This window comes from Salegentibacter echinorum, assembly GCF_900129445.1.
Taxonomy (GTDB): Bacteria; Bacteroidota; Bacteroidia; order Flavobacteriales; family Flavobacteriaceae; genus Salegentibacter; species Salegentibacter echinorum.
Genome location: NZ_FQVT01000005.1, coordinates 1 through 57,671 on the forward strand (window position 1 = coordinate 1; position 57,671 = coordinate 57,671).

Annotated in this window: 60 protein-coding genes (1 of these 60 running past the window's edge); 16 read left to right on the forward strand and 44 right to left on the reverse strand. The window is 37.5% G+C overall.

From position 1 onward, the window contains the following. The 14 genes from tnpC to mvaD all read right to left on the reverse strand — a co-directional run. The coding region (tnpC, locus tag BUA71_RS09545; RefSeq protein ID WP_072879118.1) for an IS66 family transposase at nucleotides 1-1,248 on the reverse strand (1,248 nt) is incomplete at its 3' end. Nucleotides 1,249-1,322: 74 nt separating this feature from the next. Further along, a complete protein-coding gene (gene tnpB, locus BUA71_RS09550; protein ID WP_072879120.1) occupies nucleotides 1,323-1,664 on the reverse strand; it encodes an IS66 family insertion sequence element accessory protein TnpB in 342 nt (113 codons plus the stop codon). Continuing rightward, the gene (tnpA, locus tag BUA71_RS09555) at nucleotides 1,664-1,942 is read right to left on the reverse strand and encodes an IS66 family insertion sequence element accessory protein TnpA (RefSeq protein WP_072879121.1); all 279 of its coding nucleotides are present in this window, start codon (nucleotides 1,940-1,942) and stop codon (nucleotides 1,664-1,666) included. The genes tnpB and tnpA overlap by 1 nt, the downstream gene beginning before the upstream one ends. Nucleotides 1,943-2,078: 136 nt before the next feature. Further along, complete coding sequence (locus BUA71_RS09560) at nucleotides 2,079-2,795, reverse strand: hypothetical protein (RefSeq protein WP_072879123.1); 717 nt, start codon at nucleotides 2,793-2,795, stop codon at nucleotides 2,079-2,081. 174 nt (nucleotides 2,796-2,969) lie between these two features. Further along, complete coding sequence (locus BUA71_RS09565) at nucleotides 2,970-3,752, reverse strand: pentapeptide repeat-containing protein (protein ID WP_072879125.1); 783 nt, start codon at nucleotides 3,750-3,752, stop codon at nucleotides 2,970-2,972. Nucleotides 3,753-3,897: 145 nt separating this feature from the next. Then, nucleotides 3,898-4,338, reverse strand: a complete 441-nt coding sequence (locus BUA71_RS09570; protein WP_072879127.1) for a hypothetical protein — start codon at nucleotides 4,336-4,338, stop codon at nucleotides 3,898-3,900. Between the two features lie 57 nt (nucleotides 4,339-4,395). Next, nucleotides 4,396-4,692: a hypothetical protein gene (locus BUA71_RS09575; protein ID WP_139277083.1), complete on the reverse strand. Its 297-nt coding sequence runs from the start codon at nucleotides 4,690-4,692 to the stop codon at nucleotides 4,396-4,398. A 294-nt stretch (nucleotides 4,693-4,986) separates the two neighbouring features. Next, a complete protein-coding gene (locus BUA71_RS09580) occupies nucleotides 4,987-5,343 on the reverse strand; it encodes a helix-turn-helix domain-containing protein (protein ID WP_072879131.1) in 357 nt (118 codons plus the stop codon). Between the two features lie 2 nt (nucleotides 5,344-5,345). Beyond that, nucleotides 5,346-5,639: a type II toxin-antitoxin system HigB family toxin gene (locus BUA71_RS09585; RefSeq protein ID WP_072879572.1), complete on the reverse strand. Its 294-nt coding sequence runs from the start codon at nucleotides 5,637-5,639 to the stop codon at nucleotides 5,346-5,348. 158 nt (nucleotides 5,640-5,797) lie between these two features. Beyond that, complete coding sequence (locus BUA71_RS09590; RefSeq protein WP_072879133.1) at nucleotides 5,798-6,274, reverse strand: nucleoside deaminase; 477 nt, start codon at nucleotides 6,272-6,274, stop codon at nucleotides 5,798-5,800. Between the two features lie 22 nt (nucleotides 6,275-6,296). Beyond that, nucleotides 6,297-7,202 (reverse strand): geranylgeranylglycerol-phosphate geranylgeranyltransferase, encoded by a 906-nt coding sequence (locus tag BUA71_RS09595; RefSeq protein WP_072879135.1) that lies wholly within the window; start codon nucleotides 7,200-7,202, stop codon nucleotides 6,297-6,299. Between the two features lie 11 nt (nucleotides 7,203-7,213). Further along, nucleotides 7,214-8,152: a mevalonate kinase family protein gene (locus BUA71_RS09600; RefSeq protein ID WP_072879137.1), complete on the reverse strand. Its 939-nt coding sequence runs from the start codon at nucleotides 8,150-8,152 to the stop codon at nucleotides 7,214-7,216. Between the two features lie 633 nt (nucleotides 8,153-8,785). Beyond that, nucleotides 8,786-8,995, reverse strand: coding sequence for a hypothetical protein (locus tag BUA71_RS09605; protein ID WP_072879139.1), 210 nt, complete (start codon nucleotides 8,993-8,995; stop codon nucleotides 8,786-8,788). Between the two features lie 50 nt (nucleotides 8,996-9,045). Further along, nucleotides 9,046-10,140: a diphosphomevalonate decarboxylase gene (gene mvaD, locus BUA71_RS09610; protein WP_072879141.1), complete on the reverse strand. Its 1,095-nt coding sequence runs from the start codon at nucleotides 10,138-10,140 to the stop codon at nucleotides 9,046-9,048. 558 nt (nucleotides 10,141-10,698) lie between these two features. On the opposite strand from mvaD, the gene BUA71_RS09615 reads away from it, so the two are divergent. Next, nucleotides 10,699-11,175 carry a TspO/MBR family protein gene (locus BUA71_RS09615; RefSeq protein WP_072879144.1) on the forward strand — a complete coding sequence of 159 codons (477 nt, stop codon included), beginning with the start codon at nucleotides 10,699-10,701 and terminating at the stop codon, nucleotides 11,173-11,175. 26 nt (nucleotides 11,176-11,201) lie between these two features. On the opposite strand, the gene BUA71_RS09620 is transcribed toward BUA71_RS09615, so the two are convergent. After that, complete coding sequence (locus BUA71_RS09620; protein WP_072879146.1) at nucleotides 11,202-12,419, reverse strand: BaiN/RdsA family NAD(P)/FAD-dependent oxidoreductase; 1,218 nt, start codon at nucleotides 12,417-12,419, stop codon at nucleotides 11,202-11,204. A gap of 142 nt (nucleotides 12,420-12,561) precedes the next feature. Next, on the reverse strand, nucleotides 12,562-13,251 hold the full coding sequence (locus BUA71_RS09625) for a glycerophosphodiester phosphodiesterase (RefSeq protein ID WP_072879574.1): 690 nt from the start codon (nucleotides 13,249-13,251) through the stop codon (nucleotides 12,562-12,564). 152 nt (nucleotides 13,252-13,403) lie between these two features. On the opposite strand from BUA71_RS09625, the gene BUA71_RS09630 reads away from it, so the two are divergent. The 3 genes from BUA71_RS09630 to BUA71_RS09640 all read left to right on the forward strand — a co-directional run bounded on the left by BUA71_RS09630 (nucleotide 13,404) and on the right by BUA71_RS09640 (nucleotide 15,438). Continuing rightward, nucleotides 13,404-13,925 (forward strand): DUF421 domain-containing protein, encoded by a 522-nt coding sequence (locus BUA71_RS09630; RefSeq protein WP_072879148.1) that lies wholly within the window; start codon nucleotides 13,404-13,406, stop codon nucleotides 13,923-13,925. A 327-nt stretch (nucleotides 13,926-14,252) separates the two neighbouring features. Beyond that, the gene (locus tag BUA71_RS09635; protein WP_072879150.1) at nucleotides 14,253-14,876 is read left to right on the forward strand and encodes an FMN-binding negative transcriptional regulator; all 624 of its coding nucleotides are present in this window, start codon (nucleotides 14,253-14,255) and stop codon (nucleotides 14,874-14,876) included. Next, nucleotides 14,860-15,438: a DUF1989 domain-containing protein gene (locus tag BUA71_RS09640; RefSeq protein ID WP_072879152.1), complete on the forward strand. Its 579-nt coding sequence runs from the start codon at nucleotides 14,860-14,862 to the stop codon at nucleotides 15,436-15,438. Before BUA71_RS09635 ends, BUA71_RS09640 begins: the two co-directional genes overlap by 17 nt. Nucleotides 15,439-15,854: 416 nt before the next feature. On the opposite strand, the gene clpX is transcribed toward BUA71_RS09640, so the two are convergent. From clpX to BUA71_RS09680, 8 genes are all read right to left on the reverse strand, one after another. Next, the gene (gene clpX / locus BUA71_RS09645) at nucleotides 15,855-17,087 is read right to left on the reverse strand and encodes an ATP-dependent Clp protease ATP-binding subunit ClpX (protein ID WP_072879154.1); all 1,233 of its coding nucleotides are present in this window, start codon (nucleotides 17,085-17,087) and stop codon (nucleotides 15,855-15,857) included. A 48-nt stretch (nucleotides 17,088-17,135) separates the two neighbouring features. Further along, the gene (gene clpP / locus BUA71_RS09650) at nucleotides 17,136-17,813 is read right to left on the reverse strand and encodes an ATP-dependent Clp endopeptidase proteolytic subunit ClpP (RefSeq protein WP_072879156.1); all 678 of its coding nucleotides are present in this window, start codon (nucleotides 17,811-17,813) and stop codon (nucleotides 17,136-17,138) included. 227 nt (nucleotides 17,814-18,040) lie between these two features. Further along, the gene (gene tig / locus BUA71_RS09655) at nucleotides 18,041-19,363 is read right to left on the reverse strand and encodes a trigger factor (protein ID WP_072879158.1); all 1,323 of its coding nucleotides are present in this window, start codon (nucleotides 19,361-19,363) and stop codon (nucleotides 18,041-18,043) included. Nucleotides 19,364-19,449: 86 nt separating this feature from the next. Continuing rightward, a complete protein-coding gene (locus BUA71_RS09660; protein ID WP_072879171.1) occupies nucleotides 19,450-19,791 on the reverse strand; it encodes a phage holin family protein in 342 nt (113 codons plus the stop codon). A gap of 268 nt (nucleotides 19,792-20,059) precedes the next feature. Then, a complete protein-coding gene (locus BUA71_RS09665; RefSeq protein WP_072879173.1) occupies nucleotides 20,060-21,595 on the reverse strand; it encodes an SGNH/GDSL hydrolase family protein in 1,536 nt (511 codons plus the stop codon). Nucleotides 21,596-21,599: 4 nt separating this feature from the next. Continuing rightward, a complete protein-coding gene (locus tag BUA71_RS09670; RefSeq protein WP_072879175.1) occupies nucleotides 21,600-22,859 on the reverse strand; it encodes an OmpP1/FadL family transporter in 1,260 nt (419 codons plus the stop codon). Between the two features lie 118 nt (nucleotides 22,860-22,977). Further along, nucleotides 22,978-23,742: an alpha/beta fold hydrolase gene (locus BUA71_RS09675; protein ID WP_072879177.1), complete on the reverse strand. Its 765-nt coding sequence runs from the start codon at nucleotides 23,740-23,742 to the stop codon at nucleotides 22,978-22,980. 16 nt (nucleotides 23,743-23,758) lie between these two features. Continuing rightward, a complete protein-coding gene (locus BUA71_RS09680) occupies nucleotides 23,759-24,472 on the reverse strand; it encodes a pyridoxine 5'-phosphate synthase (protein ID WP_072879179.1) in 714 nt (237 codons plus the stop codon). 168 nt (nucleotides 24,473-24,640) lie between these two features. On the opposite strand from BUA71_RS09680, the gene BUA71_RS09685 reads away from it, so the two are divergent. From BUA71_RS09685 to BUA71_RS09740, 12 genes are all read left to right on the forward strand, one after another. After that, nucleotides 24,641-25,297: a CBS domain-containing protein gene (locus tag BUA71_RS09685; protein ID WP_072879181.1), complete on the forward strand. Its 657-nt coding sequence runs from the start codon at nucleotides 24,641-24,643 to the stop codon at nucleotides 25,295-25,297. Between the two features lie 110 nt (nucleotides 25,298-25,407). Further along, nucleotides 25,408-26,292: an NAD kinase gene (locus BUA71_RS09690; RefSeq protein WP_072879183.1), complete on the forward strand. Its 885-nt coding sequence runs from the start codon at nucleotides 25,408-25,410 to the stop codon at nucleotides 26,290-26,292. 100 nt (nucleotides 26,293-26,392) lie between these two features. Then, nucleotides 26,393-27,103: a type IX secretion system protein PorG gene (porG, locus tag BUA71_RS09695; RefSeq protein ID WP_072879185.1), complete on the forward strand. Its 711-nt coding sequence runs from the start codon at nucleotides 26,393-26,395 to the stop codon at nucleotides 27,101-27,103. Between the two features lies 1 nt (nucleotide 27,104). Beyond that, nucleotides 27,105-27,845: an isoprenyl transferase gene (locus BUA71_RS09700; protein WP_072879187.1), complete on the forward strand. Its 741-nt coding sequence runs from the start codon at nucleotides 27,105-27,107 to the stop codon at nucleotides 27,843-27,845. Continuing rightward, nucleotides 27,817-30,468 carry an outer membrane protein assembly factor BamA gene (gene bamA, locus BUA71_RS09705; RefSeq protein ID WP_083572071.1) on the forward strand — a complete coding sequence of 884 codons (2,652 nt, stop codon included), beginning with the start codon at nucleotides 27,817-27,819 and terminating at the stop codon, nucleotides 30,466-30,468. Before BUA71_RS09700 ends, bamA begins: the two co-directional genes overlap by 29 nt. A gap of 31 nt (nucleotides 30,469-30,499) precedes the next feature. Next, nucleotides 30,500-31,315 carry an OmpH/Skp family outer membrane protein gene (locus BUA71_RS09710; RefSeq protein ID WP_072879189.1) on the forward strand — a complete coding sequence of 272 codons (816 nt, stop codon included), beginning with the start codon at nucleotides 30,500-30,502 and terminating at the stop codon, nucleotides 31,313-31,315. 47 nt (nucleotides 31,316-31,362) lie between these two features. Next, complete coding sequence (locus tag BUA71_RS09715) at nucleotides 31,363-31,872, forward strand: OmpH/Skp family outer membrane protein (RefSeq protein ID WP_072879191.1); 510 nt, start codon at nucleotides 31,363-31,365, stop codon at nucleotides 31,870-31,872. Nucleotides 31,873-31,951: 79 nt separating this feature from the next. After that, complete coding sequence (gene murI, locus BUA71_RS09720) at nucleotides 31,952-32,749, forward strand: glutamate racemase (RefSeq protein WP_072879193.1); 798 nt, start codon at nucleotides 31,952-31,954, stop codon at nucleotides 32,747-32,749. A gap of 250 nt (nucleotides 32,750-32,999) precedes the next feature. Then, nucleotides 33,000-33,926: a NifU family protein gene (locus tag BUA71_RS09725; RefSeq protein ID WP_072879195.1), complete on the forward strand. Its 927-nt coding sequence runs from the start codon at nucleotides 33,000-33,002 to the stop codon at nucleotides 33,924-33,926. Between the two features lie 481 nt (nucleotides 33,927-34,407). Continuing rightward, nucleotides 34,408-34,608: a dodecin family protein gene (locus BUA71_RS09730; RefSeq protein ID WP_072879197.1), complete on the forward strand. Its 201-nt coding sequence runs from the start codon at nucleotides 34,408-34,410 to the stop codon at nucleotides 34,606-34,608. Between the two features lie 135 nt (nucleotides 34,609-34,743). Next, nucleotides 34,744-36,786 (forward strand): thioredoxin domain-containing protein, encoded by a 2,043-nt coding sequence (locus BUA71_RS09735; protein WP_072879199.1) that lies wholly within the window; start codon nucleotides 34,744-34,746, stop codon nucleotides 36,784-36,786. A gap of 75 nt (nucleotides 36,787-36,861) precedes the next feature. Then, nucleotides 36,862-37,743, forward strand: a complete 882-nt coding sequence (locus BUA71_RS09740) for a mechanosensitive ion channel family protein (RefSeq protein WP_072879201.1) — start codon at nucleotides 36,862-36,864, stop codon at nucleotides 37,741-37,743. 52 nt (nucleotides 37,744-37,795) lie between these two features. On the opposite strand, the gene tsaB is transcribed toward BUA71_RS09740, so the two are convergent. The 20 genes from tsaB to sov all read right to left on the reverse strand — a co-directional run. Next, nucleotides 37,796-38,455, reverse strand: coding sequence for a tRNA (adenosine(37)-N6)-threonylcarbamoyltransferase complex dimerization subunit type 1 TsaB (tsaB, locus tag BUA71_RS09745; protein WP_072879202.1), 660 nt, complete (start codon nucleotides 38,453-38,455; stop codon nucleotides 37,796-37,798). A 304-nt stretch (nucleotides 38,456-38,759) separates the two neighbouring features. After that, nucleotides 38,760-40,001, reverse strand: coding sequence for an efflux RND transporter periplasmic adaptor subunit (locus tag BUA71_RS09750; RefSeq protein ID WP_072879204.1), 1,242 nt, complete (start codon nucleotides 39,999-40,001; stop codon nucleotides 38,760-38,762). 3 nt (nucleotides 40,002-40,004) lie between these two features. Then, complete coding sequence (locus BUA71_RS09755) at nucleotides 40,005-41,444, reverse strand: TolC family protein (protein ID WP_072879206.1); 1,440 nt, start codon at nucleotides 41,442-41,444, stop codon at nucleotides 40,005-40,007. 60 nt (nucleotides 41,445-41,504) lie between these two features. Then, nucleotides 41,505-42,623: an efflux RND transporter periplasmic adaptor subunit gene (locus BUA71_RS09760; protein ID WP_072879208.1), complete on the reverse strand. Its 1,119-nt coding sequence runs from the start codon at nucleotides 42,621-42,623 to the stop codon at nucleotides 41,505-41,507. Between the two features lie 27 nt (nucleotides 42,624-42,650). Then, nucleotides 42,651-43,916, reverse strand: a complete 1,266-nt coding sequence (locus BUA71_RS09765; RefSeq protein ID WP_072879210.1) for an ABC transporter permease — start codon at nucleotides 43,914-43,916, stop codon at nucleotides 42,651-42,653. Between the two features lies 1 nt (nucleotide 43,917). Next, a complete protein-coding gene (locus tag BUA71_RS09770; RefSeq protein ID WP_072879212.1) occupies nucleotides 43,918-45,165 on the reverse strand; it encodes an ABC transporter permease in 1,248 nt (415 codons plus the stop codon). Beyond that, nucleotides 45,158-45,859 carry an ABC transporter ATP-binding protein gene (locus BUA71_RS09775; protein ID WP_072879214.1) on the reverse strand — a complete coding sequence of 234 codons (702 nt, stop codon included), beginning with the start codon at nucleotides 45,857-45,859 and terminating at the stop codon, nucleotides 45,158-45,160. Before BUA71_RS09775 ends, BUA71_RS09770 begins: the two co-directional genes overlap by 8 nt. A 339-nt stretch (nucleotides 45,860-46,198) precedes the next feature. Further along, a complete protein-coding gene (locus BUA71_RS09780) occupies nucleotides 46,199-46,432 on the reverse strand; it encodes a hypothetical protein (RefSeq protein ID WP_072879217.1) in 234 nt (77 codons plus the stop codon). 166 nt (nucleotides 46,433-46,598) lie between these two features. Continuing rightward, a complete protein-coding gene (locus BUA71_RS09785) occupies nucleotides 46,599-47,138 on the reverse strand; it encodes a DUF420 domain-containing protein (protein ID WP_072879219.1) in 540 nt (179 codons plus the stop codon). Further along, nucleotides 47,135-47,869, reverse strand: coding sequence for an SCO family protein (locus tag BUA71_RS09790; protein WP_072879221.1), 735 nt, complete (start codon nucleotides 47,867-47,869; stop codon nucleotides 47,135-47,137). Before BUA71_RS09790 ends, BUA71_RS09785 begins: the two co-directional genes overlap by 4 nt. A 47-nt stretch (nucleotides 47,870-47,916) precedes the next feature. Next, complete coding sequence (locus tag BUA71_RS09795) at nucleotides 47,917-48,567, reverse strand: hypothetical protein (RefSeq protein ID WP_072879578.1); 651 nt, start codon at nucleotides 48,565-48,567, stop codon at nucleotides 47,917-47,919. An 85-nt stretch (nucleotides 48,568-48,652) separates the two neighbouring features. Further along, a complete protein-coding gene (locus BUA71_RS09800; protein ID WP_072879223.1) occupies nucleotides 48,653-49,015 on the reverse strand; it encodes a cytochrome C oxidase subunit IV family protein in 363 nt (120 codons plus the stop codon). 17 nt (nucleotides 49,016-49,032) lie between these two features. Continuing rightward, nucleotides 49,033-50,016, reverse strand: a complete 984-nt coding sequence (locus tag BUA71_RS09805; protein ID WP_072879225.1) for a cytochrome c oxidase subunit 3 — start codon at nucleotides 50,014-50,016, stop codon at nucleotides 49,033-49,035. Nucleotides 50,017-50,062: 46 nt separating this feature from the next. Next, on the reverse strand, nucleotides 50,063-50,644 hold the full coding sequence (locus tag BUA71_RS09810; RefSeq protein WP_072879227.1) for a cytochrome c oxidase subunit 3: 582 nt from the start codon (nucleotides 50,642-50,644) through the stop codon (nucleotides 50,063-50,065). Next, nucleotides 50,635-51,537: a heme o synthase gene (gene cyoE, locus BUA71_RS09815; protein ID WP_072879229.1), complete on the reverse strand. Its 903-nt coding sequence runs from the start codon at nucleotides 51,535-51,537 to the stop codon at nucleotides 50,635-50,637. The genes BUA71_RS09810 and cyoE overlap by 10 nt, the downstream gene beginning before the upstream one ends. A gap of 267 nt (nucleotides 51,538-51,804) precedes the next feature. Continuing rightward, nucleotides 51,805-53,916 (reverse strand): gliding motility protein RemB, encoded by a 2,112-nt coding sequence (locus tag BUA71_RS09820; RefSeq protein WP_072879231.1) that lies wholly within the window; start codon nucleotides 53,914-53,916, stop codon nucleotides 51,805-51,807. A gap of 124 nt (nucleotides 53,917-54,040) precedes the next feature. Next, on the reverse strand, nucleotides 54,041-54,763 hold the full coding sequence (locus tag BUA71_RS09825) for an energy transducer TonB (RefSeq protein WP_072879234.1): 723 nt from the start codon (nucleotides 54,761-54,763) through the stop codon (nucleotides 54,041-54,043). A 44-nt stretch (nucleotides 54,764-54,807) separates the two neighbouring features. Then, nucleotides 54,808-55,236 carry a VanZ family protein gene (locus BUA71_RS09830; protein ID WP_245812565.1) on the reverse strand — a complete coding sequence of 143 codons (429 nt, stop codon included), beginning with the start codon at nucleotides 55,234-55,236 and terminating at the stop codon, nucleotides 54,808-54,810. Then, on the reverse strand, nucleotides 55,202-55,582 hold the full coding sequence (gene gcvH / locus BUA71_RS09835; protein ID WP_072879236.1) for a glycine cleavage system protein GcvH: 381 nt from the start codon (nucleotides 55,580-55,582) through the stop codon (nucleotides 55,202-55,204). Before gcvH ends, BUA71_RS09830 begins: the two co-directional genes overlap by 35 nt. 62 nt (nucleotides 55,583-55,644) lie before the next feature. Further along, nucleotides 55,645-57,671 carry the end of a T9SS outer membrane translocon Sov/SprA gene (gene sov / locus BUA71_RS09840; protein ID WP_139277085.1) on the reverse strand. 5,080 nt of this gene lie beyond the right edge of the window, so the window shows 2,027 of its 7,107 coding nt (coding positions 5,081-7,107); its start codon lies off the right edge, out of view; it ends in the stop codon at nucleotides 55,645-55,647.

Below are 57,671 nucleotides of genomic sequence, written 5' to 3' on the forward strand. Positions count from 1 at the left end.
ATACCGGAAGGCTTTTCCGATTGGACTCTTGGGAAGGATTAGCTGATGCTTCATCTGAGCAAACATCCATTTCCCAAATTCATTGATAACGGGTAAGGCTTTTTCCAGTCGCAGGGATTTACGCTGTTCCGGATTTAAGTTATCCTCTCGTGCCTGGGCCTCCACCGCATAGAGTTTCTGGATGAAGGTCAAAGCTGTTTCAGCTCGTTCTTTGTCATTGTCTTTTGCTTTGTCAAATTCCCTTCGGGCATGAGCCCAGCAGTTTAGGTGGGTAACCCCTTCAAGTTTTCCGATTTTATCATACACGGCATAGCCATCACTTTGAAGGTAGCCCTTAAAATTAGACAATACATGATCGGCAGCCTCTCGGCTACGCCCGGGCTGGTAATCAAAGAGTACGCTGCCATCCATTGGGCAATGATGTACCCAATAATAGCCTTGATGTGTTTTTCCTTTTTTAGCAGGATCCATTACCTTTATGGGAGTTTCATCGCTTTGCAGATAGCCTTTGGAGCGAATATCCTCCAGCAAGTGCTGATAAAGAATATCGATGATTTTAAGGCTCTGCCGCGTCCAACCTTCTAAAGTGGAAGATGCTATGGGAATGTCTGCTCTTTTGAAGCGTTGGAGTTGCCGGTACAGCGGAAGGTGATCCTGGTATTTATCGACCAAAATAGAAGCCAATATCCCGGCTCCAGGAACGCCCTTTTCGATTACCCGCTCGGGAAGTTCCCCGATGATCACCCCTTCTTTACTTTTGGGAGCATACTTATAGCGGATGTAGCGTTTGATATAGTATTTGGCAGGCTCGTATTCCAGCTCATCGGTCACTTCTTTGCCAATACACACCATATCGGTAATATCCTCTTGGGGATAGATCTCGATCTCTTCTACCTCAAGATGTTCTGGAAGAGGCATTCTTCCTTTGTGGGTCGAGGTTTTCTTGCGGCGCTGGTAAGTGAGCTTTTCCTTTAGCTCGGCTTCTTGTTGTTCCGCCTTTTCTGGTTCCATTTCAAAAGGAAGGCTCATCTGGTTCTTATCTCCCTCGAAGCGTTCTCTCTTTTGACCAAATGCCAGGCGTTTGTAGTATGCTATCTGAAATTTCAGATCAGCAATTTTATGCTGTGCTTTTTTAACTTCTTGTTCCTTTTTAGAAACACTTTTTTCAGCTTTTCCCCTCTTTTTTGTCTCCTTCTTCAGGAGTGCCAAAAGCTGGTCTTTAGTAAGGTTTTCTAAGGGTTCTTGCATAGGGTAAAGATACAAAAACCCTTGTTTTAAACCTACTGTAAACCCTTGTTTTTACCGGGGTTTTCATCACTTTTTTACCTTGGATACCTCAGTTTCTGATGGGCCTTTTTTACCTGTAGTCCTTCTACCATAAGCACCAGTTGTGACCAGGTTATATCTGGATTATTTTCTTTAAAAACCGGCGGGGTGAAACTGCCTTGTTCCAGGCGTTTGTAATACAATACAAAACCCCCGGCTTCCCAGTGCAAGAGCTTAAGATGAGTACGGTTACGGTTCAAAAATATAAAAACATCCCCACTAGTGGGTTCCCTGCCCATCTCGTTGTTTACCAGTCCGCTCAAGCCATTAAAGGATTTTCGCATATCACAGGCCTTTCGATAAAAGTAATAGGTATGGAACGAGCTTAATGCAAACATTAATAAAGCCTGATAAGTTTACTAATTAATTCAAGCTGGGAGTCCTCCAGTCTTAACCTGATCCCATTGGGATAAATGAGTTCCAGACTTCCAGTTTCGACTTTAGGACTGATGCTTATAAAGCCACTAGTTTCTGGTAATTCTTTCAAGGCTTTCTTTTTCTTCCAGTAATAGAAAGTTGAGGGAACAACACCATTCGTTTCACAGAAGGCCTTTGCGTTTAAGGCACTATTTTTAAATTCATCGATCAAGGTAAACATTTCTTGTTCTTTACTCATTGTAGTTATTTTTGAGCAAAGCTATATCCAGGATTGCACTCTAGCAATACGTGCTTGGTGGGGTGGATACACTAAAAGCCCCATGGGTTTTTCGAATTTTTAAAAGGACTTTCGAATGATATCCATTCGGTAGTTGCTAATTTTTCCCATCGATATTCATGGGAGTAAACCGAACTTTATAATCTCCATCTTTACTAAAAGTAAAACCACCTGAACACATGCCGTGTCCTACTTGTAATTTTTCTTTCCAAGTTTTAATAATATATATTGTGGAAGTTTTAGTTTTTTCATCGTAAACTTCTGTTCTGTACCAAATTTCTAAATCGGATGAATTTTGAGGTTGGAATACGGCGTATGCTGCTGGTCCACAACCATAATATTGAACATCAGTCTTTTCAAATTTTAAACTCAAATCATCACTTAATTCTTCTGTATTGTTATCTGTTACTTTCCAAGCTACAGGTTCATGTTCTTTTGTTTCACGATTATATCTTGTCAGTTCATTATAATTTTCCTTGTTCGTTAGATGAGTGAATTTTAAAAAATACTTTTTATTAAGTTCTAATTTTTCTGCAGGTTTAAAAGTAGCTTGAGTTAAACTCATTTGTCCGATTAATATTTCTTTTAATATCAAATCTATTTTCTCTCCATCTTCACTTTGTAAATAAGCTTCTCTATCATTTTTAAAAGAGTTAATCACTTTTTGACTAAATGAATATCCCTCTATTATAAAAATAGAATTCTGGCTAATAGCACTATGTTCTGGATAATAAGTAAATCCACTCATAGCACATTCAGCACTTGATTGATGTATAGTAAATAATAGGAATAAAAGTAGAATTGTATTTTTCATAGTTCTAAACTTTTTGCAATTGAATTTCTCTCTAGCAATATTATAGCTAACGGTTACGATTATCGCCAATTGGCGGAGTAAGGGACGCGGATTTGTCGGCTTAGTATTTTGTTGTTGGTCAAGATAATTATTTTCTTTCTAACGCTGCGGCTTATTGGCGATGAACCGTTGCTGTCAGCTGGTTTTTTTTAGAACTATCCAATATTCTCCTATTTCATCTACCTCAAAAACACCTCGATCAATATAAAATCTTTCTTTTAGCTTTTCAATTCCTTTGACTTCATTAATTTCTAAAGTTTCTAACCAATTTTGATCATAAACTTTTACGCCTTCTAAGTCTGCAAAGCTCATATCTGCACAATTGAAATCCGTTGCGCAAATTTTTGCTTTATTTAATTTAACTCGTCTTAGATTAGCAAAACTAAAATCGGATTTTGTTATTGTGGTTTCAGATAAATTTGCATTTTCAAATCTAGCATTATAAGCAATTGTATCTACAAAAAATGCTTCCCTCAATCTGCAATCATAAAATTTACAATTTTCAAGATTACTTCTGGAAAAACTTGCATTTTCTAAATTAGAAAATGAAAAATTACTATTTCTAAAGTTGTATTCATTTAGTTTAGCATCCTGCAAGAAACATTGATGTAGGCTGAATTCGTTTACCCCTAAATCGTAAAGTCTTCTTATAAATGATACAATTTTAAAGGATGAATTAATTGTATTGAGTCCTCGATAATCTTCTATCGATTCTTTCAAATTTTCAATTCTTTCCTTTTTGTTACTGAAATTTTCATAAACACCATATATGATACCTAAGACTAATAAATCAAACAAAAGGCCATGAAATTCAACTAGAATATCGTGATAACTAAATTGTGAGTCGTAAAAATCAAGTACAATTGTAATGATTAAGATTATTATAAATATTACAATTATGACTTTAATGTTTTTCATACGAATTTTGGATAAAACTTGCACACAACGGCTCGGCTATGGCAAGTAGGGCAAGTGGTAAGCGATTACCTTTCCCCCAAGCACTTAGCAAACACGCCCAAGCCGGTGAATTCAGCACTTACCGCCCTATTTGCTGTAGCCATTGTTATGTGCTGGCTTTTCTGTCGGGTTGAACTCCATAATCGTCTAATGCAATATGCGGTAAATTCCCCAGCTTATACTTTTTAGATTTTATTTGCTCAATTACATCCTCTTTTTTAATTCCGAAATAGTTGGAAATGTAGTGAAAATGAGGTTTTCCATTTTGCCAATTTTCTTTTCCTCCAATACTGTTGTAAGTGATGAAGAAACAATGCCATCCTCCGTCTTTTTCTAAGATTTTTGCAACCTTAGCGCTCCGCTGTTCTAACGCTTGTTTAAGTTGTCCATCAGTCAATTCCGTTTTTCCAAACTTTTCAATTTCTCCATCTTCGTTCAGCATATAGGCAAAGGGTAATTTCTCTTTGTCTATGGCACTTGTTTGGAAATTTGATGAGTATTGACTCAACAAAAATCCATTGTCCCCAGCCTTTAATAGAAAACCCATTAAAATATCAGGATTAAAGACCAAACCTTTTAATAGTTTTTGCTGTTTCCTTTTCCTTTAGGCTTTTAGTAAATCCAATAATTGTTGTGGAATTTCAATTTTTCGGAAGTCATTGATAAATTCTCGACAATCTTTTGCTGTAGCAAATAAAATTCGTTTTCCTTTTTCCGTTGGTTTTTTCTTGCCCTTTGCCTCTTCTGGGACTTGAAGCATCATTCTTTGCACAAAACACGCATCATAATAATGTTGGTCAGGAATAACATTTTCAAAATCTTCTCCTCCAAAAGATATTATTTTTTCTCCTGTCTTTTTATTGATGATTTCCCTTATTCGCATATTATTTTCAGCTTGCACATAACGTGTTTGTATATGGTTTGTTGCGTGGTTAAGCAACTAAGTTAACAAATAAAAACCGAATAGAAAATCCGCGAGGAATTTCGTAAGTAGGCTAGAACCAATTAAAAACAAAGTAGGCAATCTCTTCCTAAAAACACTAAAGGCAAACAGATCAATCCCCATAGTCGCTAATCGCCGGACAATCGGTTTAGTCAATCCCGCACGTGCGGGACATTCATGTTAGGCTCCCGAAAAATCGGGACAGGTAGTACTGGCCACACGAATTAGTTATTGGTAACTGGCTTTTTTCAATTAATAATCCTGAATTAAAACTTCTGTAGGAATATGTAGAGTAGTGTTGAGTTTTCTAATCATATCTAGAGTCAGTTTTCTTTTTTTATTCAAAATTTCGCTAACTCTACTTTTAAATCCAACAACTTCTGCTAAATCCTTTTGTTTCATTCCCATTTGTTCCATTCGGAATTTAATTGCTTCGATTGGGTCAGGCATTCCGATTGGGAATTGTTCTTCTTCATATCTATCAATCAAAATTGACAGGATTTCCAATTCGTCTCCATCTTCCGTTCCTTTTTTTGCATCAAAAATTTCCTCAAGTCTGTTGAGTGCGTTTTGATAGTCTTTTTCATTTCTAATTGGTAATATTTTCATAATTAGATATTATTTGCGTCAATTTTATCATATTCAGCGTGAGTTCCGATAAACCTTATCCAGCATATTCCGTATTCAAAATTAAATTTTACAATCAAACGATAATTATTACCTTTTATATTGTAAACAATTCGATTATTTTTTAAAATACTAGCACTCGGATATTCACTTTTTAATTCGTTAATATTTTTCCATTCAGATTTTTCAGTTTCTTTATACCACGATTTTAATTGTTCTTCACAATCAGCGTGTTTTTCCCAAAAATCTCGTAAAGTTCGTTTTGCGATTACTCTCACATTATAATTGTTTGACGCAAATATAATAAAAAAAGTTACCAATTTGGTAATTGCTTGGGTTTTTTAGCTTGTTGCCAACGTGTTATACGAGGATAAAATCACCCTATTTCTCACAATATTTCCGGGGTAACGCGAAGTTTTCTACCTTTTTATCGGCATCAATAATCAATTCTATTTTCTTTACGATCCCATTTTTCAAAAACCGGCAGTCCCTCTTCCCGCATCATATTTACGAAGGGAATTTTACGTTCATCCATGTCTAAAGCAATTTCATCGTACACAAATTGATCGTCGAAGCCTATTTTTGCCGCATCCCGTCGGTTAAGGGCATAAAAGACCTGTTTAGGCCGTGCCCAGTAGATGGCGCCCAAACACATGGGACAGGGCTCGCAAGAGGTATATAAAATACAGTCCTTTAATTGAAAATCCTGCAGTTTTTCACAGGCTTTACGAATAGCCACGACCTCGGCGTGTGCGGTAGGATCTTTATGAGAAGTTACCTTGTTGTTGGCTTCAGCAATAATTTCCCCATCTTTAACGACTACCGCTCCAAAAGGACCGCCCTCGCCTTTGTCCATTCCTTCTTCGGCCAGTTCTATGGCTCTTTTCAGAAAATAATTATGATCTTTTTTCATAGTTGTTTTAATAATATTATAGTTAAAAAACCCGGTTAAGGACTTCGTCTAAATCAATAAGTAAAATGCTAAATACCCCTGCTACAATGATGAGCTTTAAAATATTGTGCAACACCAAATACTGCCATTTCGCCTTACTAAAATAAAGGAACAACACAAAAAACAGCAGCAAAACCAGGGAGGCATAGAAGTAATAATCCATCGCGCCTATATCAAAACGCGTAATTAAAAGCACTGTGGGTACTATGGCCAGCAGGCTTAAGACGCTTAAAAAGAACTTACTTAGTCTTTCGCCGTAAACAATAGGTATGGTTTGGTAGTTCTGCGCCAAATCGCCCTGCATATTTTCCAGGTCTTTTACCAGTTCGCGCATGACGATCATTAAATAAAGAAAAGTAGCGTGGGTAAAAATCACGGTTTCAAAGTTCTTGTAATACACAAAAACCACGAAAAAAGGCGTAATGGTAAGGATGGAAGCCACCAGGTTGCCCAAAAATAAGATGCGTTTTAAGCGATGGGAATACAGCCATATAGCAAATATATACACCGAAAAGAATAAAACCGCTCTAAAGGAAACATAACTGGCAAAGAAGATCGCCAGTAAATTAAGTATAAAATACACCGAAAGCTTAGTCCGCTGACTCACAAAACGGTCCAGCATTGTTTTTTTGGGCCTGTTGATAAGGTCTTTCTCACTGTCGTAAAAGTTATTAATAATATACCCGGAAGCAATCACCGTGGCCGAAGAAAGGATAAGGAAAAACAAATTATCATCAAACAGTACTTCTCTTAAAGGTAAGTCTCGCGCCATGATAAAAGCCGCTGTAAGATACTGCGCGATGATAAGCACCAAAATGTTATAGCCCCTTACTGCCGAAAATAAACTAAGCATTTTAAGCAATAAGCGCTTATTAGCAGTAGATGCCATTGTAGCAGGATTTAGAAGTTGTAAACCACTTCTAAGTTATAATCTTTAAGCGATTTTCTGGCCTTTTGAATATCTTCCGTAAAGCCTAAAATATAGCCACCACCACCGGAACCACAAAGTTTTAGGTAATAATCGTTGGTTTCTATGCCCTGTTTCCAAAGTTGGTGGAATTTCGCAGGAATCATTGGTTTAAAATTATCGAAGACAACGTGTGAAAGTCGTTTTACGTTAGAAAACAAAGACTTTACATCTCCCTTTAGAAAATCATCTACACAGGCATCGGTATGTTTTACGAATTGATCTTTCATGATTTTCCTAAAACCTTCCTGCTTCATACTTTCCATAAAGATATTCACCATGGGACCGGTTTCGCCGGTGCTTCCGCTGTCCAGTAAAAATACAGCGCCCTGACCGTTTTCGGTTTGGGAAGGAATCCCGGCCGGTTCAATATTATCTTTAGAATTTATCAAAATAGGAATACTCAGATAACTGTTAAGCGGATCTAAACCGGAAGATTTTCCGTGGAAAAAGGATTCCATTTCCCCAAAAATCTTTTTCAGCTTTAGCAGTTTATCGCGGGTGAGGTTCTCTAAAACCGTTATTTTATCTGTAGCGTATTTATCGTAAATGGCCGCTACCAATGCGCCACTACTCCCCACGCCGTAACCCTGCGGAATAGTAGAATCGAAATACATGCCTTTAGCGACATCTTTCTTTAAAGAAGCCAGGTCGAATTGCACCAATTGGGGATTATTTTGCTGAAGTTCATTCAAATAATCGGCAAACCTGCCTAAACTTTGGTTCGAAGCTATAGCCGCAGCAGAAGGATCTTCATCTACTTTTAGCGCGCCATTGTAGAAATTATAAGGTATGGATAAACCTTTGGAATCTTTAATGATTCCATATTCCCCGAATAGCAGGATTTTTGAGTAAAATAAAGGTCCTTTCATATTGTTTTCGTGTTTTTTATGGGGCTACCCGGCATCTAAAAGACTAGAAAAGTCAGTCTATTTATTTCCAAACAAGTAGCAGCTTTTATTTAAAGTTACAAGCAATATTCTAGCCAAACCCACAATCTATAAAACTTCACCCATTTTATTAAGAAAAAGATTCCATTAATTTAAACAATACATTTGATTTTCTCAAAAAAATCTTTTTCCTTAAAAAACTATTCGGCAAAGTTAAGAAATCTAATCCACTTTTCACTTCCCCGTGTTATTTCTCGATTAAATATGTTTGGAAAGATATGCTATACGCAAAGAGCCTTAGGAATTAGTATTCATTGAGACTTTTTATTTCTTTTGAATAATTATTTAAAATAGTAGTCACTAAATAATGATTATGTCTTTTCTCAAAAAAACACATACCAAGTAGTGCGCTGGCTGGTCTTATAAAACATATAATAATTACCTAAATTCTTTATTTCCTTAGGTGTAATTTTATGTGGAAAGCTATTTATTTCTGTAATTATGTAATCAACAAGCTTAGCTACATAATTTTGAGCATTTCGTAAGTAAAATAACCTTCCGAAAAAAGGGTGTACACCAAATCGTCGAAATACGCTAAGGTTCCTCTCGTAAAGATTACTTTTTCCACGGATAAGAATTTATTCTTTTTCGCATCTCTGCTTTAAACTCCTTACCGGTATATCCATTCTCCCATTCTTTGTCAAAATCGAACCCACTTTCTTTTTCTACATCTTCATTTATAGCTTCCACCTGGGCTAAAACCTCGCGATCTTCAACATCGCTTAACCATCTTAAAAGTTCGAGCTTTTTTATTTCCATCTCCATAGCTAACAATTTTAAAACATAGAAAAATACGAATAAAATCTTATTTAAGTTTATTTTGAAAGGTTTAATTCTACGGCACCTGTACCTACACGGTCACAGATGTACTGCTCTTTTTCGCAATATATAATCAGTTTATTTTTAATAAAATCTAAAACTTTTTTAGCGTCTTTTTTGGGATAAAGCACGTGCACGTTAGCTCCTGCATCTAAAGTAAAACAAACCGGGGTTTTGGTAAGCTCCCTATATGCCCATATTTTATTGATAATCTCAAGCGTATTTGGTTTCATTAAAATAAAATAAGGCTTACTGCTCATCATCATCGTATGCAAACTAAGCGCCTCACTTTCTACAATCTCCATAAAATCCTGAAGGTTCCCTGAAGCAAGAACTGTTTTCAACTGGTCTAAATTCTCGTGAGCCTGGGCAAACCTGGCTTGAGCATAAGGATGACCGTGCATTAAATTATGGCCTACGCTACTACTCACCTGCTTTTGCCCCTTGTCCACCAGCAAAATAGTATCCTGAAAAGATTTAAAAACCTCGGCTACCTCTTCCTCATATTTTATTCCGTAGCAATCATTACTTCCAGACAAACTCTTATGTTTTCCCCATTCAATAAGCGGCCCTTCAATACTGCGGCAGGCGCTTCCCGAGCCTAAACGTGCCAAAAAGGATGCTTTTCTATTAAAAAATTCAGGATTCATTTCTGGATTTAATTTTTGTTCCAGGCTCATTACGCATAAAGCCAGGGCGCTCATCCCGCTGGCAGAAGAGGCGATTCCACTGCTGTGTGGAAAAGAGTTTTCCGTGGAAATTTTAAAAGTGTAATCTTTTAAAAACGGTGAATACTTCGCAATGCGCTCAAAAAACTGCTGAATTTTAGGTTTAAAACTGTCCTTTTGTTTTCCTTCAAAATAAAGATCGAACTCAAAATTATCGCTTTTGGTGGTTTTCTTCTGAAACTCTAAAAGAGTAGTTGTTTTACAATTATTAAGGGTATAACTCAAGGACGGATTTGCCGGAATTTGATTTTCTTTCTTTCCCCAATATTTTATAAGTGCGATATTACTGGGCGATTCCCAGCCTACCCGGCCGCTATCGATTTTTGTTGAATATTCTCCCGGGATAAAATCCTGTTCCTGCATTTGGTAGCTATTAAAAACGTTCAAAGTTAGAAGACACTCGTTCGCGAATCTTCCCTTTAACGTGTATTTATTTAATAATTTTCACCTACAAAGATAAGTGTTACCCGCAAACCTGATCATTTCAAACTTCTATATTTTGAATTCTGAAATTCGATAATAGACAAAAAACACTAAGATTATATTCTAACCTAATACTTTTCTGTCTTTGCGGCAAAAATGGCCTAAGCTTTTTCAAAACCCAAATTTTAAAAAAACTCATTGATGTCCGATAAAAATGTAACTAACTAGCGTATTCTCTTTTATAGCCAAGTCTAAAAACGACCTCATAATTGCCCTCTTTGCTATTTGAAACCCTCGAAAAAAAGAGTTAACTGAAGAATATTAATTATGAAAAAACAGGATGTTCAGTTAGTTAGAATTGAGTCTTTTCTCTTTTTTCCTGCAGCAAAGCGATCTTGTTTCTTTACCGGACAATAGTGAAAAAAATATAAATTAACCGATAAAAACCTAATGGCAGAACCAAAATAAATTTTTACTTTAGTGTTCAAACCAACCAAAATGACCAGAAAACTGCTATTTCAAAGCTCGGCAGCCATTGGCATTTGTCTGTTTTTCGGATTTTTAGGCGCCATTGCGACCCAAACCGGAATTGATGGCTGGTACCCGCAATTAAACAAACCCTGGTTTCATCCGCCAACCTGGATCTTTGGTCCGGTTTGGATAGGGATGTATATTTTAATGGGCGTAGCGGCGGGAATCGTTTGGAATAAGGGTTTTTATCATAAATGGGTAAAAACCGCGCTCTATCACTTCGGGTTTCAGCTTTTATTAAACGGCTCCTGGTCCTTGCTATTCTTCGGGATGCAACAACCTCTTTTGGCCTTATTGAATATCATTGCCCTTTTTATATTGGTCTTGTTAACCATAAAATGGTTTAAAGTGGTAAGCTTAACAGCCACCTACCTTCTAATCCCCTATGCCGTTTGGGTTCTTTTTGCCCTGGTACTTAATTTTGAAATTTGGCGATTAAATTAGTCGGTAGCGCACTTTCCAAACAACTTTTAATCCTTCGCAATATGTTGTGCCGCTAAATATGCGCCGGTCCAGGCATTTTGAAAATTAAAGCCTCCGGTAATTGCATCTATATTTAAAACCTCTCCCGCCAAAAACAGGTTTTTATAAAGTTTGCTTTCAAAAGTTTTAAAATCAATTTCCTTTAGATCTACTCCCCCCGCGGTCACAAACTCTTCTTTAAATGTACTTTTTCCGTTTACCTGAAAAATGCCGGCGGTAAGTTCTTTAGCCAAAGCTTGCAACTGCTTTTTATTTAAATTAGCCCAGGTTGTATCGCGTTCAATTCCTACTGACTGTGCCAGGTTTCTCCACAACCTTTTCGGTAAACCGAATTGCGCATTTTTTAAAACCTGCTGTTTCGCAAGTGCTATTTTCAATTCCTTTAAACGCTCTAAAATTTCTTCGGAAGTAGTTTCCGGAAGCCAATTTACCAGTAATTCAAATTTATAATCCAAAGTTTCCAGGGCTCTGGCACCCCAGGCAGAAAGTTTTAAAATTCCGGGACCACTCATTCCCCAATGTGTGATTAACAAAGGTCCTGTACTTGCCAGGTTTATATTTTTTGCTGAAATTTTAACAGCAGCTTCTGTAGCAATACCGGGAATATCTTTAATACGTTCGTCTGTAATATTGAAGGTGAAAAGTGAGGGTACAGGTTCAATAATACTATGACCTAATTTTTTAAGTAATTTCCATATTTTAGGATTACTACCGGCAGCAAGCATAATTTTTTCCGCAGAAAAATCGGTGTTCTTCGTTTTTATATGCCAAATATTATCTTGCTGCTGAAAGCTTTGTACCGCTTCTCCTTTAAAAACTTTAATTTTTAAACGTTCTACTTCCTGAAGAAAACAATTGATAATACTTTGAGAGTCATCTGAAACCGGGAAAATACGCCCATCATCCTCAATTTTAAGCTCCACACCTCTTTTTTGAAACCACTCCATCGTATCTCCCGTCATAAAACTGTGAAAAGGTCCCAGCAGTTCTTTTTCACCCCGCGGATAATTCAAGCTAAGTTCTTTCGGGATAAATTGGGCGTGGGTCACATTACACCTTCCGCCTCCCGAAATCTTCACTTTGGTAAGCACCTCTTTCCCACGTTCTAAAATGGCAATTTTTAAGTGAGGATTAATTTCCGCAGCATTAATTGCAGTGAAAAATCCGGCGGCGCCTCCGCCAATTATAATGATATCGAAATTCATGCGGTTTTCTGTTGTGAGTTCTCAGTTATCGGTTGTGAGGTTGTGGGTTGTGGGTTGTGGTTCGCTGCGATGTCCAGTTCTTTAACTTGTCTTATTTCTTGTTTCTTTTTTCTTTTTTCTCGTCTCTTGTTTCCTGTCTCCTCTAAAATAGTCTATCGGGGAAATCGGAAATTATTCCATCCACGCCAAACTCCAGCATTCTTTGAATATCTCTGGGTTCGTTTACTGTCCAAACATTTACCTTAAATCCTGCGGCCTGTGATTTCTTTACATTTTCCCTTGTAATAATTCCCAAAGAAGGATGTATGGCCGAGGCATTTAGCAGTTTGCCAAGTTCAATAGCTTCAGGGACACTGGCTTTACTCAGCACCCCTAACGGCACTTTATCTTCTAGCTTTCGCATTTGAAACAATTCGTTTTTCTGAAAACTGGAAATGATAAATTCGTCATATTTCCAATCATTTTCTATAATATGATTTTTAATAATTTCAGCCGTAGCTTTTGCGGTATTTAAACCTTTCAGCTCAATATTCACGCTACATTTACCGACGATTAACCCCAGGACCTCGGTAAGTAATGGGATCTTATAAGCATTTTCTACTTTTAGTGCCTTTAATTCAGCAAAAGTTTTATTCGCAACTTCTCCGCTGCCATTTGTGGTACGATCTAAGGTAAAATCGTGGAACACAACAATTTCTCCCGTTTTACAGCGATGCACATCAATTTCTATCGCATCCACACCAAATTCTAAAGCCTTCTGAATACTCTCCAGGGTATTTTCGGCCAAATATCCTTTTGCACCGCGATGTCCTATCTTTAAAATACTGCCCATTGCGCAAATGTATAGAAATTGAATGAAAACCAACATTGGCCGTAACGCCTGGAAATACCTTTCGAATTTTAAATAAGATTTATCCAGACTTTAACACCTACTTATTAAACTAAGTCTTTATTTTTAGAAAACTAAGCAAATATTGGAATATTATGGAAAAATGGTTTGAAGCATCTGCAACTTCCCTTATCGCTATCGCGGTTTCGGCAATAGGAATTTATATAGCAATTATTCTTTTTACCCGGCTGGCTGGGAAACGAAGTTTTTCTAAAATGTCAAGTTTCGACTTTGCCATGACCATAGCAATAGGTTCTATAATTGCCTCCAGCATTTTATCATCATCGGTAAGTTTGTTGCAAGGGGTTTTCGGTTTGGCGGTAGTCTATCTTTTGCAAAGCTGTGTTGCTTTTTTAAGGCGTTATAATTGGTTTCAGGAAGGGGTAGATAATTCTCCTTTACTTTTAATGGATGGACAAAATATACTTTATGAAAATCTAAGGAAAGCGCGCGTCACAGAAAGTGATTTACGCTCTAAACTAAGAGAAGCCAATGTTATTGAACTATCTGAAGTTAGAGCGGTGATCTTTGAAGCTACCGGGGATATTTCTGTGTTACACAGCGCAAATGATGATAAAAACTTAGAGTCCTGGCTACTTAAAGATGTGCAAGATTAATTTACATTAAAAAGAGCAGAAGTCTGGTAACCGATAAATCCTAACTTCCTCAATTAAAGGCTGTGTTAATCTTTTTCCATTTTAAACTAATTTATTCTTAATCTCTATTGGTAAAAAGTCTTAAGCGCTTAGCTTTAGGCTAAAGTGAAAAGTTATAATACTGGAGATACTTCGACAAGTCCAGTATAGACGCTTCGAGAGGCTTAGCATTAACACGTTAACGAGCGCAAGATATGATTGTCGAATTTTTTGTGATTAAGTACAACAAGAGCTTCGACAGGCTAGCTTGACGTGTATCAGGCTCAGCCTGACTTAAAAAATTAGAACATGTATCAACCTGAAAAATACAAAAAAGAAGATAGGGAGTTTATTTATAATTTTATACAGGAGCATCCTTTTGCGACTTTTGTAACTAAAGGAGCGCAACTTCTGGCGACTCATATTCCTGTTTTAGTAGAAGGTACACCAGAGGATTTCATCCTCTACTCCCATATTGCCAATCATAATGAACAATTTGATTTTTTAAAAGATGATTCTGAAGCTTTACTTATTTTTCAGGGGCCTCATGATTATATTTCCTCCTCCTGGTATGAACATAAAGATATTAGCACCTGGGATTATTCAGCGGTTCATGTGAATGCAAAAATAAGCCTTCAATCACGGGAAGAGTTAGAAACTTCACTTCAAAAATTGGTAAAACATTTTGAAAAGCAACAGGAAAACCCTTTGTATTATAAGGATATTCCAAAACAAATGAGGAAAGACCACCTACCTTTAATCACGGGTTTTTGGGCAGCACCAACCCGCATTCAGGCTATTGCAAAATTGCATCAGGGGTATAGCGAAAAGGATATAAATTCGATTACCAAACATTTGGAAAATCAAGAAAATAATATAAATTCCGCGTTAAGCGAAAACATTAAAAAAGAGCATAATGCACGAAATAAATAAACAATCTGGAACGGCTTTTAAAATAAAAAAAGGTCAGAAATTAAAGGTAGTAGACCCCGAAGGAGAACAGGTTAGCGATATGGTTTTATTTAATGCAAAAGACCGCCGGGAGAAATTATCTTCAGGAAAAACAATGGATTTTGAAGAATCTATTTTACTCACAACCAAGAACTTTTTATGGAGTAACCGCAGTCAAAAAATGCTGGAAATCCTGGAAGATACTAATGGGCGTAATGATTTTTTACTGGCACCCTGCAGTCCTGAAACTTTTGAAATCATGTATAATTATGACGGCTACCACCCCAGCTGCTTCGAAAACCTATACACGAGTTTAGAGCCTTTCAACATTCAACCCGATGATATTCCCAATGCGTTCAATATTTTTATGAACGTGCAATTTGATGAAAAAGGGAAATTAAGTGTAGATCCGCCTCTTAGTAAAGCCGGAGATTATGTACTTTTTGAAGCTAAAATGGATTTGATTATTGGCTTAACTGCCTGCTCTGCCGAAGACAGTAATAATGGTACTTTTAAGCCTATTCATTATGAGGTTTTAGACTAATAATTTAAGTAGTAAAGGCCTTCGACGGGCTCAGGCTGACGCATAGGTTTACCAGGAAAAATTTAGCTTTAAATTCGAGTAATTCTTTTCCGAATATTTTAACCCGCATAATTCATGTGATTAATGAAAAGTACTTCTTTCTGCGGGTTAACCCCGACTTAGTTGCACCCATTTTTGAGTATCAAAAATGTTGGTAAAACTTAGTCGCAGTATAGCATAGAGGTTCTTCTTGTGCATATTTCGGGTTAATTTGCAGAAATTTGGGTTATTAGTGTTATATTAATCAACAACCTCAACCCAGGGATACGAGGTATGCTTCCGAAAAAAATCTTTTATTTCGAGGCGAAAAATTTCAGCAATAAAAAAGCCCTTCTTTTTCAAAAAGGGCTTTTTTGTGTTATCTAAAACCAGCTTTTTTATGAAACTGCTTTTAGTTTATTCATAGTAGATTTATTCAATTTTTCTTCCGCATATTCGCGGTTTACGCTTAGCTTGCTCTTACCGCTTTCGGGCAATTCAAACATCGCATCGGTTAGCATGGCTTCACATAAAGATCTAAGTCCGCGGGCTCCTAACTTGTATTCTACCGCTTTTTCCACGATATAATCTAAGGCACCATCGCTCATCTCAAACTCAATATCGTCCATCTCAAACAACTTTTTATATTGTTTTACAATGGCATTTTTTGGTTCTGTAAGAATAGAACGAAGTGTTTTTTGATCCAGCGGATTCATATAAGTAAGCGCCGGTAACCTCCCTATAATTTCAGGAATAAGTCCGTAGTCTTTTAAATCCTTCGGAATAATATATTTTAAAAGATTAGTTCTTTCAATATTATCCTCACTTTTAGAAGCGCTAAATCCAACAGCCTGCATATTTAGACGCTTGCTAATATTGCGCTCAATACCATCAAAAGCCCCGCCGGCAATAAACAGAATGTTTTCGGTATCTACCTCAACAAACTTTTGGTCTGGGTGCTTACGTCCTCCTTTTGGCGGAACGTTTACTGTTGTGCCTTCTAAAAGTTTCAATAAAGCCTGCTGCACACCCTCTCCAGATACATCACGGGTAATGGATGGATTATCGCTCTTACGGGCAATTTTATCAATTTCATCAATAAAAACGATCCCACGTTGTGCTTTCTCCACATTATAATCTGCCGCCTGTAATAAACGGGTTAAAATACCTTCTACATCTTCCCCCACATAACCGGCTTCTGTTAGCACCGTAGCATCTACAATAGCCAGTGGTACATTAAGCATTTTCGCAATAGTCTTTGCAATAAGGGTTTTCCCGGTTCCGGTTTCCCCTACCATCACAATATTGGATTTCTGAATTTCTACATCATCGTCGCTCGCCGGTTGTAATAATCTTTTGTAGTGGTTATAAACCGCTACAGACATTACTTTTTTGGTGTTTTCCTGCCCAATAACATATTGATCTAAAAACTCCTTGATCACTTTGGGCTTGCTCAACATAAGATCTGCCGATAATTCTTTGGCGTCCCCCTGTTTAAGTTCTTCCAAAACAATCCCATGAGCCTGCTCTATACATTTGTCACATATATGCGCATCCAATCCGGCAATAAGTAAACTGGTTTCGGGTTTCTTCCTTCCACAAAACGAACATTCTAATTCTTCTTTCGCCATTTCATCATTTTTCTATTTTCGGTTTAAATATAGAAGCCGAAAAATATTTTATCCTTCTCGGGTTAAAATTTCATCAATCATTCCATACTTTTTGGCCTTATCTGCCTTCATCCAGTAATCGCGATCACTATCCTCTTCAATCTTAGCATAGGTTTGGCCAGAATGCTTAGCGATAATCTCATACAGTTCCTTTTTAAGGGTTAAGATTTCCCGAGCCGTAATTTCTATATCACTGGCCTGTCCTTGCGCGCCACCAAGTGGCTGGTGGATCATCACCCTGGAGTGAGGTAAACCACTTCGTTTTCCTTTTTCACCGGCGCAAAGCAGTACTGCTCCCATAGAAGCGGCCATGCCGGTACAAATTGTAGCCACATCTGGCTTTATAAACTGCATAGTGTCATAAATTCCCAATCCTGCATAAACACTACCACCGGGGGAATTGATATAAATTTGAATATCTTTTGAGGCATCTGTACTTTCTAAAAACAGCATCTGCGCCTGGATAATATTGGCAACCTGATCGTTTATCGCCGTACCCATAAAAATGATCCTATCCATCATTAACCTGGAAAAAACATCCATGGCAACAGCATTCATTTGTCGCTCTTCAATAATATTTGGGGTCATCCCCGTTGGTGTCATACTGCTCACTATTTTCTGGTAATAATTACTATTTATCCCGTGGTGTTTAGTGGCGTATTTTTCAAATTCTTTTCCGTAGTCCATCAAATTTTTGTTTTTGCGCTATAATTTTATAGCCGTCTTACAAGTAAGTTAAACCTATGGGTGAGCCCAGAGATAATTCCAAATACTTTTTGGATTAAACCAGAAAATACTTCGGGCCATTCCGAAGATTTTCGGAAGACGAAGTATTTTCTCTCACAGTACTTTTATAAGGCATTGCTCCAATAGGTTTCAATACCCTAAATATAAGTATAAATTATAGAAAGAGTTTACTCGTAAATTTCTTTTACAAACTCATCATAAGTCACTTCTTTTTCTTCAAAGCTCATTTTCTCTTTGTAGAAATCGAGTAACTTCTCGTTCATTAATTGTTCTGAAAGGCGCTTAACCTCATCCTGGTTAGACAATATTCTTGCAGCGATATCGTCTAATTCTTTATCCTGAGGATTCATTTGGCCAAACTGTGCCATTTGTTCCTTGATCTTTTCTTTAGCAAAAGCTTTAAGGTCTTCAAATTCTACCGAAAGGTTATTTTCGTTTACAATCTTACCTTCAATTAGCTGGTAACGTAAACCTTCTTCACTCTTTTCATATTCTTCCTTTGCTTCTTCCTCGGTCATTGGTTTTTCACCAACGGTTTGAATCCATTTTTGAAGAAATTCTTTTGGAAGATCAAATTTAGTTTGCTCAATAAGCTGCTTGGTCACATCATTCATTAACTGTTGATCGCTCTGCTGCTTAAATTGCTTTGCGGCATCTTCCTTTATTTTGTCTTTAAGCCCATCTTCACTGGTTACTTCTCCTTCGCCGAAAAGCTTATCGAACAATTCCTGGTTCAAATCGGCAAGCTCGGTATGATTTACTTCCTTAACTTTAAATTCAACTTCTATATCAAGATCGTGAGCCTTATCGTGTTCAATACCAAGATGCTGAATTAGGTCATGATCATCTTCAAAAAGATTTTTGGTTTTTAAAGTAAGCACATCGCCAACTTTAGCACCTACAAATTTATTAAGGTTTCTCTTCCCTTTAATTTTTTCTAATTCTATGGAAGTTTCTTTTTCTATACCTTCTTCTTCATTTTTAAAAGTTCCGGCTACAGTATCTCCTTCTTCAGCTTCTTCCTTAGAAACCAATTTTCCATATTGTTTTCTAATAGATTCAATTTGGTTATTCACCATTTTCTCGTCTGCAACGATGCTATAGTGGGTTACCGGCTTTTCAAGTTCAAGGTTTACCTCAAATTGTGGCGCAAGGCCCAATTCAAATTCAAAAGTATAGGCTTCTTTTTCCCAGTCGAAATCTTCTTGATCCTTCGGAATAGGATTTCCAAGAACATCAAGTTTTTCTTCGGTTAGGTAATTATTAAGCGAATCCTGTAAAAGTTTATTCACCTCATCTACCAATACAGCCTGCCCGTATTGTTTTTTTACCATTCCCATAGGTACGTGTCCTTTCCTAAATCCCGGGATATTGGCATTTTTACGGTAATCTTTTAAGATCTTCTCAACTTTACCGGCGTAGTCTTCTTTGGCGATATCTACTTTTACCACCGCGTTCAATTCGTCTATATTTTCTCTGGTAATATCCATCTTGACTTGTTATAAAAATTGGAGTGCAAAATTACACTTTTTTCCGAAGCGCACAAAGTTTCAATTTATTGAATTTCAGCAGGCTGTTAATCTTTTCCCAACAAAGAAAACAAGAGCGATTGAAACAGCGATAAAAGCAAACTAAAAAGTAAAGCGACAAAAAAGCCGTTTACCGCAAAGCCAGAAACAAAAGCATCTGCCATTAAAATTATGATCGCATTAATGACCAAAAGAAACAATCCAAGGGTGAGAATGGTCACCGGGAGTGTAAAAAGAATTAGAAGTGGTTTTACAAGCAGATTTAATATCGCCAAAACCAGGGCTACAATAACAGCGGTTAGATAACCTGTTACGGCAACGCCCGGCAGAAGCTTAGCAAGTAGAACCACAGCCAGGGCGGTTAGCAATATCCTTAAAATAAAATTCATTTTTCTATATTTTAGAAACGGAAAAGTACAAAAAAACGCCGGAACTATCCGGCGTTTTAAATTTTAGTAAGTCACCTATTTAAAAGCATATATTTTACAAGTAAGTGTAAATGCATTCTAAATTCAGTTGGGTGTAATCCTGAATATTGCTTATAGGAATTTTTATTTGTCATCCTAAAGCGCAGGCATGCAGCAAAGAATCTTCAAATTAAGAAAAAAGATTCCTCCTTCGTCGGAATGACAGTCCTGCAATATTCAATTATATGATTTATTGCACATCATTACTTGGGGTAACCGTATTATAGGCACCTACGTTCACTTTGGGAACCTCGGCATTATAGGTTTTATTAATTTCTTCGATCATTTTATTGGCAACTATAGCATAACCGCGCGGAGTTAAATGCACTCCGTCTAATGAAAAAGCGCCCCCCGTCACAAAAGTAGAAGTCACCGAACCACCATCGTAGGTTATTCCGCCGTTTGCCAATTGCTTGAGCATGGCATTGGCATCTACCAAAGCCAGATCATTTGTTTGTGCAAGCCCTGCGATCGTATTATTATATTTTTCAGTAGCACTTTTTACTAACTCCTGTTCGGCGGTAGTTAGCACATGTTCATCTCCCAAAGGAACCGATACTCCATTCACCATATTAGGATCATCATTTACCGTTGTTCCCAGAAAACCAGAACTGGTTAACGGGATAAGATCGCCTGGCGTTGCCTGCCTAAGCTGACTTAACAACCCGGCCGTTTGAGGATCTAAATTAAAAGGTGGTCCCTGGATTGCCTGACTAATATCGGTAAGTGACTCATCTTGTAGGGTTACGTAGTTTTGACCTTCAGCAAAATTAATTTGCCTGGCCTGGGCTTCTTCCGCAGAAATAAATCCTGCCTGAACCAGTCCCGGCAGCACCTGGGTATTATAAGCAGAAAACTGCTGATTTAAAGCTCCGGCAGTTTGCGCGTCTAATGGAATAGGATTAGCTGGAACGGTGGTAAAAAATGGAACTGTCGCTACATCTGGAATATTAACAAGTACACCCCCACTCGCTTTAGCTGCTAAATCCTGAACCATTTTACCGTATAAATTAGCAAAAACATTGGCATCTGTAATATCATTACTGCCATAAGTAGAAGGGTCTAAATTCCCGGTTTGATCTATGCCGGTTCCTCCCGAAGTAGCATAACCCAACACATCGTTATTTCCTATCCATAAAGAAAAGAAAGTAGGCTCCTGTACCAGCGCATCTGCTAAAACCGTGGTTTGTGGAGAAGAAGCAAAACGCGCGAAATAAGGATTTGCTTTGCCTGCAGCTACCCCTTCAACATTGCCATAACCGGGAGCCACGAGATGATAGGATTTTGCACCGGGCGCACCGAGATTACCAAATGGACCTTCTAAAACTTTACCCACCTCTGTTGTAGGTTGCATTCCCGAATAAACCTTTGGCGCGGGACCACTTTCCAAAAATGCCAGAACAAGCCTATTGGAAGTAATTTGATTTCCTCCCAGTAAAAGTCCGCCGGCATTATCGCTCATATAAGGCACCCGAAATTCTTCGGTTGCCTGGGTTTTTTCAAATTGTTGCGCGAGAATATTTGGATAAGAACTTTCCTGCCCCGTGATATAGAGGGCATTATCGGCATAACCAGCGGTAAGGGAATTACCCAGGGCCACGTAACGCGAAAAATCTGCTTCGCCATTACTATAAGCTCCCACTTCATCTACAGGATTATCAAAATCTGGTTCACAAGAAACGATCCCCAGGGCAAGTATTGCTATATATTTAAAATAATATTTCATGTGTTTATAATTTATAAGTTACACCAAGTCCCGGCACAAAAGCCGATGTTTTATAGGTTCCTTCAAACGGCACTCCGTCATAATTCGGAAATTCCGAAGGATCTGGAGCATAAGACTCATCCACCTCTTTAAACCTGTTGTAAAGAAAAGCCGCATCTATGGCCAGGTGGTCATTTATATTTACTGAAAGTCCGCCGGTAAATCCATGCGCATCGTTTCTAGGGGTTTCGGGAGCGAAATAACCAGATTCAACGGGAGATTCATCGAAGTAGTAGCCTACTCTTAGCGTGATCATATCGTTGGCTAAATATTGCAACCCAAACCTATAGGTAGAAGAATTGCTATAATTACGCGGATTCTTGGAATCTGGAATATTACTATTAGCAAAGTCGATATCCAGGGATTTATAAGCATCCCAATAGGTCATATTATAATCGAAAGCCAGCAGCCATTTATCTAAAAGTGCATAAGAAACGCCTACGCTAAGTTCTGCGGGCAAAGGCAGGGCGGCGTCAAATTTGGTATCCTCAAACGGGGTTTGAGGGGAGTTTGGGATATTTTGAAAAGTAGCATCCCCTTCCTCGGCCTCCACATTAATCTCACTGCGGTAATTCACACCAAACGTAAGATCTTCGGTCGCTCTAAACATAGCACCGGCAGACCATCCAAAAGCGTGCACTCCACTGGCATCTATGGTAACATTAGACCGTTCTCCATTAATGTCGGTAAGGGTGCGATTAAGGTTACGGTTAAAATTCACAGACCCGCTCACATAAATTGGACCTCCGCCAACACTTAGTTGATCTGTAATTCTTACTGAAGCCAGCGCCTGTATATAAATTGCCTGCAGCTCTATATTGTTGTTCAAATGTGATCCTGCCCAATCTGTTGGCCACTCCACCGTACTGCCATAAGGCGTATAAGCTGCCAACCCAAGGGTCAACCAATCGTTTACACGATAGGAACCATAAGCATAAAAAGGCGTGCCCACGGGACTATCGGTTTCGGCACTAATACCATAGTCTGAGTTTTGATATTTTACCTTTGAAAATACGGCGCTTACACCGGCAGAAACATTAATCTTGTTTTCAAGATATGCCAGCCCGGCAGGATTAAAAAAAGCAAGTTCTGCGTTACTCACAACGGCAACCCCGGTATGGCCCATCGCCAGGGAGCGCTGTCCCTGGAGGCTTACCCTATACCCACCGGCATAAGTTACCGCAGCCATTAGCCCAAAAAGGCCAAGGAATAGAAATTTTCTCATAATAAGTTAGGTTTGTTTTAATTCTAATGTTTTGTTAAGTTCAAAATTAACATTAATTATAAATTACCCAACAATATCGAAAAATTTATTATGTATGCATAATAAAAATAGAAAGATTTTAAATAAATTCAACTACAAGCTTATAGAACTCTTCCATTTTCTCAGCGTGAACCCAGTGTCCTGCCCCTTCTATTTCCTTAAATTCAGTTAAAGAAAATTGTTTTTTAATCTCTTCTTTATCTTTTTCCTTAATATAATTAGAGTTACCTCCTTTTATAAACAAGGTAGGACCTTCAAAAGATTTTTTCTGCGAAAGACCCTTCCCTATTTCTTCAATATGTTCTTTTAAAGTTTCCAGGTTTACCTTTAGGCAATAAGTACCTTCAACCTTACGCTTTAAATTTTTTAATAAGAAAAGTCGAACGGGTTTTTCTGAAATAAATTCAGAAAGGAGCTCATCGGCTTCCTGCCGGGAAGCTAAATCGGCTTCTTCCAGCGCCGTTAAGCCTTTTAAAATTTGTTGATGATGTGGCTTGTAATATTTTGGCGCGATATCTACCACAATAAGCTTTTTAATAAGCTCTGGATAATTGGCTGCAGCAAGCATAGCCGTTTTTCCACCCATAGAATGCCCCATCAAAACAACATCTTTTAAAGCGTGTTCTTCGCAATAGGCTTTTACATCTTTTGCCATAAGCTCGTAAGAATGTTCGTCACTATGCGGACTTTTACCATGGTTGCGTTGATCTACCAAATGCACCTGAAATGACTTTTCTTTAGCTATTTTATTTCCCAGGGTTTTCCAATTATCGCTCATTCCCAAAAAACCATGTAGAATCAATAAAGGGGTTCCCTCTCCCAATATTATAGAATGTAATTTCATTTTTTTTAGCTTACAATTAGTTCAACAAGTCGCGGTATTTCTTAATGGTATCTTCAAGCCCAAGGTATAAAGCCTCGGCAATTAAGGCATGACCAATAGAAACCTCGTCCAGATGTGGTACTTTTTTCTGAAAATAATGAATATTATCTAAAGAGAGATCGTGCCCGGCGTTAATACCAAGACCTAAAGTATGCGCTAACTCTGCACACCTGTTATAAGGTTCCACTCCTTTTTTATCACTATTAGCATAAGCTACCGCATAGGATTCGGTATATAACTCTATTCGATCTGTTCCGGTTTCCAAAGCAGCTTTCACCATTTCTTCATCGGGATCTACAAAAATAGAGGTTCTAATTCCATGTTGCTTAAATTCCTTAATTACATCCTGTAAGAATTCTTTGTTTTTAACCGTGTCCCAACCCGCATTGGAAGTTATCGCATCTTCAGCATCTGGCACCAGGGTTACCTGCGCCGGTTTAACTTCTAACACTAGATTAATGAATTTTGCAATAGGGTTCCCTTCAATGTTAAATTCGGTTTTTAGCAAAGGAGCCAAATCCCGCACATCTTTATAAGTAATATGTCTTTCATCTGGCCTTGGATGCACGGTTATGCCCTGCCCGCCAAAAGATTCAATTTTCTGCGCTGCTTCCACCACATTGGGGATATCACCGCCACGCGCATTCCTTAGGGTGGCGATTTTATTGATATTCACACTTAATTTAGTCATTATAAAAGTTTTTATTAAGAACTTATCTCATTTTTTATGTTCCCCGGCCTAAAGCTTTAGCGATACCGGCTTCAAACGTATAACCTAAAGGTATTCTCACAAAAATACAAACTTGTAAATGGTCTAAGAATTTTATTTTAATTAATTTGCACCAAAGAAGGTACGAGTATGAATATGGAGAATTTTATAATTAACGATGTTGCAATTCGGGAATTTTCAGAACAAATAGAGGAAATTCAGAATTTATTCAATCAATTGACTTATTCGCATCTTCCGGTAGCGAACAACGGGATGTATTTAGGTTGTATTTCTGAAAATGATATTCGCTGCTTCGATGCTCATAAAACCCTGGCAGATTATCAATATGCTTTGGAAGGCTTTTTTGTGAGAGACACCGATTACTGGCTGGATATTTTGGAGAAATTTGCGCAAAACAATACTAATATTTTACCGGTTTTAGATGAAGAAAACGATTATTTGGGCTATGTAGAATTAACCGAAATCATCTCACTTTTTAATGAAACACCATTTTTAAGTGAAGCGGGGAATATTATTGTGATTCAAAAAGGTATCCAGGATTATTCTTTTGGAGAAATTGTTCAAATTGTAGAATCAAACAACGCCAATTTACTTGGAATTTTCATCTCTAAAATTGAAAATGATGTAGCGCAAATCACTCTAAAGTTGAGTCCGTCTGGTATTAACGAGATCATTCAATCCTTTAGAAGGTATTCTTATAAGATTGTTTCTGAACACCAGGAAGATAATTTTAAAAAGAACCTTAAAGACAGGTCAAAATACTTAGACAAATATTTAAATATATAACATTTAATCGATCGAAGTCACCCGAAGATTTAGCCCATTAAAATATTTAATAACAAGGTAAAAGGTTCCCGGTTAGGGAGCACAAAAAAAGACCTGTAAAAAAGACATATATGAAAGTAGGCATTTACGGCCAGTTTTATCATCCCAATGCCGGAAAATATATCGCACAACTTCTAAGTTTGCTTCAACAAAATAACATTGAAGTAGTAATAGAAGAAAACTTTCTAAGACTCATTGAGCTTAACAAATGCATTGATAAGAAGTATGCTAAATTTAAAACCTTTAGCAATTTAGATGAAAGTTTTGAGCTTTTTTTCTGCATTGGAGGAGATGGCACTATTCTTAAATCCATTAATTATGTAAGGGATTTAGACATCCCCATTATTGGCATCAACACAGGGCGCCTTGGCTTTTTGGCAACCTTGCAAAAGGAAGAAATTGAAGAAACCCTGGATCATATTCTTCAGAAGAAATTTAGCACCTCTCCAAGAACGGTACTGGATGTAAGCACCAATCCCCCAAGTAAGGACCCGGTTTTTGAACAGGTAACTTTAAATGAAATTGCTGTGAGCCGTAAAAACAGCACTTCCATGATCACCATAGATACCTGGCTAGACGATAAATATTTGAATTCTTACTGGGCAGATGGATTAATAGTTTCCACCCCTACCGGCTCCACGGGATATTCCCTAAGTTGCGGGGGACCGGTAATCACGCCAGACGCCGGCGTACTTATTATTACTCCAATAGCACCACATAATTTAAACGCGCGACCGCTCATTATAAAAGACAGCACAAAAATCACCTTACGGGTTTCCAGCCGGGAAGACACCCACCTTATTTCTATGGACTCCCGCATCGCCACCCTGGAAGATAATACTGAGATAATTATAAAAAAAGCACCGCACGACATCAATCTCGTTGAACTCACAGACGGAAGCTTTCTTCACACCTTGCGTAAAAAGCTTATGTGGGGAGAAGACAAACGAAATTAAACAATATTCTTTTTAAAAAACTGTTTATGCATATATACATTATGGCTCAAATTATTGTGGAGCAAACATAATTGTTATATTTGCAAACTTTTGAAAACCTATGAGGTACTTATTAGTTTTTGTTATTACGCTGGTTTTTGCGCAAAAATCATATTCTCAAACATTTGAAATAGGGCCATATATTGGCGGCGCAAACTATATAGGCGATGTAGGCCGAACAAATTTTATACTCCCCAACAATCTTGTAGGAGGTGCACTTATTAAATGGAATCGCAGCGCTCGCCACGCCTTTAGGTTTTCGCTTATGTATGCAGAAATTAGCGCAGATGACGCAAATGCTAATGACGCCAGAAGAAAAAACAGGGGTTATTCCTTTAACAATACCATAGGCGAAGCTTCTTTGGGAATAGAATATAACTTTTGGAGTTTCGATTTACACGAAGGCCACCCGCAAAGCACTCCTTATCTATATTCTGGCATAAGCTATTTTAAGTCAGATCACTTAAAATTAAGTGCTCCATATCCAAACGGTGAATTGGTAAACGAAACTGCCAACTGGAGTTTTGCCATTCCAATAGTATTTGGTTATAAAGAAAGTATCACCAGGCATATTATAGGTGCTTTAGAAATAGGTGCCAGATATACTTTTACAGATAATTTAGACGGCAGCTGGCCAGAAGAACTCACAGGAGACCGCAGCAGCGTTACTGGACTGGAATTTGGAAACGAAAACACCAATGACTGGTATGTTTTTACCGGGGTAAGTTTCACCTTTTCCTGGGGTAGAAAACCTTGTTATAGTAATTTTTAGGATGAAAAATAAGGAAGACATCAATCTCAAAAAGCTACCACAACACATTGCCATAATCATGGATGGTAACGGTCGTTGGGCTAGAAAAAAAGGCTTTTTAAGAGCTGCCGGGCACGAAGAAGGGACTACGGCTGTAAAAGATGTGGTAGAAGCTTCAGCAGAGATAGGTATTGAGTATTTAAGCCTTTATGCTTTTTCTACCGAGAATTGGAAGCGCCCCAAGCTGGAAGTGGATACCCTCATGAAACTCCTTGTTTCTTCCCTAAAAAAAGAGATCAAAACACTTCAGGATAATAATATTAAACTTAATGCGATTGGTAATTTAAAGACCCTCCCAAAGAAGGTTTATCGTGAGTTACAGGAAGTTATAGAAAAAACAAAGGATAACGACCGTATGGTGCTCAACCTCGCGCTAAGCTACGGCTCCCGGGAGGAATTAACTTCTGTAGTAAAAGAAATAAGCGAAAAAGTTAAAAATAACGAATTATCTACCAATGCTATTGATGAATCGGTTATAAATAAGCATCTTTACACCCGAAATTTTCCGGAGGTAGATTTGTTAATAAGAACCAGCGGAGAGCAACGTATTAGCAATTTTCTTCTATGGCAAATTGCTTATGCTGAATTATATTTCACAAAAATATTATGGCCAGATTTTAGAAAAGAAAATCTTTTTAACGCCATTTACAACTATCAAAATAGAGAAAGACGATTTGGAAAAACCAGCGAGCAACTTAGTTAGCCCTTGCACAGCAACGCGAATATTTACATTCCTGGCATTGGCCTTAGGTTTATTTTTTAGTATTTCTTCACAAGCGCAGGGCTTACCATTATCTGATGGAAAAAAATATACAATTGGCGATATTAAAGTTACAGGAACCATTAGTTTTAATGAACAAACGGTTATCGCTTATACGGGGCTTAAGAAAGGAGAGGAAGTTTTTATTCCTGGGGATAAGATAAGTGGCGTAATTAAAAAGCTTTGGGATTTAGACCAGTTTAGTGATATTAACTTTTACATCACCAATGTAAGCGATGATAATGTTGCCGATCTTGAAATTGAAATCCAGGAAGTTCCAAAACTTAATGAAGTTAAAGTTACGGGGCTTAAAAAACGGGAGAAAGAGGAAATCATTAAGGAAAATAAGCTAAGGAAAGGCGCAAAAGTTTCTGAAAACCTCATCACTACCACCAAAAATTATATTGAAAGTAAATATCGGAAAGATGGTTATTTTAATACAAAAGTTGCCATAAGAACTTCTGAAGTAAAAGATACTACCGCCTCCAACCTGGTAAACATGGTAGTTGACATTAACCAGGGCGACCGGGTTAAAATTAAGGATATAGATTTTATAGGAAACGAGAAATTCTCTGATGCTAAGCTGCGGCGCCAAATGAAAAACACCAAGCAGAAAAATTTTATTCGTTTTTGGAAAAGATCTAAATATGTAAAAGCCGATTATAAAGCAGATAAAGAGGCTATTATCGATAAATATAAAGAAAGCGGCTATCGCGATGCAAGAATTGTTACCGACTCATTGATTGATATAGATAAGAAAACCATTAGTCTTAAACTCAATGTAGAAGAAGGAGATCAATACTATATTGGTGATATCAATTATTTAGGGAACACTGTTTATTCTGATGAACAACTGCAAAGCGTTTTAAGAATTAATAAAGGAGATGTTTACAACGGTGTGCTGTTGGACAAACGAATTGCAGACCAAACAAAACCAGACGGGGAGGATTTGTCTAACCTGTATAAAAACAACGGTTACCTTTTCTCTAACATCAACCTTGTTGAAACCAATGTATATAACGACACTATTGATTTTGAAATTAGGATTGTAGAAGGAAAAGAAGCCTATTTTGACCATATTACAGTAACCGGAAATGACAAAACAAAGGATCACGTGATTTACCGGGAATTGCGAACCAAACCCGGGCAAAAATACAGCCAGGAAGATGTAGTATCTACCGTTCGGGAATTGGGGCAACTCGGGTTCTTTGATGCCGAGCAATTAGAACCAAAATTTGTAAACCCAGATCCTCAAGCGGGGACTTTAGATTTAGAATATTCGGTAGTTGAATCTGGGGCCAGCCAAATAGAACTACAAGGTGGTTACGGTGGCGGTGGTTTTATTGGTACCCTGGGATTATCTTTTAATAACTTCTCCTTATCGGGTATTTTTGATAAAGATGCTTACAAGCCAGTTCCTATGGGAGACGGGCAAACCTTATCACTTAGAGCACAAGCCAGTACCTTCTACCAAACCTACAGCCTTTCTTTTATGGAGCCCTGGTTAGGTGGAAAAAAGCCGGTAAGTTTACAAACCTCTTTTTCCTATACAAGACAATTTTTATTTGACTACAGAAGCCGAAAAGCAGATCGTAGTAGAAGTTTTGATATATTGGGTGTAAATGTTGGTTTAGCGAAGCGTTTAACTGTTCCAGATCCTTACATTACGGTTTCTCATTCTTTAGGTTTTCAGCGTTATAACCTCAACAATTACAATACCGGATTGTTTACTTTTGGAGACGGACACTCCAACAACTTTACTTATACTTTGGGACTTACCCGGGACAACACTTACGTGAACCCAATTTTCCCAATGGGAGGTTCAAAATTTAAAATTACAGCTAAATTTACTCCACCATATTCATTATGGAACGGGATAGACTATGCAAACCTGGCAGATCAAAGGGAATTCCAGCTAGAAGATGAAAACGGAAACCTTATAAACACCCAGGGAGACCGTGTTACCCCAGAAAATGCGGTTGGTGATCAACGTAAAATAGACCAAAAGAAATTTAACTGGTTGGAATTTTACAAAGTTAAATTTAGCGGGGATTGGTACACCAACCTTTTCAAAAAACTGGTATTAAAAACCAGTGTAGAATATGGTTTTCTGGGAGCGTATAACAACGATCGTGGTATCCCACCTTTTGAGCGTTTCTTTCTTGGTGGAGATGGTCTTGGTGCCTTTAGTTTAGATGGACGGGAAACTATACAGTTAAGAGGTTACCCAAACCAATCTGTAGTACCTATGGATAGACCTTCTGGCGTTAGTGATGACGGGGCTACCATTTACAACAAGTACTCTTTAGAACTTAGGTACCCAATTACACTTAAACCATCGGCATCAATCTATGCCCTAACTTTTATTGAAGGCGGTGCATCTTATGATAATTTTAAAGATTTTAATCCTTTTCAATTAAGTAGATCAGCGGGTGCAGGATTGCGAATCTTTATGCCAGCTTTTGGTCTACTGGGAATTGATTTTGGATATGGTTTCGATCCTATTGGCACAGATAGCGGGGCACACGGTTGGGAAACGCATTTCATTATTGGACAACAATTTTAATTTGGCACGATATTTTCTATAACCCATATATATGATTAAAAGAAGGTTTTTATTCATAGTATTTATCCTGGCAGGATTGGGACTACAAGCCCAAAAATCCATACAGGTAGGATATGTAGATATGGAATATATCCTTCAAAATGTTCCCGAATACCAACAAGCGAGTAAGCAGTTGGAAGAGCGGGTGAAAGAATGGCAAAAAGAGATTCAGCAGAAACAGCAGGAAATTAATGAGATGAAAGCTACTTTACAAAACGAAAGAGCTTTACTAACACCCCAGCTAATTGAAGAACGCGAAGATGAAATTGCTTATCAACAGGAACAAGCCACAGATTATGAACAAAAACGCTTCGGTCCAGAAGGAGATTACATTCTTCAGAAAAAGCAATTGGTAAGGCCAATTCAGGACCAGGTATTTACGGCGGTACAGGAAATAGCCGAAAACAGAAACCTTGATTTTATATTTGATAGAAATTCTGAATCTGGAATGTTATTTGCCAATAAGCGTTATGATGTAAGCGACCAGGTTTTGAGAAGTATAAACAGGACTTCCAACCGCAAACAAATTGAAACCAGGCAGGAAAAAAGGGAGCTTGAAAGAGCCGAAGCTCGTACTGCAGAGGAAGATAAAGAAATTACAGATCGCGAGAAGGCGATTGAAGAAAGAAAAGCTGAACGAAGAGCGTTGATAGAAGAACAAAAAAGACAGCGGGATTCTATTAAAGAAGCCAGAAAGAGAGAATTTCAGGAGCGGCGAGAAAGAATATTAAAAGAAAGACAACAAAGAAGAGATTCTGTACAGGCTGCAAGGGAAGCCGAAAGAAACAAAAAAGATACAATTCAATAAAATAACAATTTTAAACTTTAATAATTAACAATTAATATCAATTAACAATGAAACAATTCAGAACACTTTTTATAGCTCTTGCCTTAACTTTAGGAGCTACTGCATTTACTAACGCACAAAGCAAAGTTGCCCACATTGCTACCCAGGAACTGGTAGAAACCATGCCAGCTTATAAAGATGCAATGTCACAATTGCAAAAGTTAGAAAAAACTTATGATGCTGAAATTAAAGATATGTTGACGGAAGCTCAGAATACCATGCAGCGTTACCAATCTGAAGCAGAAACTGTAACAGAGGAAGAAAACTCAAAAAGAGCCAGTGAACTTCAGGCTACCGAAAGAAGAATCCAGGAGCATAGCCAGAGAGCAAGACAGGAGCTTCAAAAGAAGGAGAATGACCTTATTAGACCTGTGATTGAAAAGGCGCGTGAAGCTATTCAAAAAGTAGCCAGAGCACAAGGCTATGACTATGTACTGGACTCAAGTACAGGAACAGGAGTTATCCTTGCCGATGGTAAAGATCTTATGAGCGAAGTAAAATCTGAGCTGGGAATGTAATAACTTTCCATCATAGAAAATAAAAGTTAAAACTGCGCCCTTTTGGAGCGCAGTTTTTATTTTTGTGTAAATGAGTTCAATGAGTAAGAGCAGTCCCATAGGTATATTTGATTCTGGAGTTGGCGGAACTTCCATTTGGCGGGAGATTCACGAATTAATGCCTTCAGAAAAAACCATTTATCTTGCCGATAGCAAATATGCACCTTATGGAGAGAAGCCTATTGAGGAGATAAAACAGCTTAGCAAAAAGAATACTGAAAAACTGCTAAAAATGGGTGCCAAAATTATTGTCGTAGCCTGTAATACTGCTACTACCAATGCCATTGAAGACCTACGTGCCTCCTACACTATTCCATTTATTGGTATTGAACCGGCAATTAAACCGGCGGCAACAAATTCAAAAACCAAAACTATAGGGATTCTCGCCACTCGCGGAACCCTAACCAGCAGTCTTTTTTCAAAAACTTCAGATTTTTACCGAAAGAATATTAACGTGGTTGAAGTTGAAGGCCGCGGACTCGTGGAATTGATAGAGGCAGGAGAGAAAGACTCACCCCAAATGCATATTTTATTGCTGAAGTTACTGGAGCCGTTTTTAATCAATAAAATTGATTACCTGGTTTTAGGCTGCAGCCACTACCCTTACCTAATTCCAAAATTAAGAGAATTACTACCTAAAAATGTACAAATAATAGATTCTGGAGAAGCCGTAGCCCGGCAAACCCAAAGTATTTTACAGCAACATAATTTACTGGCGCCCAAAAAAGATGCTTTAAATCCAAACCCGGAGTTCTTTAGTAATACCAATCCCACGGTGCTTTCTAAACTTATAAATGCATCTAAAAACGGATATAAAGTTTCTTACCTCGATTTTTAATTATTAGTCGAACACGTACAACCTCAGCGCTTTCTATTTTTGCTAAAATCAAAACCAATACCTAATTGATGAACGGTGGTTGCAAAAACCAATGGATGGAGATAATCCACATAATAGAAAAAGAGGCAGCAACCAAAAAAATCATTGCGTTCAATACAATTCGGCCCTGCTCAAAAGCTCAAAACCCTACTTAGTGAGTAAAGATATAGTTTACCTAAGTTTTCTTTACTAAGTTTGCAAAAAACTAGAAATGAACAACTTCACAGTCCATATACAACCCACAAACCAGCCTGCAATCGTAAAATTCGAAACTAACAATTTTCTCACCAGGCATGATAATTTTGAGTTCCATAATATAGATGAGGCCTCAAAATCGCCAATTGCACAGCAATTATTTTATTTACCTTTTGTAAAGACAGTTTATATTGCCCAAAATTTTATTGCGATAGAAAAGTATGATATTGTTTCCTGGGAAGATGTACAGGAAGAAGTAGCGACCCAAATTGAAAACTTTTTAAACGAAGGTGGGGTGGTTATAAAGGAAGAAAAAGAAGAACAAACGAAAAACGTGCCGGTAACGGTTTATGCAGAATCCACTCCAAATCCAGGAGTGATGAAGTTTGCAACCAACAGGAAATTAGTTTTAAAAACCGTGGAATTTAAAAATATAGATGAAGCTAAAAATTCCCCATTAGCACAGCAGCTCTTTCATTTTCCTTTTGTAAAAGCAGTATTTATTGATACCAATTATATATCTATTCACAAATATGATATGGCCGGTTGGGAAGAGATCACCATGGAATTGCGGGAATTTATCACCAATTACCTTAAAGAGGGAAAAGAAGTCCTAAAAGAAGAGGCTGCGGCCCCTCAACCAACACAAACCGATAATCACCCGGCCAGTCCAAAAGTAAGCCAGGAGATTAAAGATCTCGATGACACCTCAAAACAGGTGATAGCTATTTTAGACGAATATATTAAGCCGGCTGTAGCCAGCGATGGCGGCAATATTCTATTTGACTCTTATAACCCAGACAACAAAACGGTTAAAGTAATCTTACAGGGAGCCTGTAGCGGTTGCCCATCCTCAACACTAACCTTAAAAAACGGTATTGAAACAATGTTAAGGGATATGCTAAGCGGTAAGGTAGATTATGTAGAAGCCGTAAACGGATAAGCTGTTATAATGCTTATCGCATAAACTTCTCTAAACTTCTAATTATTATCTTCGGAAAATAATAATTTTGAATAAGCGAGAATCAAAGTATCTAGCTAGAAAGTATTAATTGCCACGAATACACGAATAATAGAAAATATTCGAGTGTTAGTGGCTTTTCTATTTTAATCAATAGGCTCTGGGTATTAAATACATTACAAATCGCAAATTACTTCACTTCTCACGGGAAACTATGTCGCTATCTTTTCAAAATTTGGATTAGAATAATTCTAAAACTCACCAGTGTAAACCATTAATTTTCAATAGATAACATTTTATTAAATTTATTATGCTATCTTTAGAAACACCTTTCTGAATTGAAAGCAAAAAAAATAGCGGTGACAGAACCAGTCTAAAAGCTGCGTTGTTCTTATATGGGTTTTTATCTCATTGTTTAAATTCAGAATAGAAACCATTATTAATCTTAATTAAACCAAGAATTATGTCTATTATTAAAGTGATTGAAGTTTTAGCCAGTTCTACCGAGAGTTGGGAAGATGCTACTAAAAAAGCGGTAAAACACGCAGCTAAAACTGTGAAAAATATAAAATCTGTTTATGTTAAAGAACAAAGTGCCCTTGTAAATGGTGAAAATATTACCGAGTTTAGGGTTAACGTAAAAATCTCTTTTGAAATAAGTTAAGAAAGAGATTACCATACTATTAATAAGAGGTTCTCGAAAAGTTTTGAAACTATAGGCTAACTGGATTTGGGGGTATGTTAGGTAAATAGGTCAAAGGTTTTAGAAAACCTCTTTTCTATTCATTAAAAACCAAATATGCCAGAACACAAATATACCAATCAACTTATTCACGAAAGCAGTCCCTATCTTCTACAACATGCTCATAACCCTGTAAATTGGCAGGCCTGGAGCACAGAAAGTCTTGACAACGCCCGGAAAAACAACAAGCTATTGCTTATTAGCATAGGTTATTCTGCCTGCCATTGGTGCCATGTGATGGAGCACGAAAGCTTTGAAGACGAAGGGGTTGCTGAAATGATGAATACCAACTTTATAAACATTAAAGTTGATAGAGAAGAACGCCCAGATATAGACCAGGTATATATGAACGCTGTGCAGGCCATGACCGGGTCTGGCGGTTGGCCAATGAATATTGTAGCTTTACCAGATGGCCGACCTGTTTGGGGCGGACTGTATTTTAGAAAAGAACAATGGTTGGATGCCCTTAAACAGCTTTCAGAATTATATAAAAATGAGCCGGAAAAAATGCAAGAATACGCTTCCCACCTGGAAGAAGGTTTGCAACAATTACAGCTTATTGATTTACCAAAAGAAGAGACAGATTTCTCTTCTGCATTTACTACAAATATTATTGAAAAGTGGAAAAAAAGTTTAGATCATAAAAACGGGGGCTCTAGAGGAGCTCCAAAATTTATGCTTCCGGTGAACCAGGAGTTTTTATTAAGAGCTGCAGTACAGCTAAATGACCGTGATTTAAAAGAACATACTTTACACAGCTTAGACAAAATTTCTTATGGAGGCGTCTTTGATCACATTGGCGGTGGGTTTTCACGATACTCTGTAGATGAACGCTGGCATGTCCCTCATTTTGAAAAAATGCTCTATGATAACGCCCAACTGGTAAGCTTATATTCCAAAGCATACAATTTGACCAAAAAAGAATGGTACAAAGAAGTTGTGTATAAAACATTACAATTTATAAAGGAGGAACTCACCGATACTTCCGGAGCCTTTTATTCTGCTTTAGATGCCGATAGTAAAGATGAGCAAGGTAACAAAGTTGAAGGCGCTTTTTATACCTGGACCAAAAAGCAGCTTCAGCAAATATTAAAAGACGATTTCACCATATTTTCGGCATATTATAATATTAATTCCTTCGGAAAATGGGAAGATGATAAGTATGTACTTATTAGGACAAAACCCGATGAAGCAATAGCTTCCGAATTTGATTTAAGCGAGAAAGAATTACTTCTGAAGAAAAAAAAATGGACAACTCAACTTAAAAAAATTCGTGAAAAGCGAGAAAAGCCAGGACTTGACGATAAAAGCCTTACTTCCTGGAATGCACTTATGTTGAACGCTTATGCCGAAGCCTATAAGAGTTTTAAAGAACCAGAATTTTTGGAAATGGCACTAAATAATGCCGGGTTTCTCTTAGAAAAACAAACCAAAGAAGATTTGAGGCTTTACCACAACTATAAGAATGGCAAAAGCAGTATTAATGCATACCTGGAAGATTATGTATTTTGCAGTGAGGCTTTCTTAAACCTTTATGAAACTACTTTTGAGGAAAAATGGCTGGAACGCAGTGAGCAATACATTAAAGTTTGCCTGGAAGATTTTCAGGATAAGGAAACGGGCTTGTTCTATTTTACATCCTCGCAAGATGAAGCTTTAATTACCAGAAATTTTGAATTGACCGATAATGTAACCCCGGCCTCCAACTCGGTAATGGCCAAAAACTTATTTAAAATTTCAAAAATCACCGGTAATACAGTCTATCGAGATATTGCAGAAAATATGTTAAAAGCTGTAAGCTCAAAAATAAAAACGCAACCACAAGCTTATTCCAACTGGCTTAATTTACTTCTTGATTTTACTGAAAATACCTACGAAGTCGCTATAACCGGAAAAAATGCCTTAGTTATAAAATCTGAGATTCAACAGGAATATTTGCCTAACATCCTTTTAGCCGGAAGTGAAAAAGCTTCAGCAATAAGTATTCTAAAAAACCGATTTCAGGAAAACAAAAATCTAATTTATATTTGTCACAATGGCACTTGCGAACTTCCTTTAACTTCAGTACCAGCAACTATTGAAACTCTAAAGCAGTTTTAACAATAATTAAACAGGATATTTTATTATAACTAAAAATAAAGTAGTCAATTTGTTGAATTAAATTTAAAAAGTAATATGGATAAATTAAATGACTTCGGCAGTATTGCCAAAGAATACGTAAGTAAATTTATAGATTACCTACCCACACTTATAGGTGCCATTGCCCTACTTTTTATAGGTTTATGGGTCATTAAAATTATTGTAAAATACATAGGAAAGTTATTTGAGAGAAAGGACTATGATGAAACCCTGGAGGTTTTTACATTAAATGCTACAAGATGGGGACTGCGTATTTTACTTTTTGTTTTAGTAATTACCCAATTGGGCGTAGAAAGTGCCTCTTTGGTGGCCGCCATTGGTGCCGCCGGTTTAGCCATTGGTTTGGCAATGCAGGGCTCACTTTCCAACCTGGCCGGGGGAGTACTAATTATTATTCTTAAACCTTTTAAAATAGGAGACTGGATAGAGGCTCTGGGAATTTCTGGAAGTGTAGTAGAAATAAGTTTGTTTTACACAAAGATAAATACTTTCGGAAACCAGCGTGCGGTAATTCCCAATGGAGATTTAAGCAACGATAAGATTATTAATTACAGCTTTAACGGCACTAGAAAAGAAAACTTAAGCTTTGGTATTTCTTATGATGACGACCTTAAGAAAGCAAAAGAAGTACTTAGAAAGCTGGTAGATGAACAGGAAGATATTCTTCGTGACACCCCACCACAAATTATTGTTTCTGAACTTGGTGCCGACTCGGTTAACTTCTCTGTACGATATTTTGCCGAGAACAGTAAATTCTGGGACCTACACTGGTATATGATTGAGGAAGGAAAAATTAGACTTGAGGAAGCCGGAATGACTATTCCTTACCCACAACGTGATGTTTATCTTTATGACCAAACCAAAATGAATGGTACGGTAGAAAAAAAGAAAAACAATAAAACAGATAAAGCAGACTAACCTGTAATATTCAGGAGATTGACCTCAAAGTTATATTGCGAAAAAGTTGGGGTTAACCGGCAATAAAATCTTTTAAATAATAAGGTTCAAAATAGGCGACATCTTCGGTGTCGCTTTTTTTGTACCTGGATTCTGCCAGTTCACACATCTCCCTGGCCGATGGTAATCTTCCCTCAATAAATACTGCATTTGGATGTTCACAAATACCTTTAAATTTTTCTACGCCGCTTCCAATAAAAACAAGTTTTTCTTTGTCGAGATATTCCCTAAAAGCATTTTCATCCAATATCTGCGCTTTAGTTTCTCTAACCTGGTTTAAATTGAGATCATAAATAGCCGAATACACTTCCATGCGACGGGCATCAAGCATAGCAACTATTTTTCCGGTCTCTATTTTCACCTGTGATGCAAGGGAAGTGAGTGTAGGAATGGCAATAAGGGGAAGCGCTAAAGAAAAGCAAAGTCCTTTTGCCGTAGAAACACCAATTCTAAGTCCCGTATAAGATCCCGGTCCTTTGCTTACCGCAATAGCATCAAGTTCTGAAATGTTAAGCTTATTCTCCTCTAACAGCTCTTCAATAAACACGTGCAGTTTCTCTGCGTGGGAATATTTAGCGCTGTTATCTTCTTTTAAAGCCAGTAAGGCTCCATCTTTAGCAAGTGCGACAGAACAATTTGTAGTAGCTGTTTCCAAACAAAGTATAAGTGCCAAATTCTATTTTTTTATATTAAATACTTTGCTAAAATACTTAATATCCACAAACAGTAATATCGTTTTAGCATCTTATTGAGTTATATAAAAAGGTTGATGTAGCGTGGCAATATAATAAAGGTAGGGCCTGCAAATAACAATCGCAGTTAAGAGTATAAATAAAAAACACTGAATATAAAAGCCCTCGCAGGTTTTGAAAACCTGCGAGGGCTGATATTATTCTGCTAATGTAAGACTTAAGAAATCTAGAGAGGAATAATTTTTGAAAAATGCAGAAAACTCATACTGCAATCACACTGTCCTTCTACGAGTTATTCCCGTTTTTCACTTCTACCTTATCGCCATCTTTAAGACTCTTGGTAACCGTGTTGTAAGGTCCCGTAATCACAGTTTCCCCGGTTTCCAAACCTTCGGTAATTTCAATATTACTATCATCCTGAATACCGGTGCTCACCTTTCGCAATTTTGCTTCTTCACCATTTTTTATAAATAAGGCTTCATATTTTTCATTGCCTCCAGCACTCGCAGTAGTATCATTTTTAATTACAATAGCGCTAATTGGCACTCCAATTACATCCTTTTTATTATTGGTAATAATATCTACAGTGGCTGTCATCCCGGGACGAAAAGGCGAATAGTTTTCAGCTTTATCTTCCAGTAGATCTTCATAAGATTTTTTCACAATACGAACTTTCACTTTAAAGTTTGTTACCTGGTCTGTAGTAAGTGCCTGATCTGCAGAGTTGGAAATTTCAGTAACAATTCCTTTAAATTCTTTTCCTAGATAAGCATCTACCTCCACGATGGTAGAATCGCCCACTTCAACTTTAACAATATCATTTTCATTTACATCTACTTCCACTTCCATATTGGAAAGGTTGGCTACCCTTAAAATTTCTGTACCTGCCATTTGCTGGGTTCCAACTACTCGTTCCCCAAGCTCTGCCGTAAGTTTGGAAATTGTACCGCTCATAGGAGCGTAAATATTGGTTCGACCTAAGTTCCTTTGTGCTTCAGAAACGGTAGCCGCAGTACTTTGCATATTGTAATAAGCAGATTCTTTATTCGCCTGCGCCACTTCATAGTCTGATACTATTCTATCCCACTCTGCTTTGGAAATCACACCTTTCTCAAACAAAGTTTTATTACGATTGTAATTAGATTCTGCTTGCTTTAAGGAAGCCTTTGCCTGGGAATAATTGGCATTTGCGTTTTGCAAACCTGCTTTTACCCGTTGTAAATTTGCTTCATAAATATCGGGGTTTACTTTTACCAGCAGATCTCCTTTTTCTACGGCCTGCCCTTCTTTTACCGGCAGTTCTATAATTTCTCCTGAAACTTCTGAAGAAAGCATTACCTCTACCTCTGGCTGGATTTTACCCGTAGCCGATACCGTTTCCCTAATATCTAAAGCTTCAATCTTAGTTATTTCTACTTCTTTAAAATTCCCCGACTTACCAAACCAGCCGGCTTTCTTACCAACCACCAACAGGATAATAAAAACAACGGCAATTCCTATAATAATAAAAAGGGTCTTCTTCTTCATAATCTAAAATTTAAGGTCGGTCACCGGTACTCCAAAATAAAGTTCAAGTACTTTCAGTTTAAAAATATAATCATATTTGGTACGTAATACTTCGCTTTGGGAATTCTCGTACCGTAGCTTTGCCTGGCTAAATTCAAAGGCATTAGAAAGTCCCACATCAAAACGCTGGGTAGCATATTCGAAAGATTGTTCCTGCGCATTTGCCGCTACCAGTGCTGCTTCATAAGCTTCAAAAGCACCTTCAGCATCCACGTAAGCTTGATATACATTGGCCTCTAAATCTAACTTTGCCTGCTCCAGTTCATACTCAGCACGCTTTACATTAACCTGGTTTCGTCTTACCTGGTTACGGGTAGATAAACCATTAAAAATAGGAATATTTAATTGCACCCCATAACTTATCCCGTCGTTGCGTTGCAGTTGTTCAAAAAATGGCAAAGGACTTCCAATGGTACTCACCGTATTTGGCGCAACAACCACAGCCCCCGTTTCTTCTACAAAACCTATTTGGCGGGTGGGGTTATCTTCATCTGGTCTTACATCTACAATACGCCCCATTCCAGACTCCCGGGTGTTATAGTTAAAAAACGCTCCAAGGGTAGGATAATAAGCACCTCGTGCAAGCTCTACATCTTTTTGGGCGAGTTCCCTGTTTGTTTCGGCAATTTTAATTTCAGCGCGTTCTTCTTTGGCTGTTTCTACCACCTGGTTAACCGGGGTATTTAATAGCTCACTACCAAAAACATTATAGTCCCGCTCTACAATATCAAAATTCTCATAATCTTTAATGAGAAGCGTTTGCGCCAGGCTAATTAGCGAAATCCTTATGTTATTTTTTGCGACAATAATACGCTGTCTTTCATCGGCAAAAGTCGCTTCAATTTCCAATAAATCACCTTTTGGCAAAGAACCGGCATCCACCAGTTGTTCTGTGCGCTCTAATTGTTCTTTGGTAACCTCATTCTGTGACTTTAAAACTTCCAGGTTCTGTTTATTAAAAAGCACCTGCAGGTAAGCATCTGCAACAAACAAGGTGATATCATCCTGCATTTTCTCAAGCCTGTATTGGCTGGACAACTGCGATATTTTTGCACGTTGTAATTCTTTGAAATTCCGCAAACCGTCAAAAAGGTTTAAACTCGCGGTAACTCCTGCCGAGAAGTTTCGGGTAGTTTGCGTTTGTAAAATCCCCGTGGTTACATTTTGGGTTAAACCGGTGTTCCAGGAATTTGATGCTGAAGCATTAATATTAGGCAAAAAGTTCCCAATAGCATCTCTTTTGTTTAATTCTGAAAGCTCTATATCCAGTTCACTTTGCTTAATAGAGATATTATTTTCTAAAGCATAGTTCACACACTCCTGCAGCGTCCATTTTTTATTTTCCTGCGCCGTGGCGAGAAAAGTAGCAAATAGCAATAAAGTTAGTAAGCTAATTTTTTTCATAATCTGTCTTGTAGTTGATGAGTCTTTGAAATTATAAACTTGTTACATTTTTAAGTAAAATTAGCTTCCGGCAAACTCCGGAGATGGTTTTACCTGGTTCCAAACCTTTATTTTATCATTTTTAGAAATACCATCTTTTACTTCCACCTGGATACCGTCGCTAATTCCTAATTCCAAATCTCTGCGTTCAAATTCCTGGTCTCCCGTATCAACTTCTACAAATGGTTCCTGGGTTTTTGCATCAAACTGCACCAGGGCTTCTTTAATGGCCAACACCTCATCTGCCCGGTCTAAAATTATGGAAGCATTCGCACTTAATCCCGCACGAATAAAAGTCGTATCGGCCTTATCTAAAGTTCCTTTTATTTCAAACTGAATGGCTCCGTTCTCATCTACTCCCTTGGGTGCGATATAATCCAATACCGCATTAAAAGTTTTATTTTCTATGGCGCCCACGGTCACTTCCAACGGCAGGTTTTCTTTTATTTTCCCCACTTCACTCTCATCAACCTTGCCCTCAAAAATCATTTGATTAACATCGGCAAGGGTGGCCAGGGTAGTACCATCGTTAAAATTATTACTTTCAATCACCTGGTTTCCCATTTTCACCGGCACATCTAAAACCATCCCATCTACCGTAGATCTAATTAAAGTGTTCGCCGCGCTACCAATCCCGCTGGTAGTACCGGTTTGCACAATTTCAAAATTTTGCTGGGCCGATTTATAATTTTGTTTCATTCGTTTATAACTGGTCTCTACATTATCAAAATCGTTTTGAGAAATCACGCCCTTTTCGAATAAAGTTTTTTGTCTTTCGTAATTTTTCTTTTCGTTATCTAGATTGATTTTAGCGGTAGCCACGGCATCTTTCGCACTTTGTAAAGAATTCACGTTTGGAATTACCCTGATTTTTGCAATTAAATCCCCCGCTTTTACTTTGTCTCCTGCTTCAATATAAATCTCATCTATTATTCCTGAAATATTGGGTTTAATGAGCACCTCTTCTTTTGGGACGATATTTCCCGTAGCCACTGTTTTCTTTACAATAGTTTCTACTGAAGCTTGCTGGGTTTCATAAACCCTGGGATCTTCCTGGTTTTTTTGATACAGGTAGTATAAAGCGCCGGCAAAGACTACCACGATTAATACTAAAATAGAGACGGTAACTGTTTTTTTCATTTTTTGATGGTATTTATCTTTTTTTTGTTATTCTGTTCTTAAAGCATCAACTGGCTTTATTTTTATCGCATTTTGAGCGGGAATAAGTCCGGCTAATAGACCTGAACCTATCAAAATAAGGAGTGCGGTAATCACCACACGAAGATCTACGCTGGGATTGGCAAACATCATCTCTGAAGTATCCATTCCGCTTAATGCATAATTTATCGCGATAATTACACCGGTGGCAAAAATAATCCCGGTCATTCCCGAAACAATAGTCAGGAAAATTGATTCCATAAGGATTTGTCCGCGTATGGACCAGGGAGTAGCGCCAAGGGCCCTTCGCACGCCAATCTCATTAGTCCTTTCTTTTACCACTATTAGCATAATATTACTAATTCCTATTATGCCTGAAAGCAATACTAGAATTCCCACAAAATAAGCCACGGCTTTTAATGCTACAAAAAGTCCGTTTATTTTGCTAAATTCTTCATACAAATCAAAATTACCTACAGCCCTATCGTCATCGGGGTGAATAGAGTGCCTGGTCTTAATCACATCTATCACGCTACCTTTTAAATTCGTAATAGAATTACCATCTTTTGCGGTAATCGCCATCCAACCTACATCATCTCCCATATTAAAAGCCTGGGAAAAAGCGGTAAACGGTACATAGATTTCTTTTTGGGCTTCTTCGGCATTTCCACCGCCGCCACTTTTCTTTTTGTAGGTACCAATTACCATAAAATTCACACCGTTTATTTTTAGGTAACTTCCTAAAACAGCTTCATTCTTTTCATAGAGTTCTCGCTGCACGCCTTCCCCAATAATGGCCACCTTTCGTTTTTGTTCGATATCCAAATAATTCAAAAATCGCCCGGCAGTAATATCCATAGGCTCCTGCTGAATTATTTCGGGATAATCACCATAAACATTATAGGCTCCCGTTTCCAGACCTCTTACCACATTATTGTTTCCACCAAAACCACCTAATTGATTTCGGGGGGAAATTATTCTTAAGCCGGGTACATTTTCTTTTATAGCCGCCACATCACCGGTTTTAAAACTATAGCGACGACCCTTGGGAAGCCCTTTATAAGCTTTAGAAGGTGTTTGGGTCCACATAAACATCGTGTTGGTAGCAATCCCACCAAAACCCTGTTTTACGCCGTTTTCCAATCCTTTACCTGCTGCAAGCAAAATAACCAGGATAAATATTCCCCACATTACACCAAAAGCAGTAAGAATAGTCCTAAACCAATTAGAACTTAAAGCTTCAATTATTTCACTCCATTTATCCCTGCTAAACATATTATTCGTCTCTAAGTGCTACAATTGGTTTAATTCTCGCGGCTCTCCAGGCAGGAAAAAAACCTGCCAGGGCTCCCGCAATTACAAGAATAAATACCGTGGTAAGAGCCACGTTAAAATTAACCTCGGGGTTTGTGATGTATTCTGTTTCTATTAAAGGCCCTACAAATTCCAGCAGGAGTAAACTAAAAATAAGTCCTACAAAACCGGCAATAGTTGTTACAAAAATAGATTCGTGAAGCACCATTCCAATAATAGAAAGCGGTTCTGCTCCCAGGGCTTTTCTTATCCCAATTTCCCGGGTTCTTTCTTTTACAATAATGAGCATAATATTACTCACGCCCACAACACCGGCGATAATGGTACATATTCCCACTCCCCAAAAGAAGAACTTAACCATATCCATTAAATCATAAAACCGCTTGGCTTGCTCTAAAGAGTTGTTAATATTTATCGCCCTGTCATCATTAGGCGCAATAGTATGGGTCTCCTTTAAATAGGTTTCTAATTCTTCTGAAAATTTATTGGAGGCAGCCAGTGCTTTTTCAAAATTCTCTTCCGGCTGCAAGGTAAAAGCCATATTATTGATGTTGTTTGCCCCGCCAAATACTCTTTGTGCAGTAGAAATTGGTATAAAAACCCTGCTTTCTTCCCGTTCCCCACCAGGATCGGTAAACACGCCTATCACTTTAAAATTGATACCGGATACTTGTATATATTCTCCAATGGGATCGGCTTCTTTTTTAAAAAGGTCATTTCTCACCTTGTTTCCAAGCACCACAACCTTTTCAAAATTTTCATCGTCTTTATAGTTTACAAACCTGCCCAGGATCATCCCACTGTTTTCTAAAAACTGATAATCTGGATATACGCCTTCTACGCGGTAAGAACCAGATTCTTTTTTATAATTCACAATTCCGCCCCAAATTCTAAACAAAGCAGATTTATACTCTAACTCGTCCTCATTTTTACGGGCAGTATAATTAAAGTCTTCATTTTTCATTTGTATTCTGCGGCCGGGATTTAGACCTTTATATTGTTTTGATGTAGTGCCCGTCCAGATATACATTATATTGGCAGCGTCCTGTTGAAATTGGTTAGAAATACCATTACGCATGCCCTGGCCAATTCCCAAAAGTATAACCAGGATAAAAATCCCGGAAGCGACAGATAATCCCGTTAGAAAAGTTCGTAATTTATTTTTACGAATTGTATCAAAAATTTCTTCCCAACGTTCCAGTTCAAACATTTTGTAGTGCTCTTACCTGTTTTACTTCTGTATCCTGAATAATCTGACCATCTTTTAAATTCACAATCCTTTTGGTCATTTCGGCGATATCTGGCTCGTGGGTTACTACAAGAATAGTACGGCCTTCATCGTTAATTTCCTGAATTAAATTCATTACCTCATAAGAAGTTTTGGAATCTAAGGCTCCCGTAGGTTCATCGGCTAACAGCACTTTAGGATCACTGGCTAAAGCTCTAGCGATAGCCACCCTTTGTTTTTGCCCCCCAGAGAGTTCATTAGGCAAATGACCAGACCAGTTTGCCAAACCTACTTTTTCTAAATAGCTCATCGCCTTATCTATACGCTCTCCTCTTTTCACACCCTGGTAATATAAAGGAAGCGCTACATTATCTAAAGCACTTTTATAAGAAATAAGGTTAAAAGACTGGAAAATAAAACCGAGGAATTTATTGCGGTAACGGGCCGCAATCTTTTCATTGAGATTTTTAATAACAACACCATCTAAAGTATAAGATCCGGCATCAGCTTCATCTAACATCCCTAAAATATTAAGTAGGGTAGATTTTCCAGAGCCAGAAGAACCCATAATAGAAACCAGTTCCCCTTCAGCAACATTAAAATTAATTCCTTTTAAAACGTGCAGTGAATTACTACCCATTTTATAAGATTTGTGAAGATCTTTAATCGTTATCATTCTTAGTGAAATTACAGGTTCCTGATTTTACTCTATAATCGAGTTTTAAATACTGTACCAATAAGACTACGAAAAAATAAAAACGTTACATTTTACTTCAGCAATATCAAAAAAAGGATAAAAACCCTTCTTTATTCCGTAATTTTCTAATGACATAGATGCTGAAGAATTTCGCTGAAAAAATTTTTCTCCAGCTCTAGGAAATATAATTTAGATATGAGCGATGTAAGATTTACACTAATGAGTGATTGGTTATGAGTTGCCTGGAATCAATACGTTATTAGAAATTACACAGTACCGCAGAAGTACTTTGAACCTTGAACCTCGCACCTAAAATAGTTATTCCTCTTCAGATTTCGAGGCATTTTTTCTACTTCGATAAACAAAAAAGCCAATTCCGGCTACGAGAAGATAGGGAAATGCCATTAGGTAAACGATCCCGTTATTGATACCTTTTGCTTTGCTTTGGTCTGTATCTGTTTCCAGAACAGCACGACACATAGAGCATTGCGCATCGGCAAATTGCGGAAGTAATAGCAACAGGGCTAAAATAAGAAGTATCCTGATTTTCATAACTGCAAATTTACAAAAACAATAATATAAAAGTAAGACTCTATGGATTAAAGTACGAACATTTTGATCTTCAAATGAAATTTTGAAAAATTACAATATTGTATCGTGTATCTTCTAGGTTTTGAACGAATTTTGAAACCGGAAGATCAATTAGGCTCCAAAAACATCAATAATAAGGAAACATAAAGACATATACCAAAACTCCTGTTATTGCCACATACAACCAAATAGGAAAGGTCCAACGTGCAATTTTAGCGTGTTTTTCATATTCTCCTGTTAAGCCCCTATACATTGTAAAAAGGACTAAAGGAACTATTATGGCAGATAGAATAATATGCGTTATAAGAATAAAAAAATAAATATAACGTAAAGCTCCATCCCCACCATAAGGCACAGGTTCGTTACTCACCTTAGAGAGCACATAACTAACTAAAAATACAGAAGAAAGCACAAAAGCAGTAATCATCACATTACGGTGCAATTTATATTGCTGAATACGCATAAAAAAATATCCTATGATGAGTAAAACTGCCGTAGAGCCATTTAACACAGCGTGAAAAAGTGGAAAACTACCATTCTCAATTCCCAAAAAATTGTATCGTGCAGGCAAATACATAAGTGCCAGCACAATTAATGGAACCAACACAGAAAGCGCTATAATAACAGGTACTGCTATTTTATCTGATCTTGATAAAGCTCTTTTCACAGTAGTTTTTTTATATCTTCAATTAAAATATTTATTTGTGGCTCTTCCTCCCCCGGTTTCACAATTTTATCGCGCGGTACAGAACCACGGTAATAAATAATGGGATTCCCCTGCTTATCTTTTCGGGAACGAATATACCCCTCCTTATCAACTAAAGCAAATAATCCCTGGTGAGCAAATCCGCCGGGAGCTGCTTCATTTTCCCCGGCATAAATATTAAAGCCGCCATTAGCCAATCCATAAATATCATCTTTCTCCCCGGTTAACAAGTTCCAATTTTCATGGGTTATTCCTTTGTCTTCTGCATAAGTTTTTAAAACCTCCACAGAATCGTGGCTGGGATCTATACTGAATGAAGCTATTCCAAAGTTTTCAACTTTTTCAAATTCCTCCTGAACCTGTACCAGGTTTTTATTCATAATGGGACAGATACTGGGACAGGTAGTGAAGAAAAATTCGGCCACATAAACCTTACCTAGGTAATCCTTATTGGTAATAGTGTCCCCCTCCTGATTAATCAATTTAAACGCAGGTGCTTTTTTCCTTTCCCCATTTACTTTTATATAGGTAAGAGCGGCCTTGTTCCCCACTTTTTCTGAACCTTCTACATTAAGCCTATCTGATGTGACCACTTCTTCATTGTTTAAGCGATCTACAATTTTTGGAATAAAGAAAATCCCAAACAATAATATGATAAGTGAAAGTCCAATATAAGAATGACTTTTTTTCATAGCTATAATACTTTTTCAGAAATTACATTTAAAGAATGAGAGCTATACTATTGCTTTTTTAAAATACTCTTGCTCTCGTTATTGTTCTTTTTTAAAGCTAATCTATACTCGGCTAAGATCACTTTAACATCATCGTCCATTTTATTGTTTAACTCTGCCACAGAGCGTGAATCATAGGCATAAAGCTCTCCATGATCTTCATCATTATCCCTGCCCCTAAGGTTTAAATCTTTATCAATAATAAACACATAGGGCGTGTAGGCGTCATCAAGTTTATGCGGAGATTCAAAACTTTTAAAAACCTTCTGAATTTCCTCCCTGCTTCCAAACGCAAATTTCCACTTTTCAGTTTTAGAAATTCCGCTAAATTCTTTTCTAAAAGCTTCTGCTTCTTCACGCGCCTCTTCCGGTAAAATAACTACAAATTGAAAATCATTGAATTCGTAATACTTTTCAAGTATTTTTTGATCAAGATTAAACGTATTGCCCTTTAAGCCTTCGAGATTAGTTCCAAAAAATGCTACTATACTTATCTTATCTTTAAAGCTTAAAGACTGTTCTGAATCTAACGCAGAAATATCGGAAACCTGCTCTGTAAGCACCGGTAATTTCGCAAAATTATTTTTACCCGATGCAAAAAACAGGTAAGCAATAATGGGCAATGCAAATAGCACCGCAAGTACCACAAATTTTTTAATAATTCCTTTTTTCATAGTGGTTACAAAAGTAAAAAGACGGTTTATATAAACCGCCTTTCTCTATGCTTTTAACTTTTAAAGCCTTTTAAAAATCCCAGGCTACGGCACTCCTATTCATTACATCATAAACATAACCACCTTCGGTAAGTAAAATGAAAATAAGGTAACTAATTAGAAAAACAGCAGTCCATACCACTGCCCTTCTTAAGCCTTTTGTTTCCATCTCCAGATGCATAAATGACCAGGCAATATAATATGCTTTATAAAGAGTAAGAATAATAAAAATCCAATTAAGTAAATGCATTCCCAGGAAGATAGTCTCTGCAAGGAACGCCGGTCTAATAATTCCAAGAACCACTTCTACAATAGTTACCACGGAAAGTATTCCAAATACAAACCAGATTCTTTTTGCGTTAGATTCGTGTTGATGTGTTGTATCGTGTGCCATTTTTATTTATTTCTTAATTATACCAGGTAGAAGAATGTAAATACAAATACCCATACTAAATCTACAAAGTGCCAGTAGAGTGCCACTTTTTCGACCATTTCATAACTCTTTCTTTTCTCATAAGTACCTAACAGGACATTAAAAAAGATGATAATATTTATCATCACTCCGGTAAATACGTGAAAACCGTGGAAACCGGTAATAAAGAAAAAGTAATCTGCAAATAACGGTGGGCCATACTCATTACGAGTAAGGTTTGCACCTTCTACAACGCCCGCTGCGTCACTTTTTAATTTTGCTATAGATTTATCCCTGGAAAGAATTGTTTTCTCTCCTTCTTCATTGAAAAAGCCGGTTCTTATAAGTAAATTATCCTTAGCCTCAAATCCTGCAATCACTTCTTCTAAAGTGAAAGAAGATTGGGTTGAAGCTTCAGTTTCAAACCAAAGCCCGGTGTTTGATGTATGCTCTACCCTTTCTGAAGCTATAGGAGTAGCAACATCAGCAAGGCCTACCCTGTTGCCATCACCATCTACAAATTGAAGAATATTCTCATTGTTAGTATAAACAGCGCCATAAGTACCATTAATAAAGTTAGACCATTCCCAGGCTTGAGAACCAAGGAAAATTGCTCCTCCAATAATGGTTAAAAACATATATAAGGTAACTTTTGCCCTTTTCATTTGGTGCCCCGCATCAACGGCCAAAACCATAGTCACGGATGAAAAAATAAGGATAAAAGTCATTAAGGCCACATAGTACATGGGCGCATCTACACCGTGTAGAAATGGAAAGTGGTTAAAAACCTCATCGGCAATTGGCCAGGAATCCATAAACTTGAAACGGGAAAATCCATAAGCTGCAAGAAAACCAGAAAAGGTAAGAGAATCTGACAAGAGAAAAAACCACATCATGATTTTACCATAACTGGCTTTTAAAGGTTCATTCCCTCCACCCCAGGTTCTACCCTCGGTGCCTGTTCTAACAACAGTAGCTTCCATAAAAAATATTTAAGATTTTGAACATTGGCAAAAATACGCAAATTTATTATTTAAAGAAATATAAAAATACAAACAGGTAAATCCACATAATATCCACAAAGTGCCAAAAAGTTGCACCAAGCTCAATACCAAGCATTTGACCTTTTTTATATCGCTGTTTAAAATGGTTATAAATTACCACTAAAAGCGTGATTATACCTGCAAAAAGATGCGCCAGGTGAACTAAAATAATTATATAAATAAATGAAGTTGTGATATTACTTTCACTACCTGTAAAGTAATAGCCACGTGAGATAATTTCTGAAAAAGCATTAAACTGAAACACCACAAAGAGTATAGCCAGTACCAATGTCCCAACTAAAAACGCCGAAGCATTTCGGCGATTACCTGAAATAATGCTTTTCTTTGCCGCCATAATGGTTAAACTACTAAGAATAATCACAATTGTACTCCAGTAAAACGCGCTAGGTAATTCGAACTCACTAAGCCAATCTGGCCTGGTTTTACTCACTACATAAGCACTGGTAAGCCCGGCAAAGGTCATTACCATTCCTACAATTCCAAACCAAAGCATCATCTTCTTTGCTCGTTCTATTTTTTTTCTTTCAGCACCTTCTGTTAAATCCATTCGCGTATAAATTTATCTAAAACATATATTATTTGAAGCAGCGTAATATAAGATACACTGGCAAACATTAATTTTTTTGCAGCTCCGGCGGTCTTTTCTTTATATAGTCGCAGCGCATAATAAAGCATTCCCAGGCCAATAATAAAAATAAATACTCCGGCAACTGGCGTTAAATAAAGCCTGCCGGTGACACCAAAAACAGGAATTAAAGAAACCAGCACCGTCCAAACGGTATAAAGTATTACTTGTATAGCGGTACCTTTATCCCTTTTCCCTGTGGGTAACATAAAAAATCCGCCTTTTTTATAATCATCATACAACCACCAGCCAATGGCCCAAAAGTGTGGGAATTGCCAAAAAAACTGGATCATAAATAAAGTCCCCGGTTCAATACTAAAATCACCGGTTGCGGCTACCCAGCCTAACATAAAGGGAATAGCGCCGGGAAACGCCCCCACAAATACAGAAAGCGGGGTTTTGGTCTTTAAAGGAGTATAGACGCTTACATAAAGAAAGATGCTTATAGCACCAAACATGGCTGTTTTGGGATTGATAATATATAAAACAATCAACCCGAGAATAGTAAACGCACTGGCAATAACAAAAGCGGTACTTACCGACATACGCCCTGCGGGTATAGGTCGGTTTTTAGTGCGATCCATCAAAACATCCAGATCGCGTTCTATAATTTGATTGTAAGCATTGGAAGCACCTACCATTAGATAACCACCTATAGCCAACAGGAAAACAGTAACAAAATCTATACTTTCGGCACCCAGAAAATAACCCGCTACAGAAGAGAATACCACACTCACGGCAAGCCGCACTTTGGTTATTTCTTTAAAATCTGTTAGGATTGAAGCGGTGGAAGTATGTAAGCCGGTACTGCTCAAGAATAGTTCTTTAAAATTGGTGCAAAGATACTCCTTAATTAGATTCTAGCAAGGGTCTGAAAATGTTAATTTTCGAAGCTACATAGTTCAAAGTTTAAGGTTCACGGTTCAAGATTTTAATGGCTTCATTAGTCATCAGCGTTTCATCATTATTATGTTCTATTAAAAATTATTAACCTTGAGGTATGCTTGCGAAGAAAAATCTTTTAATTCAAGACATACCTCTAGGAATTTCCTCCCAGATCTATCACTCCAAGATGAAAACGATTAATAATCAAAATACCAATTAAAAACATCTGTTTTTAGACCAAAATTCACCCAGCTAGTATTATTTTTAAAAGTAGTATTGGTTTCTATTTCAGGACTAAAAGAGCGGAAAATAAAACTTCCGTAGAGCTTTAAATTAGTCGCGGGATTTATAATATAACCTGCCTTAATATTCGCAAACAAAGATTTGGTAGTATTTCCCTGGCCAATTTTCACACCGGTATCGAAAGGACGTGAACGTTCACTACTATAAATATCACCTCCGTAAGCCTGGGTATTCATATCATTAAAGTCGAAGCCTCTTTTTCCATAAATCAAACTAAGATCCCCATACCAGCGTTGCTTTTTATAGCGGGCAATAGCTATAAACTCTCTAAAATTAGCTCCCCAGGGATGCGCCATAGATTGGTTGTTGTGCCCATAATTCAAAACGCCTGTATTATGGGAATATGTGTAGGGCCTCACCTGGTTGTATTCTGCCCTAAGAAAAAGACCTGACACATTAAAAGCATTAAAATATTTCACCCCTATTTGATAGCCTAACTTATTCTTCCAACTTTGTTTACCGCCAAAAACGTCTCCACTAGAAAACTCATCAATCACCAATTGACCATAAACATTTAGTTTATTCGAGACTTTGTATTTGGAAGCAAATCCTAAAATAGCATTCCCACCCCGGGCACCGGTTGAGAATTCTATAGCGCGATAAAAAATGATCGGGTTTAGATAATTAAGATCAAAGCCGCGATTATTATCATTCTCCCAAACAACAGATTCAAAGAGACCAATATTAAGTCGGCTGGTTACATTATAGCTTAAATAATGGTTTGCCATATATTTTGTTCTAAAAGAACCACTCTCGGTTACTGCAGGTCTCACATCCCGCAAAGACATCCAGGTATTGGTATATTTTAGTTTCCAAAATGTAGTATTTAATTTAAAATAAGGATAAGAAGAACCAATATCACTTATAAACAGAGAGCGATAGCCTTCACCTATAAAATTTTTGCCGTGCCCAAATTGAATATTAAAAAATTTACCGGGCGAATAAGACAGATAGCCTTCTGCCACGGGATAATCAAAGCCACCATCCATAAATGGTTTTGCAATTCCACGACCAGGAACAATAGCGGGATCGCCCCCATCTGGTTTTATAGATTGCGCATAGCGATTAAAATATTCTGCAAAGCGGCCCTGATTTTCGTAAGCAACCGTATAAAAATTAAAGCCTTTTCCTAATCCACCCTGAAAAATCAAGGCTCGGGTATTATTATAAGTAAAATCAAACTTTTCCTGCTCAAAATCTTTACCTAACTGTAAATCCAGCCCGAAATCTAAAGTAAACCAATAATCTTCAGCCTGGTATTGCACCAGGTGTTCGTTCCAAATCTTTCTACCAAACCAGCTTGTCTTTGGTTTAAGCATTTTATCTTCTTCCGCTTTAAAATTATAATACTTCGCTACTTCGGCAAACAAAAAAGGTTTTGTGGCAGCGTGAGTATTCACCCCAATCTTATTAAAGTCCGCCTCAAACCGGGTATAGAATTCGTGGGAAAGCGGAATATTGATTTGACTTTCGTAGCGCGGACTTGCAAAATCCCCGGACTTTATTTTCTCATATTCATCTGTATAAAGCGCTGAAGCTTGCTTTAAAACTAACCCTGTACTTTCCTGATTTACTTTAGTAGGCTGAACCTGTATCGTCTTCTCCATATCTAAAGGAACTTGCAGTTCCATTCTAAATTGAAGAAAAACAGGCCCGGAGTTTATAGTCGCCGGCTTTATCGCTGGAAGAAGTTGAAAAATCCTTTCTATCTCGCGTTTTAACTGGGGATAATCTGCGTCGAGATAAATAATTCTAAAATTACCGGTTTTTGTTACTTCAAAAATAAGATTTATCGCACCTCTATAATTTTCTTCAGCTACAATTTCAGGAAGCTTAAAGTTTTCAAATATAAATTGCCGAACGTTTCTATTAAAACAAGCTTCTTTTTTCTGAAAAGCTACATTTTCACATTCCGGAAATTGAGGGTAAACTTCCTGGCTACTTCTATTTTGTGCGTGAGTATTTGCAAAAAATAGTAGGGTTAAAAGAAACAGGGTGTTTCTCATAAAGATTTGGAAACAAGATTAATTATAAGCTGGAAATATACATTTTTTTAAATAAAAAATGTTTTAAAACTAAAAAATCCCGGGCAGCACCCGGGATTCCTTTAAAACAAATATTATACTGTACTTAATCCTGAACCTGAAAAACGATAGGCAGTGAGTACATTACCCCAACTGCTTTCCCGCGTTGTTTACCAGGTTTCATTTTTGGAAGTTTGTTAATCACCCTCGCGGCTTCTTTCTCCAATCTTGGGTGCGGCGCACGCGATCTTACATCAACAATATTACCTTTTTCATTAATCTTAAACTGAACGATTACCCTGTTCACACCGCTTAGACCAAGTTCTGCACCGAGATCTGTATCGAACTCACGGTTTACAAACTTATTAATCTTTTGGCTCATACATTGCTTACGCTCTTCGTTGTTGCTAAGGTTTTCACAACCCGGGAAGATTGGCACATCCTCAATTACAGCAAAAGGAACGTCTTCAACTTCTTCTTCAACAGGAGCTTCTACCACTTCTTCTACTTCTACAACCTCTTCAAGATTGGTTTCGGTAGATTCAATCTCATCTTCTTCTACTTCCTCTTCGTCTTCAACAACCTCAATAACCTCTGGTGCCGGAGGCGGTGGTGGCGGTGGTGGTGGCGTATTCTGCATTTCGGTAATTGGGATTTCCTCATCGTCTAAGTCGTCCATGTCTAACTGCCCAACATCAATGGCTTCCTTATCATAAGTCTTCCATTCTATAGCTCGCCAGGTAATAAGCAGGACCAGGATAAGCCCTATTTGCAGAAAGAATACACTCTTTCTTTTTAAATCTGCTTTTGGATTTTTCTTCGGTTCCATAATTGGTTATTGATTAATAAGGATTGCTAAAATAAATATTTTTTCTAAAAAATTAAATTAATCTTGCTATTTAACCTTTTAAAAAACTTCTCCAGTATGAGAAAAAGAAATACAGCAAGTAATACACCAGCAGAATTGGCTAGGGCATCAAGCCAATCGGGTTCCCTGTAACTGGTGAGAACACCTTGTAATACTTCAATTAACATACCAAAAACGATGGCTGCGCCTGCTAATTTAAACAAATTGCTCTTATAACCGCGGTTAGCCGGAGTTTTTAGTATAAAAAATATCTTCCATAAAAACACAAAGCCAAAGTATGCAGCAAGATGCAAAAGCTTATCTGTTGGTTCAAAAGTGCCAACACTAACTTTTCCCAATTGCACTAATGAAGATAAAACAAGTACAATAGTATAAATACTCGCTACACCTAAAGCGGTTTTAGCTATCCAGGAATTTTTGATAATCTTCTGCACTTAAAAGGTCTTCTACCTGAGATTTATTTGAAAACTTCATCTTGATCATCCAGCCTTCACCATAAGGATCTTCATTTACTTTCTCTGGCTCATCTTCCAGACTTTCATTAAATTCTACAATCTCACCATCTAAAGGTAAAAGCAGATCTGAAACGGTTTTTACGGCTTCTACCGTACCAAAAACCTCTTCCTGCTCCAGGGTTTCGTCTATAGTCTCTACCTCAACATATACGATATCCCCTAACTCACTCTGAGCAAAATCTGTTATACCAATTGTGGCCGTATCGCCTTCAATTTTGATCCATTCGTGATCCTTACTGTACTTTAAATCTTCTGGAATTTTCATTAGTTCATTTTTATATTAGCACAAAGTTAATTTTTTAAATCAATACTTCAAACAAGCCCTCACTAATTTCCAAAATTATAACGCAAGGTTATTCCAGACCTAATAGTTGTTTGTGGAAATGCCGTAGAAACAGCATATTCAGAGAAGTTGTGTTCGTAGTAAAAAATAGCGGTAAGATTATTGGAAATCGCATAATCTGTTTTAAAATTAATGCGCCAAATATCCTGTCCCGATACCACCTGGCTTGTTTCCAAATCTAAATATCTAATGATACTTTTATTTCTTCGGAAGGAAACATCGGCCTTAAAATTAAGATCACTGCTTAAAATGCGATTGGTCCCTCCCAGCCCGGTAGCAATTCTTAAATCTTTAATTCGGTAGCCGGCTCCAAAAATATATTCATTCCCTGTAGTTTCGGTTAACAGGTTATTATCAAAACTCAAAGAAAGCATTCTGTCTTTTCTCACTTCGGCTAAAAGCTGAATGGCATTTTTTGTTTCTAAATCTACCCGAAATAAGGGCGTAAACAATTCGGTGAGCACTACATTAGAATAGAGCATTGGATTTTTAAAATCCCCGGCCTGGTTGGTTTCAAATTTATTTTCAGGGTCATAATCTAAATTAGTTTGAAATTGGTTGATGGTATAATTAGACTGATACCCGTGATTTATGGAAATCCTTCTAAACTTATCCCTAAACCAACCAATGCGCATCAAACCGGTATATTTCACATCCCAATTAGGAAGCGGCGCATCTCTAAAAGCCCCAAGCTTAATCTTTCCTGGATCTTTCCCTGCATAAGCCGAATAAAATGCCGGCAATAATACTGCCTGGCTTGTTTTGCCAAGTCCTTTTGGATAACCATCCTCATCGGTATCGCCAGGATCTAAACCGTGTTTTCTTGCTAGACGGCGGGCAATCTCTAACCTATTTGCTCTAAAAGTTTCAAAAGTTTTGGAAGATTCCTCAGTAGACTGGTTAAATGCGGTTTTAATTAAAATGGTAGAAATATTAAAATTACCATAATTGTAAGGCGTTAACGCCTCGTATTGCATGGAGCTTTGATCTACCCGATAATTTTCAGAATAATTTTCAGAATAATTTCTATTGGCGTTAAGTTCTATAGTTAGATCTGGTAAGGTAGCCAAAGAAGCTTTAAAATCGAGTTGTTCATTTTTCAAGGTAGAATACTGCTGATTAAAATTTTGGTAGGTAGTTAACCATCCACGTCTTGCGGCCATATAACGCACCTCATCCTGCAATCCAAAAATAAATGCAGTACTTGGTTTTAAGGTTCCCATAAACCCAATACCACGCGTATATCCCGGTAGGAAGGTGCCTTCATTCTGCCGATAATTTACCTGAACCCTACTCACAATTGTCGCAATATCTACCAGCGTATTATGGCCCTTGCTCGTTTTCTTTACAGGGGCTTTGGTAGTTTCTTCCACCTCTGGATCCTTATTAGCATCTAAAGTTGGCACTCCCACACTTCTTTGCTTAATAGTTTGCCCGGTTTTATTGGTTTTCTTCTCCAAACCAAGGTAGGAATACAGCCGCTCCATATCTAAGTTGGCATTAATTTGATGAGAGCTGGAGTTTTGCACGCTGTTTCCAATATCTGGGACGTCTTCCAAATTATCGTAAATTTTAGAACCTCTGCGCCACTGGAAATCCCCGGTATAGGAATAGGTAGCTTTAATAAAGTCTAAGACAGGAATTTTATTAAATGGCAGCTCATAATTTACCTGTAGGTTTTGAAAGTGAACATCTGGCTCCCCTATGCTAAAAAAGTTATCCCAAATCCCAATGTTATTATCGGCAAAACCACGTTCGTCAATATAATTCCTTACAATTCTATTATTGGAAGCATTAAAATTAAAGCTAAGAGAATTGGTAAGGTTGTAATTTATCCCGTATTCCCAATTGAAAAGATAATTACGCTGATACAGTATTGGCAAGCTTATATCTTCTTCGCTAAGCTCTGTAGATCTAAACTTCTGCTGAGTGTACTGCCGTAAAATATTAGAACTTGCATTGATATTAGAGGGTAACAAATTAATATTAAAATCACGCACCAAAGAATAAT

Excerpts from the sequence above, each read along its gene's own strand:
- tnpB (WP_072879120.1), bottom strand. The coding sequence starts at position 1,664 with ATGTTTGCATTAAGCTCGTTCCATACCTATTACTTTTATCGAAAGGCC.
- tnpA (WP_072879121.1), bottom strand. The coding sequence starts at position 1,942 with ATGAGTAAAGAACAAGAAATGTTTACCTTGATCGATGAATTTAAAAAT.
- BUA71_RS09560 (WP_072879123.1), bottom strand. The coding sequence starts at position 2,795 with ATGAAAAATACAATTCTACTTTTATTCCTATTATTTACTATACATCAA.
- BUA71_RS09565 (WP_072879125.1), bottom strand. The coding sequence starts at position 3,752 with ATGAAAAACATTAAAGTCATAATTGTAATATTTATAATAATCTTAATC.
- BUA71_RS09570 (WP_072879127.1), bottom strand. The coding sequence starts at position 4,338 with ATGGGTTTTCTATTAAAGGCTGGGGACAATGGATTTTTGTTGAGTCAA.
- BUA71_RS09580 (WP_072879131.1), bottom strand. The coding sequence starts at position 5,343 with ATGAAAATATTACCAATTAGAAATGAAAAAGACTATCAAAACGCACTC.
- BUA71_RS09590 (WP_072879133.1), bottom strand. The coding sequence starts at position 6,274 with ATGAAAAAAGATCATAATTATTTTCTGAAAAGAGCCATAGAACTGGCC.
- BUA71_RS09595 (WP_072879135.1), bottom strand. The coding sequence starts at position 7,202 with ATGGCATCTACTGCTAATAAGCGCTTATTGCTTAAAATGCTTAGTTTA.
- BUA71_RS09600 (WP_072879137.1), bottom strand. The coding sequence starts at position 8,152 with ATGAAAGGACCTTTATTTTACTCAAAAATCCTGCTATTCGGGGAATAT.
- BUA71_RS09605 (WP_072879139.1), bottom strand. The coding sequence starts at position 8,995 with ATGGAGATGGAAATAAAAAAGCTCGAACTTTTAAGATGGTTAAGCGAT.
- mvaD (WP_072879141.1), bottom strand. The coding sequence starts at position 10,140 with ATGCAGGAACAGGATTTTATCCCGGGAGAATATTCAACAAAAATCGAT.
- BUA71_RS09615 (WP_072879144.1), top strand. The coding sequence starts at position 10,699 with ATGACCAGAAAACTGCTATTTCAAAGCTCGGCAGCCATTGGCATTTGT.
- BUA71_RS09620 (WP_072879146.1), bottom strand. The coding sequence starts at position 12,419 with ATGAATTTCGATATCATTATAATTGGCGGAGGCGCCGCCGGATTTTTC.
- BUA71_RS09625 (WP_072879574.1), bottom strand. The coding sequence starts at position 13,251 with ATGGGCAGTATTTTAAAGATAGGACATCGCGGTGCAAAAGGATATTTG.
- BUA71_RS09630 (WP_072879148.1), top strand. The coding sequence starts at position 13,404 with ATGGAAAAATGGTTTGAAGCATCTGCAACTTCCCTTATCGCTATCGCG.
- BUA71_RS09635 (WP_072879150.1), top strand. The coding sequence starts at position 14,253 with ATGTATCAACCTGAAAAATACAAAAAAGAAGATAGGGAGTTTATTTAT.
- BUA71_RS09640 (WP_072879152.1), top strand. The coding sequence starts at position 14,860 with ATGCACGAAATAAATAAACAATCTGGAACGGCTTTTAAAATAAAAAAA.
- clpX (WP_072879154.1), bottom strand. The coding sequence starts at position 17,087 with ATGGCGAAAGAAGAATTAGAATGTTCGTTTTGTGGAAGGAAGAAACCC.
- clpP (WP_072879156.1), bottom strand. The coding sequence starts at position 17,813 with ATGGACTACGGAAAAGAATTTGAAAAATACGCCACTAAACACCACGGG.
- tig (WP_072879158.1), bottom strand. The coding sequence starts at position 19,363 with ATGGATATTACCAGAGAAAATATAGACGAATTGAACGCGGTGGTAAAA.
- BUA71_RS09660 (WP_072879171.1), bottom strand. The coding sequence starts at position 19,791 with ATGAATTTTATTTTAAGGATATTGCTAACCGCCCTGGCTGTGGTTCTA.
- BUA71_RS09665 (WP_072879173.1), bottom strand. The coding sequence starts at position 21,595 with ATGAAATATTATTTTAAATATATAGCAATACTTGCCCTGGGGATCGTT.
- BUA71_RS09670 (WP_072879175.1), bottom strand. The coding sequence starts at position 22,859 with ATGAGAAAATTTCTATTCCTTGGCCTTTTTGGGCTAATGGCTGCGGTA.
- BUA71_RS09675 (WP_072879177.1), bottom strand. The coding sequence starts at position 23,742 with ATGAAATTACATTCTATAATATTGGGAGAGGGAACCCCTTTATTGATT.
- BUA71_RS09680 (WP_072879179.1), bottom strand. The coding sequence starts at position 24,472 with ATGACTAAATTAAGTGTGAATATCAATAAAATCGCCACCCTAAGGAAT.
- BUA71_RS09685 (WP_072879181.1), top strand. The coding sequence starts at position 24,641 with ATGAATATGGAGAATTTTATAATTAACGATGTTGCAATTCGGGAATTT.
- BUA71_RS09690 (WP_072879183.1), top strand. The coding sequence starts at position 25,408 with ATGAAAGTAGGCATTTACGGCCAGTTTTATCATCCCAATGCCGGAAAA.
- porG (WP_072879185.1), top strand. The coding sequence starts at position 26,393 with ATGAGGTACTTATTAGTTTTTGTTATTACGCTGGTTTTTGCGCAAAAA.
- BUA71_RS09700 (WP_072879187.1), top strand. The coding sequence starts at position 27,105 with ATGAAAAATAAGGAAGACATCAATCTCAAAAAGCTACCACAACACATT.
- BUA71_RS09710 (WP_072879189.1), top strand. The coding sequence starts at position 30,500 with ATGATTAAAAGAAGGTTTTTATTCATAGTATTTATCCTGGCAGGATTG.
- BUA71_RS09715 (WP_072879191.1), top strand. The coding sequence starts at position 31,363 with ATGAAACAATTCAGAACACTTTTTATAGCTCTTGCCTTAACTTTAGGA.
- murI (WP_072879193.1), top strand. The coding sequence starts at position 31,952 with ATGAGTAAGAGCAGTCCCATAGGTATATTTGATTCTGGAGTTGGCGGA.
- BUA71_RS09725 (WP_072879195.1), top strand. The coding sequence starts at position 33,000 with ATGAACAACTTCACAGTCCATATACAACCCACAAACCAGCCTGCAATC.
- BUA71_RS09730 (WP_072879197.1), top strand. The coding sequence starts at position 34,408 with ATGTCTATTATTAAAGTGATTGAAGTTTTAGCCAGTTCTACCGAGAGT.
- BUA71_RS09735 (WP_072879199.1), top strand. The coding sequence starts at position 34,744 with ATGCCAGAACACAAATATACCAATCAACTTATTCACGAAAGCAGTCCC.
- BUA71_RS09740 (WP_072879201.1), top strand. The coding sequence starts at position 36,862 with ATGGATAAATTAAATGACTTCGGCAGTATTGCCAAAGAATACGTAAGT.
- BUA71_RS09750 (WP_072879204.1), bottom strand. The coding sequence starts at position 40,001 with ATGAAGAAGAAGACCCTTTTTATTATTATAGGAATTGCCGTTGTTTTT.
- BUA71_RS09755 (WP_072879206.1), bottom strand. The coding sequence starts at position 41,444 with ATGAAAAAAATTAGCTTACTAACTTTATTGCTATTTGCTACTTTTCTC.
- BUA71_RS09760 (WP_072879208.1), bottom strand. The coding sequence starts at position 42,623 with ATGAAAAAAACAGTTACCGTCTCTATTTTAGTATTAATCGTGGTAGTC.
- BUA71_RS09765 (WP_072879210.1), bottom strand. The coding sequence starts at position 43,916 with ATGTTTAGCAGGGATAAATGGAGTGAAATAATTGAAGCTTTAAGTTCT.
- BUA71_RS09770 (WP_072879212.1), bottom strand. The coding sequence starts at position 45,165 with ATGTTTGAACTGGAACGTTGGGAAGAAATTTTTGATACAATTCGTAAA.
- BUA71_RS09775 (WP_072879214.1), bottom strand. The coding sequence starts at position 45,859 with ATGATAACGATTAAAGATCTTCACAAATCTTATAAAATGGGTAGTAAT.
- BUA71_RS09780 (WP_072879217.1), bottom strand. The coding sequence starts at position 46,432 with ATGAAAATCAGGATACTTCTTATTTTAGCCCTGTTGCTATTACTTCCG.
- BUA71_RS09790 (WP_072879221.1), bottom strand. The coding sequence starts at position 47,869 with ATGAAAAAAAGTCATTCTTATATTGGACTTTCACTTATCATATTATTG.
- BUA71_RS09800 (WP_072879223.1), bottom strand. The coding sequence starts at position 49,015 with ATGGCACACGATACAACACATCAACACGAATCTAACGCAAAAAGAATC.
- BUA71_RS09805 (WP_072879225.1), bottom strand. The coding sequence starts at position 50,016 with ATGGAAGCTACTGTTGTTAGAACAGGCACCGAGGGTAGAACCTGGGGT.
- BUA71_RS09810 (WP_072879227.1), bottom strand. The coding sequence starts at position 50,644 with ATGGATTTAACAGAAGGTGCTGAAAGAAAAAAAATAGAACGAGCAAAG.
- BUA71_RS09820 (WP_072879231.1), bottom strand. The coding sequence starts at position 53,916 with ATGAGAAACACCCTGTTTCTTTTAACCCTACTATTTTTTGCAAATACT.
- BUA71_RS09825 (WP_072879234.1), bottom strand. The coding sequence starts at position 54,763 with ATGGAACCGAAGAAAAATCCAAAAGCAGATTTAAAAAGAAAGAGTGTA.
- gcvH (WP_072879236.1), bottom strand. The coding sequence starts at position 55,582 with ATGAAAATTCCAGAAGATTTAAAGTACAGTAAGGATCACGAATGGATC.